Source organism: bacterium SCSIO 12844 (assembly GCA_024397935.1).
GTDB lineage: Bacteria > Pseudomonadota > Gammaproteobacteria > Francisellales > Francisellaceae > M0027.
Map to the genome: position 1 here is coordinate 689,663 of CP073743.1, position 57,671 is coordinate 747,333.

Annotated in this window: 45 protein-coding genes, 1 tRNA gene and 1 pseudogene (2 of these 47 running past the window's edge); 33 read left to right on the forward strand and 14 right to left on the reverse strand. The window is 31.1% G+C overall.

The window, feature by feature from the left end:
- The 3 genes from alr to KFE69_03365 form a co-directional block, all read left to right on the forward strand.
- A protein-coding gene (alr, locus tag KFE69_03355) for an alanine racemase (protein ID UTW43195.1) crosses the window boundary here: on the forward strand, positions 1 to 660 show its 3' portion. Its footprint begins 426 nt before the window's first position; only the last 660 of its 1,086 coding nucleotides appear in the window; its start codon lies off the left edge, out of view; the stop codon is at positions 658 to 660.
- Positions 661 to 788: 128 nt separating this feature from the next.
- Complete coding sequence (rlmN, locus tag KFE69_03360) at positions 789 to 1,895, forward strand: 23S rRNA (adenine(2503)-C(2))-methyltransferase RlmN (protein UTW43196.1); 1,107 nt, start codon at positions 789 to 791, stop codon at positions 1,893 to 1,895.
- Complete coding sequence (locus KFE69_03365) at positions 1,885 to 2,640, forward strand: tetratricopeptide repeat protein (protein UTW43197.1); 756 nt, start codon at positions 1,885 to 1,887, stop codon at positions 2,638 to 2,640. The genes rlmN and KFE69_03365 overlap by 11 nt, the downstream gene beginning before the upstream one ends.
- Here the strand turns inward: KFE69_03365 and KFE69_03370 are convergent.
- Both KFE69_03370 and KFE69_03375 read right to left on the reverse strand, forming a co-directional pair.
- Positions 2,632 to 3,195: a hypothetical protein gene (locus KFE69_03370; protein ID UTW43198.1), complete on the reverse strand. Its 564-nt coding sequence runs from the start codon at positions 3,193 to 3,195 to the stop codon at positions 2,632 to 2,634. The genes KFE69_03365 and KFE69_03370 overlap by 9 nt on opposite strands.
- Before the next feature lie 145 nt (positions 3,196 to 3,340).
- A complete protein-coding gene (locus tag KFE69_03375; protein UTW43199.1) occupies positions 3,341 to 4,750 on the reverse strand; it encodes a DASS family sodium-coupled anion symporter in 1,410 nt (469 codons plus the stop codon).
- 144 nt (positions 4,751 to 4,894) lie between these two features.
- Here KFE69_03375 and KFE69_03380 point away from each other — a divergent pair, with 144 nt between their 5' ends.
- The 3 genes from KFE69_03380 (at position 4,895) to KFE69_03390 (ending at position 9,808) form a co-directional block, all read left to right on the forward strand.
- Complete coding sequence (locus KFE69_03380; protein UTW43200.1) at positions 4,895 to 7,387, forward strand: acyl-CoA dehydrogenase; 2,493 nt, start codon at positions 4,895 to 4,897, stop codon at positions 7,385 to 7,387.
- Between the two features lie 107 nt (positions 7,388 to 7,494).
- The gene (locus KFE69_03385) at positions 7,495 to 9,342 is read left to right on the forward strand and encodes a hypothetical protein (protein ID UTW43201.1); all 1,848 of its coding nucleotides are present in this window, start codon (positions 7,495 to 7,497) and stop codon (positions 9,340 to 9,342) included.
- 85 nt (positions 9,343 to 9,427) lie between these two features.
- On the forward strand, positions 9,428 to 9,808 hold the full coding sequence (locus tag KFE69_03390; protein ID UTW43202.1) for a RidA family protein: 381 nt from the start codon (positions 9,428 to 9,430) through the stop codon (positions 9,806 to 9,808).
- Here the strand turns inward: KFE69_03390 and pdxH are convergent.
- Positions 9,805 to 10,452, reverse strand: a complete 648-nt coding sequence (gene pdxH, locus KFE69_03395) for a pyridoxamine 5'-phosphate oxidase (protein ID UTW43203.1) — start codon at positions 10,450 to 10,452, stop codon at positions 9,805 to 9,807. The genes KFE69_03390 and pdxH overlap by 4 nt on opposite strands.
- A 129-nt stretch (positions 10,453 to 10,581) precedes the next feature.
- Between pdxH and udk the strand changes: the two genes are divergently transcribed.
- Entirely contained in the window at positions 10,582 to 11,214 is a 633-nt protein-coding gene (gene udk / locus KFE69_03400) for a uridine kinase (GenBank protein ID UTW43204.1), read from the forward strand.
- On the opposite strand, the gene KFE69_03405 is transcribed toward udk, so the two are convergent.
- From KFE69_03405 to KFE69_03415, 3 genes are all read right to left on the reverse strand, one after another.
- A complete protein-coding gene (locus KFE69_03405) occupies positions 11,205 to 12,653 on the reverse strand; it encodes a TolC family outer membrane protein (GenBank protein UTW43205.1) in 1,449 nt (482 codons plus the stop codon). The two genes, udk and KFE69_03405, sit on opposite strands and share 10 nt — an antisense overlap.
- A 17-nt stretch (positions 12,654 to 12,670) precedes the next feature.
- The gene (locus tag KFE69_03410; GenBank protein UTW43206.1) at positions 12,671 to 13,330 is read right to left on the reverse strand and encodes a protein-L-isoaspartate O-methyltransferase; all 660 of its coding nucleotides are present in this window, start codon (positions 13,328 to 13,330) and stop codon (positions 12,671 to 12,673) included.
- Between the two features lie 99 nt (positions 13,331 to 13,429).
- On the reverse strand, positions 13,430 to 13,579 hold the full coding sequence (locus KFE69_03415) for a peptide deformylase (protein ID UTW43959.1): 150 nt from the start codon (positions 13,577 to 13,579) through the stop codon (positions 13,430 to 13,432).
- Positions 13,580 to 13,718: 139 nt separating this feature from the next.
- Here KFE69_03415 and KFE69_03420 point away from each other — a divergent pair, with 139 nt between their 5' ends.
- Together KFE69_03420 and KFE69_03425 are read left to right on the forward strand one after the other, a co-directional pair.
- Entirely contained in the window at positions 13,719 to 15,845 is a 2,127-nt protein-coding gene (locus KFE69_03420; GenBank protein ID UTW43207.1) for a hypothetical protein, read from the forward strand.
- Positions 15,846 to 15,889: 44 nt separating this feature from the next.
- Positions 15,890 to 16,993: a hypothetical protein gene (locus KFE69_03425; protein UTW43208.1), complete on the forward strand. Its 1,104-nt coding sequence runs from the start codon at positions 15,890 to 15,892 to the stop codon at positions 16,991 to 16,993.
- Between the two features lie 32 nt (positions 16,994 to 17,025).
- Here KFE69_03425 and def read toward each other — a convergent pair whose 3' ends face one another.
- Positions 17,026 to 17,532 carry a peptide deformylase gene (gene def, locus KFE69_03430; GenBank protein UTW43209.1) on the reverse strand — a complete coding sequence of 169 codons (507 nt, stop codon included), beginning with the start codon at positions 17,530 to 17,532 and terminating at the stop codon, positions 17,026 to 17,028.
- 236 nt (positions 17,533 to 17,768) lie between these two features.
- Here def and KFE69_03435 point away from each other — a divergent pair, with 236 nt between their 5' ends.
- The 8 genes from KFE69_03435 to KFE69_03470 all read left to right on the forward strand — a co-directional run bounded on the left by KFE69_03435 (position 17,769) and on the right by KFE69_03470 (position 28,274).
- A complete protein-coding gene (locus tag KFE69_03435) occupies positions 17,769 to 19,568 on the forward strand; it encodes a monovalent cation:proton antiporter-2 (CPA2) family protein (protein UTW43210.1) in 1,800 nt (599 codons plus the stop codon).
- 116 nt (positions 19,569 to 19,684) lie between these two features.
- Complete coding sequence (locus tag KFE69_03440; GenBank protein ID UTW43211.1) at positions 19,685 to 20,428, forward strand: ferredoxin--NADP reductase; 744 nt, start codon at positions 19,685 to 19,687, stop codon at positions 20,426 to 20,428.
- Between the two features lie 102 nt (positions 20,429 to 20,530).
- Positions 20,531 to 21,598, forward strand: a complete 1,068-nt coding sequence (locus KFE69_03445; protein UTW43212.1) for a LysM peptidoglycan-binding domain-containing protein — start codon at positions 20,531 to 20,533, stop codon at positions 21,596 to 21,598.
- Between the two features lie 86 nt (positions 21,599 to 21,684).
- Positions 21,685 to 23,457 carry a dipeptide ABC transporter ATP-binding protein gene (locus KFE69_03450; GenBank protein ID UTW43213.1) on the forward strand — a complete coding sequence of 591 codons (1,773 nt, stop codon included), beginning with the start codon at positions 21,685 to 21,687 and terminating at the stop codon, positions 23,455 to 23,457.
- A gap of 23 nt (positions 23,458 to 23,480) precedes the next feature.
- Positions 23,481 to 24,356, forward strand: a complete 876-nt coding sequence (rsmI, locus tag KFE69_03455; protein UTW43214.1) for a 16S rRNA (cytidine(1402)-2'-O)-methyltransferase — start codon at positions 23,481 to 23,483, stop codon at positions 24,354 to 24,356.
- Entirely contained in the window at positions 24,353 to 24,925 is a 573-nt protein-coding gene (locus KFE69_03460; protein ID UTW43215.1) for an HAD family hydrolase, read from the forward strand. The genes rsmI and KFE69_03460 overlap by 4 nt, the downstream gene beginning before the upstream one ends.
- 103 nt (positions 24,926 to 25,028) lie before the next feature.
- Positions 25,029 to 26,630, forward strand: a complete 1,602-nt coding sequence (locus KFE69_03465; protein ID UTW43216.1) for a hypothetical protein — start codon at positions 25,029 to 25,031, stop codon at positions 26,628 to 26,630.
- A 99-nt stretch (positions 26,631 to 26,729) separates the two neighbouring features.
- Positions 26,730 to 28,274 (forward strand): APC family permease, encoded by a 1,545-nt coding sequence (locus KFE69_03470; protein ID UTW43217.1) that lies wholly within the window; start codon positions 26,730 to 26,732, stop codon positions 28,272 to 28,274.
- A gap of 23 nt (positions 28,275 to 28,297) precedes the next feature.
- Here the strand turns inward: KFE69_03470 and KFE69_03475 are convergent, their stop codons facing one another.
- Complete coding sequence (locus tag KFE69_03475) at positions 28,298 to 29,155, reverse strand: hypothetical protein (GenBank protein UTW43218.1); 858 nt, start codon at positions 29,153 to 29,155, stop codon at positions 28,298 to 28,300.
- Positions 29,156 to 29,709: 554 nt separating this feature from the next.
- On the opposite strand from KFE69_03475, the gene KFE69_03480 reads away from it, so the two are divergent.
- Positions 29,710 to 30,561, forward strand: a complete 852-nt coding sequence (locus KFE69_03480; GenBank protein ID UTW43219.1) for an alpha/beta hydrolase — start codon at positions 29,710 to 29,712, stop codon at positions 30,559 to 30,561.
- Here KFE69_03480 and KFE69_03485 read toward each other — a convergent pair.
- On the reverse strand, positions 30,555 to 31,511 hold the full coding sequence (locus tag KFE69_03485) for a glyoxylate/hydroxypyruvate reductase A (GenBank protein ID UTW43220.1): 957 nt from the start codon (positions 31,509 to 31,511) through the stop codon (positions 30,555 to 30,557). The genes KFE69_03480 and KFE69_03485 overlap by 7 nt on opposite strands.
- A gap of 201 nt (positions 31,512 to 31,712) precedes the next feature.
- Here KFE69_03485 and KFE69_03490 point away from each other — a divergent pair.
- The 3 genes from KFE69_03490 to KFE69_03500 all read left to right on the forward strand — a co-directional run bounded on the left by KFE69_03490 (position 31,713) and on the right by KFE69_03500 (position 34,043).
- Positions 31,713 to 31,788: transfer RNA gene (locus tag KFE69_03490), tRNA-Val, on the forward strand.
- Between the two features lie 428 nt (positions 31,789 to 32,216).
- Positions 32,217 to 32,879 (forward strand): phage baseplate assembly protein V, encoded by a 663-nt coding sequence (locus KFE69_03495; protein ID UTW43221.1) that lies wholly within the window; start codon positions 32,217 to 32,219, stop codon positions 32,877 to 32,879.
- A gap of 141 nt (positions 32,880 to 33,020) precedes the next feature.
- Positions 33,021 to 34,043 carry a DUF5617 domain-containing protein gene (locus KFE69_03500; protein ID UTW43222.1) on the forward strand — a complete coding sequence of 341 codons (1,023 nt, stop codon included), beginning with the start codon at positions 33,021 to 33,023 and terminating at the stop codon, positions 34,041 to 34,043.
- Here the strand turns inward: KFE69_03500 and KFE69_03505 are convergent.
- Positions 34,029 to 34,349 (reverse strand): hypothetical protein, encoded by a 321-nt coding sequence (locus tag KFE69_03505; protein ID UTW43223.1) that lies wholly within the window; start codon positions 34,347 to 34,349, stop codon positions 34,029 to 34,031. The two genes, KFE69_03500 and KFE69_03505, sit on opposite strands and share 15 nt — an antisense overlap.
- 117 nt (positions 34,350 to 34,466) lie before the next feature.
- On the opposite strand from KFE69_03505, the gene KFE69_03510 reads away from it, so the two are divergent.
- The 7 genes and pseudogenes from KFE69_03510 (at position 34,467) to KFE69_03540 (ending at position 40,658) form a co-directional block, all read left to right on the forward strand.
- Positions 34,467 to 34,802: a GPW/gp25 family protein gene (locus KFE69_03510; protein UTW43224.1), complete on the forward strand. Its 336-nt coding sequence runs from the start codon at positions 34,467 to 34,469 to the stop codon at positions 34,800 to 34,802.
- Positions 34,799 to 35,575 carry a baseplate J/gp47 family protein gene (locus KFE69_03515; GenBank protein UTW43225.1) on the forward strand — a complete coding sequence of 259 codons (777 nt, stop codon included), beginning with the start codon at positions 34,799 to 34,801 and terminating at the stop codon, positions 35,573 to 35,575. Before KFE69_03510 ends, KFE69_03515 begins: the two co-directional genes overlap by 4 nt.
- A 77-nt stretch (positions 35,576 to 35,652) precedes the next feature.
- Positions 35,653 to 35,946 (forward strand): transposase, encoded by a 294-nt coding sequence (locus KFE69_03520; GenBank protein UTW43226.1) that lies wholly within the window; start codon positions 35,653 to 35,655, stop codon positions 35,944 to 35,946.
- Positions 35,907 to 36,857: an IS3 family transposase gene (locus KFE69_03525; GenBank protein ID UTW43960.1), complete on the forward strand. Its 951-nt coding sequence runs from the start codon at positions 35,907 to 35,909 to the stop codon at positions 36,855 to 36,857. The genes KFE69_03520 and KFE69_03525 overlap by 40 nt, the downstream gene beginning before the upstream one ends.
- Before the next feature lie 16 nt (positions 36,858 to 36,873).
- Positions 36,874 to 37,026 (forward strand): annotated as a pseudogene (locus tag KFE69_03530) (transposase).
- Positions 37,027 to 37,206: 180 nt separating this feature from the next.
- The gene (locus tag KFE69_03535; protein ID UTW43227.1) at positions 37,207 to 39,840 is read left to right on the forward strand and encodes a hypothetical protein; all 2,634 of its coding nucleotides are present in this window, start codon (positions 37,207 to 37,209) and stop codon (positions 39,838 to 39,840) included.
- A 206-nt stretch (positions 39,841 to 40,046) separates the two neighbouring features.
- Positions 40,047 to 40,658 (forward strand): hypothetical protein, encoded by a 612-nt coding sequence (locus KFE69_03540; GenBank protein UTW43228.1) that lies wholly within the window; start codon positions 40,047 to 40,049, stop codon positions 40,656 to 40,658.
- Positions 40,659 to 40,708: 50 nt separating this feature from the next.
- Here KFE69_03540 and KFE69_03545 read toward each other — a convergent pair whose 3' ends face one another.
- Positions 40,709 to 41,548, reverse strand: a complete 840-nt coding sequence (locus tag KFE69_03545; protein ID UTW43229.1) for a hypothetical protein — start codon at positions 41,546 to 41,548, stop codon at positions 40,709 to 40,711.
- Positions 41,549 to 41,847: 299 nt separating this feature from the next.
- Here KFE69_03545 and KFE69_03550 point away from each other — a divergent pair, with 299 nt between their 5' ends.
- On the forward strand, positions 41,848 to 46,497 hold the full coding sequence (locus KFE69_03550; GenBank protein ID UTW43230.1) for a hypothetical protein: 4,650 nt from the start codon (positions 41,848 to 41,850) through the stop codon (positions 46,495 to 46,497).
- A 37-nt stretch (positions 46,498 to 46,534) separates the two neighbouring features.
- On the opposite strand, the gene KFE69_03555 is transcribed toward KFE69_03550, so the two are convergent.
- On the reverse strand, positions 46,535 to 47,815 hold the full coding sequence (locus tag KFE69_03555) for a hypothetical protein (GenBank protein UTW43231.1): 1,281 nt from the start codon (positions 47,813 to 47,815) through the stop codon (positions 46,535 to 46,537).
- Positions 47,816 to 47,947: 132 nt separating this feature from the next.
- Positions 47,948 to 48,793 carry a hypothetical protein gene (locus KFE69_03560; GenBank protein UTW43232.1) on the reverse strand — a complete coding sequence of 282 codons (846 nt, stop codon included), beginning with the start codon at positions 48,791 to 48,793 and terminating at the stop codon, positions 47,948 to 47,950.
- A gap of 626 nt (positions 48,794 to 49,419) precedes the next feature.
- Between KFE69_03560 and KFE69_03565 the strand changes: the two genes are divergently transcribed.
- Positions 49,420 to 52,338: a DotA/TraY family protein gene (locus KFE69_03565; protein ID UTW43233.1), complete on the forward strand. Its 2,919-nt coding sequence runs from the start codon at positions 49,420 to 49,422 to the stop codon at positions 52,336 to 52,338.
- 105 nt (positions 52,339 to 52,443) lie between these two features.
- Positions 52,444 to 53,940, forward strand: coding sequence for a hypothetical protein (locus KFE69_03570; GenBank protein UTW43234.1), 1,497 nt, complete (start codon positions 52,444 to 52,446; stop codon positions 53,938 to 53,940).
- Positions 53,941 to 54,089: 149 nt separating this feature from the next.
- Here KFE69_03570 and KFE69_03575 read toward each other — a convergent pair whose 3' ends face one another.
- Complete coding sequence (locus KFE69_03575) at positions 54,090 to 54,929, reverse strand: hypothetical protein (protein UTW43235.1); 840 nt, start codon at positions 54,927 to 54,929, stop codon at positions 54,090 to 54,092.
- A gap of 806 nt (positions 54,930 to 55,735) precedes the next feature.
- On the opposite strand from KFE69_03575, the gene KFE69_03580 reads away from it, so the two are divergent.
- Both KFE69_03580 and KFE69_03585 read left to right on the forward strand, forming a co-directional pair.
- Complete coding sequence (locus KFE69_03580) at positions 55,736 to 57,472, forward strand: hypothetical protein (GenBank protein UTW43236.1); 1,737 nt, start codon at positions 55,736 to 55,738, stop codon at positions 57,470 to 57,472.
- 109 nt (positions 57,473 to 57,581) lie between these two features.
- Positions 57,582 to 57,671: the 5' portion of a hypothetical protein gene (locus KFE69_03585; protein UTW43237.1), read on the forward strand. 81 nt of this gene lie beyond the right edge of the window; 90 of the gene's 171 nt are visible here — the first part of the coding sequence; its start codon is at positions 57,582 to 57,584; the stop codon falls past the right edge of the window.

Genomic DNA, 57,671 nt, shown 5'->3' on the forward strand with positions numbered 1-57,671 from the left:
TATCAAACCATAAAAGCAAATAAAGAACGTTTTAATCGATTGATTTGGTTAACGCATTTAGCAGAAGCTGAGTTTCCAGATTCAGTGATTTCATTAGAGCAGAAAAAATGTTTTGCACAATTATGTCAACAATATCCAGCAGATGCTATATCAATGGAAAATTCAGCTGGACTATTAATGGATGACTCACTACCTTGCGATATCATAAGGCCAGGAGCAGCATTATATGGCATTTCTTCTTTTGAAGCATTAGCTGAAAAAACACGCCTTTATTTTGATTATGTGATGACGCTTAAAAGTCGAATTATTGCTTTACATGATGTTAAAATAGGTAATACGGTTGGCTATAATGGCATTTGGCAAGCAAAGCGAGATTCAGTCATTGCAACGATTCCAGTTGGTTATGCAGATGGCTATCCTTATCGAACACCAGAAGGTACGCCCGTTTTAATTCGAGGGAAAAAGGTGCCGGTAATTGGTAAACTATCTATGGATATGATGTCAGTTGATGTAACAGAAGTTAAAAATGTTGCTGTAGGCGATGAAGTCATATTATGGGGTGATGAATTACCTATTGAAGAGGTTGCAACGGTTATTGGTGTTTCACCTTATAGTCTATCTTCTGGCTTAAGTGATCGTGTCGAGAGAAAAGTAGTCTAATAGTGATTAAAAATTAGACTTTTTCCTATAAAATCGTTACACTGTGAGGCACATTTCAAAGTGTAGTTTAGATAATAACCAATTAGTTAAATAAAGCTATAATAATAAAACGATAATTAGTGACTTATATGACAGAAAAAGTAAATTTATTAGGCCTTAATCGCCAGTCGTTACAAGACTATTTTGAATCTATTGGTCAAAAACGTTTTCGAGCTGACCAAATGTTAAAATGGATTCATGCTCGTGGTATTACTGAGTTTGATCAAATGACAGACTTAAGTAAAGCATTACGTCAAAAGTTATCAGAAACAGCAGAAGTAATCGCACCTAAAGTAGTTCTTGATAAAACATCAGATGATGGTACACGTAAGTGGATTCTTGAAATGTCAGGGAAAAACTGGATTGAAATGGTATTTATCCCAGAAGGTAAGCGAGGAACTTTGTGTGTTTCATCCCAAGTTGGCTGTATGTTAACTTGTAGTTTTTGCTCTACCGCCAAGCAAGGCTTTAATCGCAACTTAACTTCAACTGAGATTATTGGTCAATTATGGATTGCTGCAAGGTGCTTATCTGAATCTAAAAAAGAGCATGATAACAAAGTAACTAATATTGTTATGATGGGCATGGGTGAACCTTTAATGAATTTTGAGCCTGTTGTTGAAGCAATGTCGATTATGATGGATGATTTAGCTTATGGCTTATCAAAAAGAAGAGTGACTTTAAGTACCTCAGGTGTTGTGCCAAAAATTTATGAGTTAATGGAAAAAATTGATGTATCTTTAGCAGTCTCATTACATGCGCCAACTGATGAACTTCGCAACGAATTAGTGCCAATTAATCGTAAGTATAATATTGACTCATTATTAGAAGTTTGTCGCTTGTATGCTCAAAAAGGGCCACATAAGGATATTACTTTCGAATATACCTTAATGGAAGGTGTTAATGATGAAGTTGAACATGCAGAAGCATTAGCGAAATTATTAAAAGAAAAAGAAATTCCAAGTAAAATTAATTTAATTCCGTTTAACCCGTACCCGGGTACGCCGTATAAAAGACCAAGTAATAATCGTATACACCGTTTTCAACAAGTTTTGATGCGCTATAATTATACAACAACGATTCGCCGAACCAGAGGGGATGATATTGATGCGGCATGTGGACAGTTGGTTGGTCAAGTTAAGGATAAGACAAAGCGCCAAGAAAAATACAAAGCAAAGTTGGTTGTTGAAGCATAAACTAATTAATGGTTTTTTAATTGTATTTTTTGGTTTATTGATTTCAGCTTGCGCGAGCCAAAAAACAAAAGAAGGTCAGATTAATCAACTACAGCAGGCTCAACAAGAAGAAATTAAGCCAGATTATGCAAAAGCTGCGATGTTAAATGCGCAGTTAGGCATTCATTATACAAAAGAAGGGATGCTTGATTTTGCTAAAAGAAAAATCTTAAAAGCACAAACTCAGGATGATGATTTAGCCATTGTGCATTATGCCTTGGGTTATTATTATCAAGCTTCAGGTGATATCCAAAAAGCAAATGATGCTTATAAAGAAGCGCTTTCAATTGACTCAGATAACCCGCAAGCAATTATTTATTATGCAGCTTTTCTTTGTGCACAAAACCAATATCAGAATGCGCAAAATTATTTTAAAAAAGCGATTAAACTAGCAGATAATACGAATCTAGGTCAAAGTTATCAAGCCTTTGGAATTTGTCAGAAAAATAATCAAAATTTTACAGATGCAAAGTATTTATTCAATATGGCGTTAAAACAAAACCCTGATTTGCCATTAAGTTATTATTCATTAGCTCAGATTTATTATCTTGAAAAAAATTATACAAAAGCAGATCAGTATATTCGCTATTACCAAAAAAATTACCCATCAACTGCTGCATCAATGACTTTAGAGATGGACATTGCAGAAAAACTACATCAAGGTAGTCGTGCTGCAACTTTAAGGCTAGAGCTTAACTCAATGTAAATCTTTAATAGTTAAATATAGGATGCCTAATATCAAAAAAGCAAAAGGAACAAGTGTTAGGGTAATGCCAATCCATGTGCCATAACGTTTTCCAAAGCGTGCGATTGATTTTTTGATTGTTGGGGTAAACCAAGGAATATAACGTGTTACTTTATTACCCTTTAAATACGCTTCTCGGTAACGTGCTTTAACATCTTCTGGAAAGTGAAAATGACAAGATGCATAATACAGCATACGAGCATAGCGTGATGATGGTTTCCAAGTGCGCGGCTGATGTGCTTTGGGTTTGGGTAGTAATGCTTTGACTTCGTGTGCTTGATAGTCTAAATCATAGGCTAAAGTTGTATCTAGTTGATAGCTGACTTCATGAGATGACATTTTTACCCAGTCGCGTTCATTTAACTCAACCATAACACCCCATGCTTGATCCCCTGGGGCAGGTACAAGTGTTGCAAAGCCAGGTTCAATTAACGGAATACCTTTAATGCTAAATTGAATCATATAGCCAGGTAGGTAAGCTGCTTTACCTTTTCTTCTTATGATTTTATTGTGCATTAGCGCACCATAGACAAAATATTTATTGGTTTTTTTTCTAGTCATAAAGTTTGAGTTTAAATTTATTATCGTTAATTACTGCTTATTGTAGTATACCTTGAAAAAAGATAAATTGATGCATTGCAAGATATATTTTATTAGAAAATTATAAAATATTTGCATTACCATTAATGCCAACTAAAGGCCAATAGACTAATGCAACACTAATAAAAACAACATAACTGATCAATTTTAATATAAATCCCCAGCTCATAGCCCGATGTGGATTGACATGGTGACAACCGGTAACAATAGCCATTGCAGGTGTGCTAACAGGTAACATATACGTTAAACCTGCACAAGTGGCAATGGCAACTGTAATTGCTCTTGGGTCAATACCATATTCACCAGCTAGCGCTAAGCCAATGGGTAATAGTACGGCAACTGCTGCGGCATTTGATACAAGTTCTGTTAAGACTAAAGCAATTAAGGAAATGAGCATAAATATAATCAGTGGCGATTGAATACCAGAATTAACAATCACATTAACCATTGCATGGGCTGCGCCTGTATCGCGCAGTGTTGTACCAAGTGCAATGGCACTACCATACATAACAAATATGCCCCATTTTACATCCTCTTCAACTTCATTCCAGTTGGTAATGTTTAATGCAAATGCAAGGATAACACCAAATAATGCAATGGTATCTAATCCCCAACCAGTGCCAAATAAAATCCATAGAATAATGGTAATTGATAGAACAAGTAACGTGTTGATTTCTCTTTGTGTCACCTTACCAAGTTTTTTCTTATGGCTAATTAAGGTTTTTCTAGCCTTCTCAATACTAATCTGTGTATTTCTAAGAATAAATAGAGTGATTAAAAAACAGACAGTCAGCATAATTAAGACAATAGGAATTGTCCATAATGTCCACTGAATAAAGCTTATTGTTGTATTGGTTGTCTCTTGTAACATTCCAATGGCTAATGGTGCTCTAGCACCACCTAGTAAAGTTGCAGTTCCACCAGTCATAGCACCCCATGCCATACACATAAAAGCAGCGAATGCAAAATTATGACTATTTTTTTCTTCAACTGCATTAACGATTTCAGCAACAATTGGGAATAAAATAGCCGCAACAGCATGTTCACTGATAACAAATGCTAATAAGCTTGAAAGGGTAAAAATTGATAGTAATAGTCGTCTTGGCCCTTTACCAAATCGAGTGATCATTGTAATTGCAATGCGGGTGCTTAAGCCTGAGCGCATCACAGGGGATGCTAGGATAAATGCGCCGAGTACGAAAAATACAGCACTATTACCAAAATATCCATAAACAGTTGATGCAGGGGCTGCTTGTGTTAATGGAAGTAAAAATAAAACAATAATTCCGGTAATTGCTAGCGGAAATGCGTTACTCATCCATAAAAATGCTGCAATGACAAAAATAATAAATGACATTTTAGCTTGATAAGAGAACCCTGGTAATTCAAAAGAGTTTAAAATGACAAAAATAACAGCACTAACAATGATGCCTATTAGTGTCATGCGTCTATTCATATAAAGTAAAACCATAACTTATATTTTATTTATTCTAATTTTTATTAACACAATTAGTTTTGTCAAATAAAAACAGGGGCTTAAACTATTAACATGATTTAATTTTTAGTTTAAAAAAATTATACTATGTAGTGAATAGGGTAAATGCTTGGAGGCAATATGGCTGGATGGATTTTATTACTGATTGTAATAATAACGTTAATTGGAATTTATTATGGTATTAAATTAATAAGTTGGAGTATTGTTACTGCTGCAATATTATTGGTAGCAAGTCTATCTGGCTTATTAGCTGGTACACCAAGGATTATTTATTGGCTTGTATTTGCAGTCATTGCCATTGTATTTAATGCAAGTGCAATTCGTCGAGCATTAATAAGTAGCTACTTATTTAAAGTATTGAAAAAATCAACGCCCAAACTATCCAAAACAGAAGAGATTGCTTTAAATGCAGGAGATACTTGGGTTGAGGAAGATTTCTTTCGTGGTAGCCCTAATTGGGAAAAATTACATCGCATATCAAAGCATCAATTAACTGAAGAAGAGCAAAGCTTTTATGACAATGAAGTTGAAGAGCTTTGTCGGTTGATTGATGACTGGAAAGTGATGAATAATAATGACTTAGACGAGAAAGTTTGGCAATACATGAAAGAGAAAGGTTTTCTCGGTTTAGTGATAGATAAACAATATGGTGGTAAAGGTTTTTCAGCAAAAGCACATTCTGATGTGGTTTATAAAGTAGCATCACGTTCTGGTGTCGGTGCTGTAACTGTTATGGTACCAAACTCATTAGGACCAGGTGAGCTTTTATATCACTATGGAACTGAAGATCAAAAAAATCATTATCTACCAAGACTTGCAAAAGGTGAAGATATTCCATGCTTTGCATTAACCGAACCTCAAGCAGGTAGTGATGCAACTTCACTTGTTTCATCAGCAATCGTTACTAAAGGTGTTTTTGATGGTAAAGAAACCATTGGTCTTAAGCTTAATTTTAATAAGCGTTATATAACCTTAGCACCGGTTGCAACTTTAATTGGTTTAGCTGTTGATTTACAAGATCCAGATGGCTTATTAACTGAAGGTGCAGAAGGAATCACATGCGTTTTAATACCACGAGATCAGCAAGGCTTAGAAATTGGTAATCGTCATTTGCCGGCATATCTACCATTTATGAATGGCACAGTTAGAGGTAAGGATATTTTTGTCCCAATAAGCTATATTATTGGTGGTGGTAAAATGGCTGGTGAAGGTTGGCGTATGCTGGTAGAATGCCTATCAATTGGTCGTTCAATTTCACTACCAGCACTAGGAACTGCATCTTCATCTGTGAGTTTTTATACATCCAGTGCTTATGCGCATATTCGTAAGCAGTTTGGTCTTGAAATTGGTAAATTTGAAGGTATTGAAGAAACATTAGGCCGAATTGGTGGCCTAAGCTATTTGGTTCAAGCAACACGTGAATTAACGGTTGCAGCGGTTGATGCAGGTATTAAACCTTCGGTTGCTTCAGCAATTGCTAAATATCATAATACTGAAAACGCAAGACAAACAATTTCAGATGCAATGGATTTACATGCAGGGCGTGCTGTTATTGCAGGTCCAAATAATTATTTATTGACTGCATACTTAGGTGTACCGGTTTCTATTACCGTTGAAGGTGCAAACATAATGACACGTAATTTATTAGTATTTGGTCAGGGCGCTATGGCGTGTCATCCGTATTTGCAGGATGAGTTTTATGCAATTTCAGAAGATAATGTAGCTAAGTTTGATGAATTATTATGGGCTCATGTTGGATATTATGCTAAAAATAAAGTCAGAACAATTGCAACAAGCTTAACTGCAGGTTTATTAGTTAAAGCACCAAATTCTCCTTTAAAGCCATATTATAAAAAACTAACGCGCTTAAGCTATGCTTTTTCATGGGTTTCTGATTTATCTTTAATGTACTTAGGCGGCGCATTAAAGCGTAAAGAGCGTTTAAGTGCACGTTTAGGTGATATCTTATCCAATATGTATATGGCGGCTGCTGTATTAAAACACTTTAAAGATTATGGAGAGAATAAAGAAGAGTTACCTTATGTAAAATGGGCATTAGATCATTGTTTATATCAAGCACAAGAAGCTTTGTATGAATATTCTTATAATTTTCCTTCAAAAGCAATTGGTTGGTATATCAGAAAGTTATGCTTTCCATATGGTAGAAGTTATCGTAAGCCTTCTGATCATTTGGAACATAAAATTACCCAAAGTGCGATGAAAAATGATGTATTTAGGCAGCGTGTTGCCTCACGGTTATTCACTTCAGATAAAAGTACGCCATTGTATAAAGTCAATGAAGCATTTATTAAGCTTTTGGATGTTGAAGCACTCTATACTAAGCTTTATCAGGCAGTTAAAAAAGGTATCATTAAAAAAGAACCGATTGATGTGATGCTAAAAGTAGCGCTAGTCAATAATGTTTTAACAGATATAGAAGTGAAACAAATCAATGAAGCTGAAGCATTAAGGTTAGATGCTCTTGAAGTTGATGAGTTTAATTTTGACTACTTTCGTAATGAAAAAAATGAAATATCTACAAAGAAAAAAACGCCTAAAGTAAAAGCTAGCCCTGAAGTCTCTAAGGCTGAGTCTGAAAATATCAAAGCGTAATTAACTGGTTAATTTGTAATAAAACTCTACTACTGTGCAATTATTTTATATGCCATAATTTTAAATGATACGGATTGTCATATAGATAAAAAGCTAGGGAGAGTTTTATGCCAAAGCCCCGAGATGAATGGAATTTACCAAAACCAGAAGATATCAAAAATACTGATCAACTATTAAATGTTGCGGCATTTGATCACTTAAAGCAATTAGTCGCATTTATTCCAGAGATATTAAACCAAAGCGACATTATAAAAAATATTTATCAATATTGTGGTGAAGAAATAGAGTATGATGCAAGTTATGCATACGGTAATTTATATAGTCAATTTATTAACTTTATTGAAGAATTAATAAGTACTTATAAGCAACTGGGTAAAAATAAAGAGCTTGAAAGCTTAGATCCACTGCTTTTCGCTATTTTTTGTAATCCTAACCAAGCACTAGAGTATACTACGGCAGTTATTGAACCAACGGTTAGAAAAACACATCAAACTTCAAATGCAATTGAAAAAGTTATTACTAATAAATTATCTCCTAAAAATGAATGCCTTAATACGAATAACCCTACCTTTGAAGGCTCATATAAAGGGCGTGGCTATGCCTCTTTAGCTGGCATATTAGTATATCCAGAATACAAATCATTACAAAATACAAATGTGCCACAGGTGCTTAATTTTAAATTTAAGCAAGATAGTAAACTAGCAACTGAGTTACGTATTGGAACACAAGGACAATATCATTTAGGTCATGCAAGAATCAGTCCCTTATTTGAACATTTTTTAGATGCACAAAAGAGATTATATCCTAAGAAAGATATTACTCATGTCTATTTTAATAATTTAAGATTAGATGAGAGCTGTTATGAGGCAAGTTGGGAGAAAGCGTTATCTGATCAACTTCATAATTTGGAATCTATGCATAGTAATGTAGCAGTTATTAGCATTCCTGCTGATTTTAAAATAAGTGAGCTGTCAACAACAGATAACTTTAAATCATTATTAATTAACTCAGTAATGAAAAATAAACGTGGATTTATGATTAGTGAAGCTGCTAGAGATAAGCTATTTAGTCCTAGAGAACATGAAAAAATTATCTTAAATGCCTTATTTCAAAATACATTAAAGCAATTGGGTTTATTAGAGCCTAGGCGTGATTTTTTATCAGATATAGAGCAGCAAGCTGTATTTAATCACTTTTCTAAATATTCATTACAAGATTATATTTTAGGCCAATTAGATCCTCATACATTTAATAATAGTTGTAAAGATGGAATTGATCGTTCACGTGTCAGTTCATTAATACTCAATCTTATATGGTCTATTAATGTAGGCAAACCGATAAGTGAAAAAGAGTTTTTAAGAGGTTTGCATGGTGCGTCTACTCTGGTTAAAGGTAGAGGCATGAATTCGAATAGCCAAAAACTATGGGCGATGGTTGATGTTTATTTAAAAGGCAATCCAGGGTTAGTAAAAAGTGGTGCAATACCTCAATGGTTAGTTGATTGGCGTAATAGTAATGAACCTGATTTAGAGAAAATTAAAACTAATCTATTAAGTCAATTAAAATCTGAAAATGAAAGTAAAGATTTATTAGGTTTAATTAACTTATTTGATCAAGTAATGGATTGGAATAATCTTGATAATCCATATAGAGAGTTAGCACGTCAACTGGGTTGGAGCTTAAGTTCATATGGTTATACAGATAGTATCTATGACGCTGCAGAGTTTTTGAAAAATAGTATACTTGAAAAATCTCAACAGCAAATAAGCCAAATGAGTACAGAATTAAAGGAGAAAGTTTGTAAAGTATCTGAAACGCATGCTCATCCATATCCATTTTGCCGTTTTGGAGAAACAAAGCAAATGTCAGATCCGACTTATACTCAATTTAGAGCTGATATAGATGAACAAAATAGACAGCAACGTGAAGGAAATATAAGCTTAGATCGTTTTTAAAAATTATTAACGTTATGCTTGCGAGGTTTAGGATAGTAATTATAATTAAGGCACTTACTATTATAAAAACTAACAGGCCTTAATTATGAAAAAAATTATTCAAACTGAGCATGCACCAGCAGCAATTGGAACTTACTCTCAAGCTGTATTATATGATCAAACGTTATATGTATCAGGGCAGATTGGCTTTGATCCTAAAACAATGCAAGTGGTTTCTGATGATTTTACTGAGCAGGCGCATCAAGTATTTAAAAATTTAGGTGCAATTGTTGAAGCTGCTGGTGGTGGATATAGTGATTTTGTTAAATTAAGCATTTTTTTAAAGGACTTATCTAACTTTGCACAAGTCAATGAGGTAATGGGGCAATATTTCAATCAGCCTTATCCAGCAAGAGCTGCGGTTGAAGTTTCACGCTTACCAAAAGATGTTGCAATTGAAATTGAAGGTATTGCTTATATTGCTTAAGGCGCTAAATGACAAATTAGCCACTCTTTAGAAGATATATCATTACGTTTATAAATCACACGTTCATGCAGACGGCTGTGTCGGCCTTGCCAAAATTCTATTATTTGAGGCTTTAGGCAATAACCTCCCCAATGTTTAGGGCGTGTTACTTTTCTTGATTTAAACTGTTGCTGTGCTTTTTGATAAGCATCAATAAGTTCTTGATAGCTTGAAATAGATTGGCTTTGTTTAGATGCCCAAGCACTGATACGACTACCTCTATCGCGTGATTGGAAGTACTCATCAGAAGTCTCTGAACTAACTGGATCAACAGCACCTCGAATACGTATTTGACGATGTAAATCTGGCCACCAAAATAACATTGAAGCTTGGGCATTACATTTTAATTGTTCTGCTTTAGCACTGGTGTAATTGGTGTAAAAAACAAAGCCATTCTCATCAAAAGCTTTTAATAGAAGCATGCGATTATCAGGCATATTGTGTTCATCAACTGTAGCCAATGAAAAAGCATTTGGTTCGGTAATCTTCGTTTTATTTGCTTCTTCAAGCCATTGGTGAAAAGCAAGAAAGGGGCAATTACCAAGCTTATTTTGAAATAAGGCACGGTTTGGGTAATTAATACGCCAAGTATTTAATTTTGTCATTGCGTCTACTATTATTTCCATTTCATTATTCAGATGTTTAAAAAATAACAATTTTATCGAGCAAAAAAAAGTAAATTGCATTAAAATAATTCAAATTTTATAATTGAGTCGTTTAGGAGCCATAAATTCATGTCAGATAAGCGTTTGATGATTATTGGTGTTGCAGGCGCATCCGGTTCAGGAAAAAGTCTATTAGCTAATACAATCGTTAATGAGTTAGGATCAGATCGAGTTGTTGTAATCTCTGAAGATCATTATTATAAAAACCGCCTTGACTTAACTTTAGAAGAGCGAGCAAATATTAATTATGACCATCCTAGCGCATTTGATCATGATTTAATGAAAGAGCAATTGCAAATGTTATTAAATGGTCAATCGATCGATGTACCTATCTATGACTATGCTACACATTCAAGGACTGACCAGGTGATGCCAGTTAGTCACCAAAAAGATATCATCGTATTAGAAGGTATCTTATTATTTGTTGATGTGGCGTTAAGAAAGATGATGGATATTCGTATTTTTATGGACACACCTTTAGATATCTGCTTTATCCGAAGACTTTTACGAGATGTAGAAGAGCGAGGACGTAGTTTAGATAGTATTGTAAAACAATATCATCAAACTGTAAGACCAATGTTTTTGCAATTTATCGAATCATCAAAACAACATGCTGATATTATTGTGCCCAATGGCGGTAAAAATCGTATTGCGATTGATTTGATTCAAGCCAAATTAAAAGAATTACTCAATCATGATTGAGTATTATTAGTTGTTTTATTCGTTTCTTTATTATCAGGTGATTTTTTGTCTATCATTTTTGAGTTAGGTAGGCTCATTGTATCTTTAGATTTTGATTGATCAGTTTTAGCTGCTAATCCAAGCCATTGATTAATACTATATAAATCTTGTGGTGCTAGCGTTCCTGCTTGTTGTTTAAGTGTTAGCATATCATTAATATAAGCATATTTAGATTGAGCATACTCTTGTTGTGCTTGAAGTAATAATTGTTGTTGGTTTAATAAGTCAACAATTGTGCTGGTACCAACATTATATTGTGCGCGCATTGCTTTAAGTGAGCTTTCATTGGCAATAACGGCTTGCTCATATGCAGAAACCTGGCTGATATCAGACATGACGGTTAAATAAGCCTGACGTACTAAGCTTTGTGCATCACGTTCACTTTGTTTGAGTGTGTATTGTGAAGATTTGAGCGTATATTTACTTTGCTTTAATGTTGCATAGTCACTACCGCCATTAAGTAAGTTCCAAGTGCCAGTAGCAGTTAAGCTTGCTGTATTGGTTACTTCATCTGGATTTTGTTGATAGCTGTCAGAACGGCTAGCAGTAGCAGTACCAGTGACAGATGGTAAGAAATTGCCCCAAGCAATATCAATACCTTCTTTTGAAACTTCAGTTAGAAATTGATTTGAGACGATGTTTAGATTTTTTTTCATCGCCGTATCAACCCATTTTTGCATATTAGTAGGTTCTGGCTTAGCAAATGGGAAATTATTCTTTAATGGCATAACATCGATAATCATAGTACCAGTAATTTGTGCTAATGCTTCATAAGAATTTTCTAAGTTATTTTTAGCTTGCACGGTATCAGCAACAGATTGTTCATAGTTTGCTTTTGTAGATTGAACATCAGTAATTGCAGCTAATCCAACATCGTATTTTTGTTGTGTTTGTTTTAATAGTTCAGCATTCCATTGTTGGCTTGCCTGGTTATAGGCAAGATTATCTTCAGCCTGTAAAATATTAAAATAAGCACTGGCAACATCAATAATTAAAGTCTGTCTAGCTGTATCATAAGTAATGGCATCAGCTTTAGCCTGATATTGGGCTTGTGAATAGGTAGACCATAAGCCAAAATCAAATAATACTTGAGATAAAGTAGCCGTATTTACATTACTAAAATACCATTCTTTTTGACCAGCGGTAGCTTGGTTTGTATAGTTATAATTGAACTGACTAGTAACGCCAACATTAGGTAATAATGCACCTCGAGCAATACCAACACCTTCTATATTGGCTTTAAATGTTTCAAAAGCTGCTTGATACGTTGCATTATGTTCACTGGCAATATTATAAACTTGTTTTAAGTTATAATAGTTTTGATCATTACTGTCAGCATAACAAAGTCCAAATGACAGTATCAGTGAACTAGTAACCGTTAATAATCGATATCGCATCATCGAATGCTCCTTAAAATTTAAAAAGTAAAACGCTCAGGTTGTTTAATTGAATGTAATGGTGGTACAACCGTTTCAAACATTTTTTTGGTTTCTAACTCTGTATCACTAGTACGAGTAATCAAGGTTGCTTCCATAACATGAGCATCTGCTTGGCCAACAATTACAAATAAGCGTCCACCTATATTAAGTTTATCACAAAATATTTTTGGCACTTCTGGTGTTGAGCCTGTAATAACGATGACATCATATGTCATTTCATCTTTAAACTCATTGATGACATCGGCTGTAATTAATTTAACGTTAAATACACCCAGTGATTTTAGCTTATGTTTAGCTTGTGTAATAAATGAACTATGGATATCTACACTAACAACAGATTGTGCTAATTTGGCTAGAAGGCCTGTAAAATATCCACTACCAGTACCGATTTCAAGTACGGTTTCAGAAGCGTGAATATTCAGCACTTCTAAAATTTTAGCTTCAATCATTGGTTTTAGCATACACTCATTAAAATCCAAAGGGATACTAAAATCGCCATAAGCAGACTCTTTGAAGCGTTCTGGAACAAATTTCTCACGTGGTAAATCATAAAAAGCATTTAAAATACGTTGATCATTAACGCCCCAAGTTCGTATCTGTTGCTTGATCATGTTCATTTTGGCTGTATTGTTATTCATAAGTAGGCTATCAACTCATAAAATCTTAGCTTTTTCAATAGCTGAAATTTTAGCATACTCAAATTTATGCGCTATTAAAATTTACATTTATCTAAGTAATTATGCACTTAACTTTTGTGCTTTGCTAAATTTCTTTTCAGCTATTTTGCGTTTTAATGGTGATAGTTGATCAAAAAAGGTAATGCCATTTAAATGATCAGTTTCATGTTGAATACAACATGCGCTGCAGTTTACTTCAAATTCCTTTATATCAACTTAGATTTTTATTTTTTATCTAAGTGTAAAATGTGTGTTATTTAATATAGCGTGTTTTGAGGCAACTGCCGACTAAATTAATATTGTATTTGGTTAAATTTGCTGCCTAAAGCCATAAAAAAAAGGATGTATTATGGACACTATACGATATGGGGTTATCCTCTCAATTTTTATATTTGTATTTCAGATATTTTTGTTTACACAGTCATATTCGAAAACATCAACTGTGCTAACAGTAGAAGCTTTGCAAAAATATCAAAATTCCATGCATGTATTAAAAGATTATCACTATTGTGTTTCTAAAAATGCTCAGTGTGGAAGATTGGTAAAGCCAGGGTCTTCTAATATTATTGAATGTGGTACTTGTAATACAGGGTTAAGCTGTGTAAGTAACCGCTGTGAAGCAGTATGTCAATCAGAACAATTCGCTCCACCAACGGATAATTTATTACTGCATATGCCAATAATTATTAATGATGATGATCTAAGCTTAAATGATAATTGGATAAAGGTAACTGCTATTGACAGTAACGATTTTGTATCTCGTACAGATTTTTCAAATAAAATGATAAAAGTTATTTTTCAAAATAACCAAAATTCTAATCAATCTTCATGGTTTTTTAGAATGATACCTTTTGAAAAGCCAGGTGAAAAGCTTACTGAGGAGACATACTCTTATACAGTAATGGCGTCAAAATATATAACAGTACTAGAGGGTTCTAATAGACTAGCTTTAACTATTATAAGTAAAAAAAATAAATTTTATACTTTAAAAGCATCATCGACTAAACTAAAGTCCAAAAGTTGTAATGCAGTTGAGATTTTGGTCACAAAAGACCGTATTGATTTATTTGTTAATAATGTAAAATATACGGTTTATGCCAATAAAGGTGATGAATTTTATACTAATTTAGAAGAATTAACTATCGGGCCGTATACTGGTAAATTGTGGTCTATTAGAATGTACGACCGTCTACTAACAGCTGAAGAAACTAAAAGCCTTGCTGCTAGATGTCTTAATAGCCCCTCAAATTCACCATATCAAGAAGGTTACTCCAATTTTTTATGTGGTGCATATGTTTGTTTGTGGTGGCCAAAAGATAGTGATTTAGAGCCAAATGAGCAACCAATTCCTTTAAGCCAGTATCAATATTACCTAAAGGAGCAAGATGAGGTATTTGAGCGTAATGTACTACGTTCTGGAATGTATTTACATGGTGATGTATGTGGTTTTATGAAATGGAGTAATGAAACAGCTGGGCGTAATTTAGTATTAAGTTATGGTATAAGAAGAAATTTCGTTAAAAAGTTTAGCGAATCAAAACCGATTAACCAATATTGGTTGCATGAAAATTTCCATTCATTCCAAGGGCAATTAAAAGCATATAGTGGTAAACGGGGCAATAAATTTCTTCTTGAATCTACGGCATCTTGGGCTCCAGATGCTATTATAGGCGGTCTTCCAGAAGCGTATGATACATTGCTCGGCTATTATACGTTGGTTCCCCATCTGCCGTTATGGTCTACCCAAAGTTCTCCAATTGATGAAAGTATAGATAGTCGTTTTAAAGGTGGCCACCAATATGGTGCATTTATATTTTTTGCATATATAACACGATATGTATTAAATGATCGTTTTATTGGTGATGTTTTTAATGATACTCGAGCCAAGTCAGAACCAATTGCAGCTGTTAAAGATATCCTAGCTAAATCAGGAAATGATTTGAAGCAAGTGTTTGCTGATTTTGCAGCTAAAACTATCAACTATGATTATTCATTTAGTGACTCATACGTTAAATCTGAGCTAGGGTCATGTAAAAGGATGTATAAAGGTGATGAAAATTATGACCCTGCAACATGTATACAAGATAGTCCAAAAATTATTGCATATCTTGATGATAATGGTACGAATGGAGATTGGGTTGAAGTTCCACCACAGTATAAGATTGGTTCTTGGGCATATAATACTTACGAAATTGATTCCCCAATGAGTCAAAATTTTGACATAGGAGTATCTGTTGATGCCAATAATCCGGCTTACACCGAAATGCAAGCTAGGATAGTTATACATGATTTGACAAATGATACTTATAAGTATATAGCATTTCCTGCGATGCGAGCTGGTGTTGAGAAAACTATTCAATTCAACACACCAGAGAATTCAATAGTATTTTTGGTCGTGGCAAGTACTCCTGATCATTTTTCTGGATTTGATAGTTACAGCTATCGTTATAAAGTGAAAAAGATGAACTCCATTTGATCTTAAGTTAAAAGAAAAATTGGATGTTAGACAAGGAGAAAGTTATGGATATCAGATATATGAGTGCTTTGAAAATGTATATTATTCAACTGCTTTTAGCTATGTGTTTGTTATTAGCGTATGATGTAAGTTTTTCAGCTTATTCTTTAAAAAGTGAGGTAAAAAAAATCAATGTATTTGTTTTAGCCGGCCAATCTAATATGGAAGGTTATGCACAAAAAATACAATTAGAAAAACTACTATGTGCAGTTGATGAGTTTGAAATTGAGGGTAATGACTGCTATTTAGGAGAGGATGAAACTACGCGTTTATTTAAAACTATTACAGATTATTATATGGTAGATGGTGTACCAAAATATAAATATGATAAACAACTTACTGATAATGAAGCTAATAATATTCTAAATATGTATAACAATCTTTATTTTAGGAAAGATCTACTAAATGATTCTAATCGGGTAAAGATAATATCAATTAATTATGTTCGAAATGATGATGCGCTTCAACTTAGATCTATAAAATCAGGCGATTTATCAGTTGGATATGGCTATGCAAATAAATCAGCTAAATATGGTCCAGAGCTATTAATCGGTAAAGTTTTAGCAAAGAATATGGATGTTAATGATGGAGATATAGTTTTGATAAAACTCGTTCAAGGTGGTTCAGATCTTTACCAGCAATGGAGAAGTCCTTCGATGGAAAAAAGACTTCCGCCATCAACTAAAGAATCTCTTTATCCTAAGCTTATAGACTGGGTAAAGAATATTGAAAGTAACATTAGCGACTATTTTCCAGAGTATCAAGATATGGATTTAGATGTGAATATAAGGGGGTTTTTTTGGTTTCAAGGATTTAATGATATGTTTAATAATGATTATGTTATGACTTATCGCGATAATTTAATTGATTTTTTATTAGATCTACGTGCAGATTTGAGCTTAAATCGATTGCCAATCGTTATTGCTTCTGATGCCAATAATAGCATAAATGGATTGATTATTCAGCAAGCTCAGAAGACAGATGCACAGATATTGCTTGCGACGAACTATACTAATACTAGAGATTTATCAGCATATTATCATTATGATTCCGCGTCACCTATTATCATAGGTTTTCGCTTGGGTCAGGAGATGTTAAAATTAATTTGATTTAGTCGTTCTTAAATAAGAGTGACTGAGATTTATGCACTTAACTTTTGTGCTTTGCTAAATTTTTTTTCAGCCATTTTGCGTTTTAATGGTGATAGGTGGTCAAAAAAGGTAATGCCATTTAAATGATCAGTTTCATGTTGAATACAAATACCTTTTAATCCATCAGCTTCTAATTCAAAAGATTTGCCTGTCTCATCATAGGCTTTTACTTTGATTTTTTCAGCACGGTTAACTTTAACAAATACTCCAGGAAATGATAAACAGCCTTCTTCAAATAACGTACTACCATGGCTTTCAATAATTTCAGGGTTAATAAAACACATAGCCTTAGAGCGATCTTCAGATAAATCCATAACAAATATTCGTGCATTAATACCAACTTGAGTTGCAGCAAGGCCTATACCTTTAGTGTGGTACATCGTTTCAAACATATTTTTAATCGTTTCACTTAAACTTTCAATTTGTTCGATATTAACGTTATCAACTTTCTTTTTTAAAAATGGGTTAGGGTACTTTAAAACCTCAAGTAATGCCATGATAATTATCTACCTTTTAAGAGTCATCTTTTGATTTTAATTAAAGTTATTAAACTATTATAATTTCGCTCAATTTTATCATTTTAGCTATATAAAGTATAGCCTGGTGTTTATTTAGGTAAGATTTGTTATGGATGATTATGAAGTGGGTATGAAATTTTTATTAAAAATATAACTTAAAAATCCTTATATTTGTCTAAACTTAATAGTAAAGCCTAAATAATCTGGTGGGTTGTGTGTATATATTTGAACAGGTATTTATTTATCTTTTGGCAGCAGTGATTGCAGTACCTTTAGCTAAACGGCTTGGTTTGGGGTCATTATTAGGTTATTTAATTGCAGGCATTATTATTGGCCCATTAATTGGCTTTGTTACTGATAATTTAGATGGTGTTAAGCATTTCGCAGAATTTGGTGTTATCTTAATGCTTTTTATTATCGGTCTTGAGCTTAAACCAAGTGTTTTATGGCAGATGAGAAAGCAATTATTAGGTTTAGGTGGACTACAGATTATTCTATCTACAATTGCATTAGCGATTGTTGCATTATTATGGGGCTTTCATTGGAATCAAGCCTTAACAATTGGTCTTATTTTATCACTATCTTCAACAGCAATTGTCTTACAGATTCTACAAGAGAAAGGTTGGCTTAAAACAAAAGCAGGTCAAAGTTCACTTGCCGTATTATTAAGTCAAGATATTGCAATTATTCCTATTTTTGCATTATTACCGCTATTAGCATTAGGAGATTTTAGCCACCTTGCAAATGGACATCAGTCATTAATTAAATTACCTGGTTGGATGCAGGCCTTACTTATTTTAGGTGTTATTTTAGGAATTATTTTAATCGGTCGTTTTTTGATTAGGCCATTATTTCGCTATATTGTACACCTTAGAATGTTAGAGATTTTTACAGCATTTACTTTATTACTTGTTGTTGGTATAGCATTATTAATGAATAACTTGGGTCTCTCTCCTGCATTAGGTACATTCCTTGCTGGTGTTGTTTTGTCCGATAGTGAATATCGCCATGAAATAGAAAGCCAAATTATGCCATTTAAAGGGATGCTGATGGGCTTATTCTTTATTTCAATTGGCGCAAGTATTAATTTTATGTTGTTAATCAATGATTTGTCGACAATTATTATTTGGGCTGTGATATTAGTGGTTGTTAAGTTTTTAATTCTTGCACTATTGGCAAAGCTATTTAAATTAGGCAGTGGGGATTTTTGGTTATTTAGTTTGGGATTAGCTCAAGCTGGTGAGTTTGGCTTTGTATTATTTGCATTTGCAGATATTTCACATATTTTAGATGATCAAGTTGCAGATATGTTTGTATTAGCAGTTACTTTATCTATGATGCTTACGCCATTATTATTTATTTTATTTGAGCGAGTAATCCAACCAAAAATTGCTTATAAAATGCACCATAATAATCTTAACCATAAAGAATATGCGGTTGTTGCTGGTATTGGTAGATTTGGGCAAGTAATTACACGTCTGTTAAATGGTAATGATTATCTAACATCGGTTGTTGATCATAATGCTGCGTTAATTGAACAATTTAATAAATATGGTGGGCAAGGCTATTATGGTAGTGCATTAAGTCTTGAATTATTAGAGCAAGCAGGTATCAAATCAGCTAAGTTATTTGTTGCAGCAATTAATGACCGTCGAGTACAAGTTGAATTAGTTAAGTTAATTAAGCATCACTATCCTTATAAACGTGTTATTGCGCGTGCCATTGATCGACACCATGTCTATGAGTTAGAAGAAGCAGGTGCTGATTATATAGTTAGAGAAACATTTGAAGCAGCGATTGAGGCAGGTTACCAATCATTATTATTTTTAGGTGAAAAACCAGATAGAGCAAAATTAAGAAAAAGTCTATTTAAAGCGTATGACTTACGCTTAGTTAATGAGCTTAAACTAAAATGGCAGAAAAAGAATCAAGACAAAGCGTATGTTGATCCACAGACATCAATGATTAATGAGTTAGAAATTATTCTTAAAAAAGAAGTAAAAAAAAATAAGTAAGCTATTAATATGGCTTTTATCCATTGCTAATCAAGTAAGATTAGGTATCATATAAAGCAATTTTATATTAGTTGATATTAAACTATCACAAAAATGATCTGTTTTAGGATGAAATAATGGCAATTAAAGCATTTGATTTAGAGCTAGTGAGCGCTAAAATGATTACACCAAATGTTAAGCATTTAGTGTTAAAACGAGTCGATGGTGAAGCATTTGAATTTACCGCAGGGCAATTTATTACGTTTTTATTTGATTGTGGACAAGCAAAGCCCAAAAGAAGAAGTTATTCAATCGCAAGTATGCCAAAAGAGAATAATAATCCATATGAAATTGAAATAGCAGTTTCCTATGTTGAAGGTGGTATTGCAACTAAGAATTTATTTGAAATGCAACCAGGTGATCAATTTAGCGCAACAGGCCCTGCAGGTAGGCTGGTTTTACGAGATGAGTCTGTGAAACGATTGATTTTAGTAGGTACAGGAACTGGAATTGCACCTTATCGAGCGATGCTACCTGAATTAGCAGATAAAGTAACGAAAGCCAATATTCAAGTCGAAGTTTTATTAGGTGTTCAGTATCGTAAAGATGCATTATATGCTGAAGATTTTTTACAATTCGCTCATTTTTATAACAATATCAAATTTACTGCCTGTTTAAGTAGAGAACCTGAAGGCTTAGAAAATCATGAACATCAAGGCTATGTTCAAAGTAAGTTTGATCAATTAGCTCTAAACCCGCTAGAAGATGTCGTTTATCTTTGCGGTAATCCTGATATGATTGATCAGGCTTATGAGTTATTGAAAGATAAAGGCTTCGATATTAAAAATGTACGTAGAGAAAAATATATTTCTTCAAATTAATGCATCAGCCAGTGGGAAATACCATTAAGATTTAGTAAACTGGATAGTTAATTAAAAGAAGTTTCAAAAATGGAAAGACTTACTAATTAAGGAGTAAGCCCTGTGGCAGTTAGGCATAAATTTATCTCAGTATTTGTTGTAAGTGTTTTAATGATGTTCTTACCACTTTCGGCTATATCTTTTACGGATTATACTGTCTCAAGAGGTGATACCTTGTGGGGAATTGCTGTTAAGCATAAGCCTTCTGGTGTTTCAACATCAGATATGATTAAAGCAATTAAAGGCTTAAATCTATCATCGTCTCCAGCAGTTGTAGATAATGTTGTGCGCCTAGGTGATCAGTTGTCATTACCCGATACTAAAGCTGAGGTTGATCAGGCAATTGCAAAGCTTGATCAGGCACAAGATAACTATCAAAAAATTCAACGAAATGGTGTGCATGCTGATAATACAACGAATACCCAAACAAAAACGCAGCTAGAAGCATCTCCGACTAAAGTAGTTTCAGTTCAATCGATGAAGCAAGCACCAAAAACAGCTGCTGTTGCTTCAAGTCAATCAGAACCAACAAATACGAATAATAGTGTTGATTCAAATAACCATGCAATTATCTCATCAGTTGATCATATACAAAGTCAAGTTACTCGAACGGATCAAGGTTATACTCTATCCGTTAATCAAGCACCTGTGAAAAAAGATAGTCAAGATAGTGGTGGTCATATTGGTAGTACCGTTATATGGTTGATCGTTATTGTTATTATTATTTTAATTATTGTTCGTAGGCTACGTAAAAAGAAACATGTAAGAAATCAAAATGGTAACTTAGACTATCAAAAACGTACACCTCAAGCTGGTAGTTTAGAAGGTGGTTATCAACCTAAGGCGGAGCTAGATGCATCGAATATTTCTGAAGTTTTAGTTGAGGCGATGCTATTATTAAATGATGGGCGCTATGATGATGCGCGCCATACACTACAACAAACATTAAAACTTAAACCAGATAGTATTGAAATCCGTATGAAATTAATGGAAGTGTATGCGGCAAGTGGTGATGAGATATCATTTAATAGTGAACGTGATTATCTAGCGGCACATTTAATGAGTCATGATGATGAGCGCTGGCAGGAAATTGATGAAGTCTATCATCAGTATTTTATTGCCAGAGGTTAACTTTTTATTCTTATTCTATTTTTATATTAAATTACCTATACTTAAATCTAAGATTAAATCAAAAAGGCTGTTATTAGTTTAAGACGATGGCATTGTTAGATGTAAAGGATTTACATATCTGGCTTAAAGATCAAGATCAATGGTTTAAAGTCGTTAATGGTATTAACTTTTCGATTGAAAAAGGTCAAGCATTTGCGTTGGTCGGAGAGTCAGGCTGTGGTAAAACAATGACTGCAAATGCAATTATGCGCCTTTTACCTTACCAAGCGCACTATATTCAACCGAGTGAAATTTATTTAAATCAAAAAAATCTTTTGAGCTTATCTGAAGTGAAAATGCGTAAAGTTCGTGGTAGTGAAATATCAATGATTTTTCAAGAGCCTTCATTGGCATTGAATCCAGTATTAACGGTTAAACAACAATTATTAGAGGCTTTACTAGATAGTAAAAACAAAGTACAAGATGCCTTAATGTTGCTTGAGAAAGTACAAATTGCAAATGCAAAGGCATTTTTAAATCGTTATCCATTTGAACTTTCAGGTGGCATGAAACAGCGGGTAATGATTGCAATGGCATTAGCTGCAAAGCCGTCATTATTAATTGCAGATGAATCAACAACAGCACTAGATGTTACTGTCCAAAAAGAGATTTTACAATTACTTAGATTACTACAAAAACAAGAAGCATTAAGTTTATTATTTATTAGTCATAATTTAATGCTAGTTAGAGAAATAGCCGATGAAATCGCTGTAATGAAATCAGGTAAATTAGTTGAAAAAAATCAAACCGAAGCTTTTTTTAATAACCCTCAAGACCCATTTAGTCGTAAGCTTTTAAAAGCGGTACCAAACGAAAAGTTAGCCGTTGAGCCAGTAGTTTCAAATAAGATTATACTAGATGCACAGTCGATCTCTGTACGCTTTCCGATTAAAAAGGGTTTTTTTAGGCGTACTATTGGTTATCAAGTAGCCTTAGATAAAGTAACGCTTCAATTAAAAAAAGCAACAACCTTAGCCGTAGTAGGCGAATCTGGTAGTGGTAAAACAACGCTTTTAAAATCATTATTAAATTTGGAAAAACATCGCTGTAGTGGAAAGATTTTTTATCATCATCATAACTATGATCAATTATCTAATCGAGCTTTTAAACAGTTAACTCAAAGTGTACAAATCGTTTTTCAAGATCCGTTTTCATCAATGAACCCTAAGTTATTAATTAAAGATATTTTATCTGAAGGTTTGTATGCTTGTCGATTATATAGAGATAAAAATGACCGTTATGCCTATTTAGTAAATTTATTAGAAAAAGTAGATTTAAATGAGGATGCATTATTACGTTATCCGCATGAGTTTTCAGGTGGTCAACGCCAGAGAATTGCAATTGCACGTGCATTATCGACTGAACCTGATGTGTTGTTACTAGATGAACCAACCAGTGCATTAGATGTGTCCGTTCAATCAAGTATTTTACAATTATTAGAAAATTTACAAAAAGAACAAGGCTTAAGCTATTTATTTATTAGTCATGATTTGATGGTTGTTGCATCTTTAGCTGATGAAGTAATTGTAATATTCCAAGGTCAAGTGGTTGAATACGGTGTAGCTAGTATTGTGCTTAAATCACCACAACACCCATATACTGAAGCTTTATTAAGTGCAATTCCAGGTAAAAAGTATTTTAATTCTCAAGATTCTAAACTCCCACTAGACATTCAAACGCAATCTGTTACATTAAAGCAAACAGTAACTGGTTGCTTATATCATAAGCGTTGTAAGTATGCACAAGAACAATGTAAAGATCTTAAGCCAGAATTAACTGGAAATAAGCATAAAGTACGTTGCTTTTATCCATTAAATTAAATCAACATAGCATTTTTATTTATATGACTAAAGAAAGAAAAACAGGTGTTTTATATATTGTTGCAACACCCATTGGCAATTTAAATGATATTACCTTAAGAGCACTAGAAATTTTAAAAACAGTTGATTTCATTCTTGCTGAAGATACAAGAGTAACCGCTAAATTACTCACAAATTTTGGTATTCAAAAACAGCTTATATCGTATCACCATTACAATGAGAAAAAGCGTATTGATGAGATTGAAAAATACTTAACTGAAGGTAAATCAATTGCTTTAGTTAGTGATGCTGGTACACCTTTGATATCAGATCCAGGTTATGTGATTGTAAGTTATTTAAGAGAAAAGGCATTTGAGGTTATTCCAATTCCTGGTGCCTCAGCTGTAATAGCTGCTATTTCTGCTTCTGGGTTAAAAACAGATCAATTTCAATTTGTTGGTTTTTTGTCTTCTAAGCGTAAAGCAAAAGAAGATCAGTTAATGCAAATCAAAGCCTACTGTGGTACGAGTATCTTATATGAAGCGCCACATCGATTAATTGAGACATTAAAAGCAATTGATTTGGTTTTTGGTGAATATAATCAAGTTGTACTAGCAAAAGAATTAACAAAGCAATATGAGCATTTTATTAAAGGTAGTGCTCAAGATATTTTAACTTGGTTAAATGATGATGTTTTAAGGCAAAAGGGAGAGTTTGTTATACTTATCCAAGCACTGTTTGTAGAAGATGGTAATAACAATTCTGAAATAGATGCAAAACTTACAGATACACTAAAAATATTATTAGATGAGCTTTCTTTAAAACAAGCAGTTGCAATTACAGCAAAGCTTTTTAATCACAAGAAAAATAAGTTATATGATTATGCATTATCATTAACAAATAATAAGGAACAATCGTGATAAAGCGCATAGTATTTGCACTAAAAGAGTTAAAAACTTATAGAAAAGATTTAAAATATATACTTAATGATACCTCTTTTACTGTAAATAGTGTCTTAGATTTAGACTTAGTAAAAATAAAGCAATCGGGTATTGAAGTCATTGTACTTGATTTTGATGGCGTCTTAGCAGCACATGGAGAAAATGAGCCTTCTAAAGAGGTAAAGGTATGGCTTACTAAGTTGGTTAATCTATTTGGTGAGAATCATATTTATATCTTATCGAATAAACCAACTGAAGTTCGATTAAATTATTTTAAAAAGTATTTTCCTTTATTTCGTTTTATATCGGGGGTGAGAAAAAAACCTTATCCAGATGGTATGGAGAAAGTAATTCAACTATCAAAAACAAATGCTAAGCATATCGCACTAATAGATGATCGTTTGTTAACAGGCTGTTTGGCAGCATTGATTGCAAAGGCACAACCAATTTATATTAAAAAAGCACAGTCAAATTATAAAAAAAGACCAATTGTTGAATTTTTCTTTGCTTTTTTAAGAAGTGCTGAGCGGTTTTTTATGCAGTTTTAGCTTATTAAATAATCAATATGGGTAGCTACTACCCATGACATCATTTTTTTATCTAATCATAATCAAACTTGATCAGTAGTTTTAGATTATAAGGGGTGTAAAAATGAAAAGGTTTATTTTCTTAGCTATATTTTTATCATTAATTACTTATGGTTATGCTGATTCAAATGTAACAAATATCAATAACGTTAGAGATTATTCAGGCTTTGGGGTTAATTTTGATCCACAGCTATATTATGGAAGTGATCATCAAGCCTCATCCTATCTTTTTGATATGGTTAATAAGCTCGATCAAAGAAATATCGCTTTAATACAGGAGATGGGTACTTTTGCAGATATTGGTATAAATAGTGCAATTGCAAGTAATCTACAAACAAATTTTGTTAATGATGTTAATCATGCTAAAAATGTGAAAAAATTAAGTTTTGTTATTTATAGCCCTTATCATAATTTTTGGATTGCAAGTAATTCGGCTGATTCTAATCCTTGTATTGGTAAAAATGCTAATATTCAACAATGCATACTATTAGTAAGAAGTTATATTAAAACCTGGCTTCATAATAATGCTAAAGCCCAGTTAGTTTGTCGGCATACTGGTAGTACTATAGCCAATAGAAATTGTCAATTTATCATTGGAAATGAACGTTTTTTTATGGTTGCGTCTAAGATAAATAATCACTGGTGGTTTAATAACTTAGGTAGTGGCTATAATGATTTTGAAGATATGTTATCAATGCCATTAATTATTGATGCACTACATCAGGAGTTGGCAGCTGAAGGCTATTATAATTTAACACCAAGTGGTAAGGTAGCTTTGCCAGTAGGCATTAATCATACCGTGGCAACGGGTAATATGCTTGATAATCCAACAAAGCCGTCGAATAAAACGATTTCAGTAGGCTATAAGCCAGTGATGATGAAAGATAAAGCAACAATGCAATATGTTATTAACTATAGAAATCTTAAAAATTCGCAAACAATAAAAGATCGTTTAATTGGCTTCTGTCAAGCACCTGAAGTCAGCGTTAATGGATTAGTCAATGATGATGATAGTCAATATATAAACTTAGCAAGTCATTGGCAGCATAATGCATTTGCTCAATATAATACTAAATACTTAAAATTTTCAACAACAGATAGTTTGTGTGACTATTTTATGAAAGTGTTAGCTTGGGGGGCAACCAATCAGTATTTGGATAAAATAGATAATAAAGAGCATTATCAAATTAATATAATAGCAGCACATGTTTATCCTTATTTTGTTCAATATATGCAGAATACTCCAGCCTTAGCAACAATGCTTAATCAAGTCTATCAACCATTAAAAACTTACCTGGCTTCAATTAATTTATCTTATCAACTAAGTCAAGTTTTCCAACTAGGTGAAACAGGTTATGCGGATGTGGCAACTAATCGATCTGGACCAAAAGCGTCAGTTACTAATCAAATTAATTATATTAATGATGTTTTAAATACCTTTAATCATAATAATGCTAATAATAAGTTAAGCCTTGTTAATGGAGATAAAGCTAATGTAATTTTTTGGACTGCTTTTGATTCAGCAAGTAGCTTAGATGCCGCGCACTGTCTTCATGAAAATTATAATATGGGGCTTTTTTATAGTTATTTCCCGCTTTGTAAAGGCATTGGGCAAAGTTGTAATGGTCAAGATAAAAGCCTTAGCTGTCAGGCTCCGAGTGCATAAGTTAATGTCAAACATTTTATAATAAAACAATAGTTGAAATTAATAGATATATCTTTTAGTCTTTAGCTCATTATGTAAATAATTTTAGAGTATTATATTTTGAGCATTAATATACATCATCATAAAATTGGTTTTATTGCATTAACAGCAATTGGAATAGGTACAATGATTGGCTCTGGGTGGCTTTTTAGCTCATTTTATGCTGCTAAAATTGCAGGGCCTTCAGCTTTTTTAGCTTGGCTTGTAACGGCAGTTATTATTTTAATACTCGGTTTATGTTTAGCTGAAATATCGTTTAATTATCCTAAAAGAGGACTAATGGCAAGGCTTTTAGTGATTAGTCATAACAAAGAATTTGCCTTTATTTGTACCATTGCAACCTGGTTGGGATTAACTGCTGTCATTGCAACAGAAGCAGAAGGCAGTATTCAGTATCTCTCATCATTATCAGCGACAATAAGCCCATATTTATTTGATACAGTAACACACCAATTAACCCATATTGGCCTATTAGTTTCAATTTGTATGGTGGTATTATTTGGCGTAATCAACTTTTGGGGTGTAAAAATTCTATCCCATAGTAATGTTTTATTAACAGTTGTAAAAGTTTGTATACCTACGATAACAGCAATCTCAATTATGCTTGCAAGCTTTAAGTCGAGTAATTTTCACTCTACTGGCCATGGGTTTATGCCATATGGATTTTCTTCGGTATTCTCAGCAATGATTGGCGCTGGCATGATTTACTCTTTTAATGGTTTCCAAAATATTGTTTCATTTTCATCTGAGGCAAAAAACCCTAAGCGCGATATACCTTTGGCTATGATTCTATCAATTATCATAACCTTATTAGTTTATATGGTGCTTCAGACATCATTTATTGGTTCTATTGATATTTCATCAGGTTGGAAGAATTTAAATTTCACTAGTCCATTTGTTCAAATAACCATGATGTTGAATTTAAATTTAATGACGATTGTTTTATATATTGATGCAGTAGCTTCTCCTTCTGGCACAGGATTAATATATACAGGCTCTACAACTAGAATGTTAACTGGGATGTCAGAAGATAAACAAATGCCGGCATTTTTTATGAAAATGTCTAAGTATAATTTCAGTCGACGTTCTTTAGTAACGACGATTTTATTAGCCATTGTTTTTTTAGTTATGTTTAAATCATGGGCTTCTTTAGTCTCATTTTTATCATTATTTTATGTGATTTCTTATATGTCGATTCCAGTATGTTTGGGTAAGCTTCGAGCCCATAAGATTAAGGGGCAGTTTTCAATACCTTTTATCCAGTTTTTATTACCATTTATTTTTGCATTCTTATCAATTTTATTTATATTTTCAGGTTTTCCTTATACTGTTTATGTGGTTGGCTTTATTTGTTTGGCTTTTATTGGTTATACATTAACGCAAATGAGATACCATGATAGCTTTTTACAAGTTGTATTGAAATCATCACCATTATTATGTCATGTTATTGTATTAGCCGTATTGTCAATGCTTGGACCACTAAAGTATGGTGGTATAGGCCTTTTATCAAGTAATCTCTTTTTTGGATTAATTGTTATTGTTTCATTGATAACTTACTTTTTGGTTACTTATGTTTATAAAAGTACACCTGAAAAAGTGGTTTGAATCAGCACTAAATAAATAATTGTCTATGCAACTTCTTGATAACTATTATATTTTAAGGTGTCGTTACTTATTAAATAATTATAGGTATAGTCTAAATAATGAGTTTGTAAATAATTTTCTAGTTCAATTTTTGAGCTGAAACTACTTTTTATTTTAATTCTATCAATCGCTTTTTCGACAGTTCTGGGTGATTTGCTAAGTAAGGTGGCAATTTGATTTGTATTCATGTTATGGGTTAGTAATTTAATATAATTGAGTTCATTAGCGGTTAAATTAAAATCTAACACGATTTGAGAAAATGGTGCATAGTTAGGTGTTTCTAATCGTTGATTATAAGTTATTTCATAACTTGGAAATATTTTTGTTAGTGGTGGCTGGTATAGTTTATAGAAAGTTAATATTACTTTATAAAGTAGATTATATAGCATAACAATGTTATCTATTTGTTTATCATCACTGAGTTTTATTAAAAAGCAGAAAGAATCTTTAGCAATGCCTAAGTCATGTTCTATTATAATAGGCTCAAACATTGAAAGTTCTTTATTTATTGATTTATATGTTTCTAGTTGTTTTCTGTTTAATAAGTCTTTTCTATTATATAAAGGATATATATTATCTCGATCAAGCATTAAATCATTAGTATGTAGATTTTTATTATAAAACTTTTTGGCTAATAATGGCTTCAAAGTAATAATCGAACGCTGATTATCATTTCTAGTTCTGACAAAAGAGAAATTACTTAATTGATATGTAGGAACACTTTTATCAAAAAAGTCTTTAATTGGCGCAGAATATTTTATTGCATCTTTAGCGAGCTTTGAAAACAAAATACTATTGCTATAGATTGTTTCCCAATGCTTAATCTTTTTATGAATATCCATCTTGCACACCCTCCTAGATAAATAATCAAATTTATGATAACAAAGTATTATAAGAAGTTCAAAATTTTACAGCGAAGATAAGCGCGTGTTCAGTGATAAAAAAATTTATATATTAATGATTAATATTTGAAATTGTAACGATTTTATTAGTGTCGGTATCCTTAAAAACAGCACCATGGCTTATTAGATAATAAATAGCTTGGCGTAATTTTTTGCAGTGTAAATAATTTTTCATATGTTCTATATTTAATAATATATGATTGCAACTTGAATGATCATCATATAAATCATTATCGATTAAAAAAGCATTATAATAAATTTTAGACCTTTTTTTCAGATTACTGTGTTGGATCTCAATATTTATAGACATTACAAAAACCCATTTATATAAAGCTTTTTAATATGTTTAGTTATTATAAATATTAATACTTGGTTGGGCATAGGGTAGAGGGTACGGTTTAAGGCTAAGTGAAGTTGTATTAACTTATTAATTTAAGCATCATGATGCTATGATATTTTAGTTTATGTTAGGTAAAAAATGAGATTTTTTTGTCATGAAAAAAGAAAATATTGATGATAGAGTTATTCAAGTAAGTGATGGTGTGAAATTGAATTATATATCTACTGGAAGTGGTAAGCCAATGATTATGCTACCAGGTGGTGGCTTATCAAAGGATATATTTAAATATCAAATAGAATATTTTTCAAGCATGATGAATGTTATTGCGCTTGATAAGCGTGGGCATGGTCAGTCAGAAAAAGTTGATTATGGCTATCGTTTAGCACGTTTTGCAAAAGACCTATATGATGTCATTGAAAGTCTTAACTTGAATGAAATTATACTGATGGGTCATTCACTTGGCGCATCAATGATTTATACTTATATTGATTTATTTGGTTTAGATAAAATTAGTAAATTAATTATTATTGATGAGCCTGCTTGTTTGTCAGTTAATCCTAGCTGGTCTGAAGTTGAGCGACAAAATTATGGTGCAATTTATAATTTAGACAGTTTACATGAGTTAACGGATGGATTTATTCATGATACAGATGATCAATTAAAACATAAAATTGTTGATATGATGACGACAAAATATATATCAGATGAACAAAAGGCATTTATTCTATCCTGTATGAAAATTCCTAATATGGCAGCAAAACAACTTTATTTTAATAATATATGCCAAGATTATCGTGATGTAATAAGAAAAATTAACAAACCATGCTTATTTATTACTGGTGAAAAAAGTTTACACCCATATCAATCACATCAATGGTTAAATAAGCAAGTTACTAATTCACAATTATATATTTTTTCAGAATCTGATGATGGTAATCATTTTATGTTTGTCGAATCACCAAAGTTATTTAATCAAGTAGTAGAAGCCTTTCTAACAGATCAATAACCCTTATCTTTATTAACCTGATAGCATAATGGTTGATGATTTTGTAGTCGTTTATAATTATCTGCTACACAGATTGCAGCACTAAATGGATCACTAACAGCAGCATTATGTGGGGTAATTTCAATCTTTGGGTGTGACCAAAAGGGGTGGTCATTTGGTAAAGGTTCTTGATTAAATACATCTAACTTTGCACCAGATAAATGCCCTTGATCTAATGCTTGAAGTAAATCATCATCAACAGTATGCGCACCACGACCAATGCTAATAATATAAGCTCCCTTTGGTAATTGAGAAATTAAATCTTTATTAATTATGCCAGTTGTTTGTTCAGTTAAAGGTAGTGTGCAGACTAAAATATGGCTTAAACTTAAGAAGTCATTTAGTTGAGATTGATCATAAGTTTCAATGCCTGTAATTACTTTTTTACTACGGCTAAATCCAATGGTTGGAATTTGAATATGATTTAATGCTTGTGCAATAGCACTACCGATTTCACCAACACCCATAACGCCAACAGTATGTTCATCTGTCGTATTAAACGGTGGTAATTGATCCCAAAATTTTTGTTGTTGGCTATGGGCAAACCTTGCATATTGGCGCGTATAATTTAAAACCGCTTGAATTACATAATGTGCCATATCACGTGATAATATAGGATCAACAACACGCACAATGGGTATTTCATCTGCAACTGATGTATCGGAAACTAAATGATTTACACCAGCACCAATAGAAGAAATACATTTTAAATTAGGAAATTGATTAAAAATACCTTCAGGTTGAGACCAGCAAACAACATATTCAACTGCTTGTGGCTCTGGTATCTCAGGATAAATATAAATATCAACATGCTCCATTAGCTTTGATAGGGCTTCATACCATTGTTGAATTTGTTTTTTTCTTAAAATTCGCTCATTTTCATCTTTACCAATAATTAGTGCAACTGCCATTGAATCAACTACTCGCTATTAATTTAAACTTACAGAGTCATTATTTTAAATAGCAAACTGGGAAATAACAATATACTTAATATATCTGAATGATTTTTAATCAATTAATGTTTAAGATTTAAAAAAATGAACGATTCTTTATAAAATGATAAAAAACCAATTGACAGTTTGTTTCAGTTAGATATAATCACTTTCGTTCTCGGGTGCTTAGCTCAGCTGGGAGAGCATCGCCCTTACAAGGCGAGGGTCGGGGGTTCGATCCCCTCAGCACCCACCATGAGAAACCCTTTTAATATCAATGATTAATCAAAAAATAATAAAGTAAAATAATCTCAATTTTTAAATCAAATGTTGTTTTCAGATAACATATAGGTAACAAGAATTTTTGCATATTTATATTATGCTTTATTGTTTTAGTCATCTTACTAATTTCTATTCAGCTTATTTTTAAAAATGGCAAGTTATCTGGTTTTAATATTAGAGATGCAGCATTTGCAATCAGTACATTTTTACATCTCAATAACTTTAATCATAATCAAATTGGAGAAATTGAAATTTTAAGCAATGAACCAGATTATTTTCAACCTGAAGTTGATGGATATCTTTCATGGAAGGTTGAGTTTTTAGTGCCATTTGTGTGTGGTGAAAGTGCATATGATTTAAATGCTATTTCACCTGCTGTTAAAATTAATACTAAGGTTGATCATGACTGAATTAGAACGTATTGGTGAATTAGAAAGACGCTTAGCTAATTTAATTAGAATTGGCACAGTTGCACAAATTGATCCTATTCGAGCACGAGTAAAAATACAGGCAGGTGCTATTTTAACAACATGGTTGAAATGGATGACACAGAGATCAGGAGATTGCTTAACATGGTGGTCGCCGTCATTAGGTGAACAAGTCGTGATTTTATCACCTAGTGGTGAATTGAATAACGGTGTTGTTTTGCCATCGATCTACACAAATAATCAACCAAGTGCAGATTTAAAACTAGATCATAAAGTTTATTCAGATGATACAACCATCAGTTACAGTTATGCAGATAAAAAATTAACCATTAATTGTGTTGGTAATATTGATGTTACTGCAGCAAGTTCGGTTAATGTTACTTGTAATAATGTCAATGTTAAAGCTCAAAGTATTTATGCTAATTGTCCGATGACAACTATTACTGGTAATGTTTTAGTTAAAGGTAGTATAACTTATCAAAGTGGCTTATATGGTTCAAATTCTAAAGGTGGTTCAACCGCATCAATTCAAGGCGCACTGAATGTTATTAATGGTGATATAACAGCAGATAATATTTCCCTTAAAAAGCATACTCATCAAGGTGATAGTGGTGGTGTTACATCAACACCACAATAAAAAATATGCTATGTATCATCTTGTAAAAAATCTAAAAAATAGAATAAATTTATATTAAATTGGTACTTAATGCTAAATTTAATATGATACACTTTCAATATAATATTACTACAGTATGACATTAAATATTGGGGTTGTATTATGTATATTGAAGAAGAAGATTTATATGATCTAAAAGATGAGCATCCAAAAGCTGAAGGTAGTCATGGGAAAGTCTACTTGTTAGATGGACAAGCCATAAAAGTTTCAAAGGATGGTGATGAAAACATACGTTATGAGTGTGACATTTTTAACCAGTTACAGTCAAAAGGAATAGTTCAAGGTAAAGCAGAGGTTGTACAAGTACAAGTAGATAAGGGAAATATAGTTAATGCACTTATGACTCCTTGGTTAGAGGGGAAAAAACCCACAGCAGAGCAAATTATAGAAACTCTTTCTAGCATGAAAGAAGCTGGATATATTATGGCCGATCCTATATCAGACAATTTTAAAGTTGTTGATGACAAAGCAGTTCCAATAGATTTTGATAAAGTTTTTCATAAAGATAATAGGTTTATACCGGAGAGCATTTTATCTGGCATAATTCATGATATAGATACGGCAGTAATGATTTTAAATAAAAATAGAGCACCTGAACTTGCAAAATTCTATGTACAACATAAGCCGAAGCATTTAGAAAGAGATAGAAATTCAATTCCTAGTTTTCTTAATGGTTCAAATTTTGATGAATATTCCCAGGAGGAATCACAAGAAGAAGTTGTTGCTAAAATACAAGAAAGACAGCAATTAGAACATCCTAGAAGCTATGAAAGAATTTATAACAGAGGGTCAAATAATGTAGAATCAACGCCAAAAGAAAAAATTGAAAACCTTTTAAGAGACTACTGTAATAAGGGAACTGGTTTTTCAGCTTTTTTTCATGGTCATTGGAAGAGGCATCATGTTGAAAGTATAAGGCAGTTTATGGTTGATAATGCTGATGTTAAAGATATTAATCAATATATTTTTAATCTAAAAACACTGCGTACGCGACTTGAAGAACAGGAAGGCTTTAATGGAAGAGGGTCTATTTCCAAAAGGATGAATTTTATTTTTCAGGAAGCTGGTAGTGGCAGCAGTAAAAGTCAAGATATTTCTTTTAGGCCGAACTTATTTGGGAAGTAAAAATCTAACATCAATTTTTTCATGTAATTCTTCATTAGTAGAGCTATTTTGCGTTTTATTAGTATTGATCTGTGTTATTTCTTTATCTTTACAAATGGAGGTTATTATAAGAGCTAGACCTGCTATAGAAAATAATAGACCTGTAGAAACGTTACTAAAAGTTATTTGTAAACACTTCCATTTAAAGTGAAAGTATTTTGTCATATGGTTTGTGCTTTTTAGAAGCTTGTAACCAAGCCAGATGGTTAAAAAACCAATTATTAAAACAAGGCTATTATATATAGTAGTGCTGATAATTCCTGCCATAATTTCGACCTTCTATAATGATAAATAAAGTATAGTTTAGTAAATTACATTATCCAGTTGTTAAAACTCTAACTTTATATACTCAAATTATTAAAACTATTTAGTGACACAATTTTTATGCAAGGTATATCTCGAACTACAGGTCAAAAAATAACAGATATTGAACATGTTAAACAAAGTATCGATGATATTTTGACAACACCTGTTGGTAATAGAGTTATGCTTAGGGAGTATGGTTCAAAATTATTTGAATTGGTTGATCAGCCAATAAATCAGCTTACTTTAGCAAAAATACTAAATGAAACAGTTAGTGCAATTGATCAATGGGAGCATCGAGTTGAAGTAAAGTTTATTGATGTTAATCGTAGTACTGGAGGCCAAGTTTCAATTGATGTTGAATTTATTTATCAACCTGATGGTAAAAAGCAAACTTTAACGGGGGTGGTTGTATGAAAAAATTTGACCTATCAAAATTACCACTACCTGAGTCAATACGTTCAGTCGATTATGATAGTAACTATGCTTTGATGTTAGCTGACTTTAAATTACGAATGCCTGAATATAATGCATTGATTGAATCTGATCCAGTTATTAAATTAATTGAAGCTTGTGCTTATGGCTTAACAGTTTATGAGCAACGAATTTATGATTCAATGAAGTCAATTTTAATCTCTTTTGCAGAAGGTACTGATTTAGATAATCTTGGTGCATTATTGGCTATATCGCGAGAAGATAATGAATCAGATACCCGTTATCGTGAAAGAATCTTAACAGCCCTAGAAAAAGCTTCATCTGCTGGTAGTCAGTCAGCTTATGAAGCTTTAGCCATTGAAGCAGATAAACGCGTTAGTGATGTTGTTGCCTTTGATAAAATCGATCAAGCAGGCAAAGCATTTGTTGTGGTGCAAAGTGATGAAAATGTAGATGGTGTTGCATCAAATGACTTATTAAGTACGGTCACAAACTATTTAACTGCACCTGAAAGAAAACCATTGGGCTGTCAGGTGATTGTCTTAAGTGTTGAACCACTAGAATATCAAATTAATGCCAAAGTTGTTTTAGATGAGAAATCAGATAAAGAACTTGTCTTAAAGACAATGCATGAAAATATTGAAAGCTTAATCAGTGATCGTCATAAAATTTCTGCAACGATTCCATTATCTGAAGTTTATGCACGACTAAATATTGAGGGTGTTGCTTATGTAGAGGAGTTTATCACCAGTTAAATCTGATCTGGTTACCATTAGGTAGACACTTTGTTATGGGATGAATTATCATCTTATCAACAAACCAGGAGAACTTTATGACAACTAGAAAACGTCATTCTTATGATGCTGAATTTAAACGTAATGCAGCATCGTTATATGTTAATGGTAAAAAAAGCTTATCAGAATTAACAAAGCAATTAGGAGTAGCAGAATCTACTTTATACAACTGGGTTAGTGAGTATTGTCAACGAGGAGATGAAAGCTTTAAACCCAAAGAACTCTCGGCACAAGAAAAAGAATTACTTGCGCTTAAAAAGCAATTAGCTGATGTTAGCATGGAGCGTGATATATTAAAAAAGGCGTTAACCATTTTCTCAAAGAAAAAGTAAAAAGAGCCGAGCTTTATGAATTTATTAATTTGTATCGGCGAGATTTCTCAATTGAGAGAATGGCAAAGATTTTTGGTGTTAGTCGTAGCGCTTACTATCAGTACAGTCGTGGTAACTTGTCTAAGAAAGAGATAATAAATAGCCAGTTACGCCCTCTGTTAATCAAAGCATTCATAAACTCAAAGGGAGAATATGGCACAAGGCGGTTACAGCTTTTACTTAGACGACTAGATATCTATGTCGGTCGTAAACGTATTGCTAAGCTAATGAAAGAATTGGGGCTTTATGCTAAAGCAAGAAGAAAGTTTAAGGTAACCACCAATCAAAGTAAAAGACCTTATTATGTTGCACCTAATTTGTTAAAACAAAAATTCATGGTAGAAGCTCCTAATGAGGTATGGGTGAGTGATATCACTTATGTGCCAACTAATGAAGGATGGTTATATGTAGCAACTGTTGTTGACTTATTTTCAAGGAAAGTTGTTGGCTTGGCTATGAGTCAGCGTATTACAGCTGATTTAGTTTTAAGGGCAGTTAATCAAGCAGTTAAAAGGCGACAGCCTGATTCAGGGTTGATATTACACTCTGATAGGGGATCTCAATATACAAGCCGAGTTTATCATCAATTAACTAAAAAGCATCGAATTAGATTAAGCATGAGTAGTACGGTTAACTGCTATGACAATGCTGTAGCTGAAAGTTTTTTCCATACTTTGAAATTAGCAGTTGTACATGATCAGAAATACCAAACTAGGAATCAAGCAATGCGCTGTATCTTTGAATATGTTGAAGTTTTTTATAACCGCCAAAGGATGCACTCAACGTTAAACTATTTATCACCAGAGGAGTTTGAAAGAAATTATTTTAATCAACCACAATATCCCATAGCCAAGTGTCTAGTAAAAGGTTGACAGATCAAAAAGCTTTCCAGATTTGAAGAAAAACTTATGGGGTGGTGAGTTTTGGAGTGATGGTTACTATGTTGGAACAGTTGGTGAAGGAGGCAACTGGAAAGAGGTGGAGCGGTATGTTAAGAACCAAGGGTTAAAATTGGATGAAGCGCAATTGCGACTCTTTTAATACCCCGCTGCTTGCCGCGGGGATATTTATTATGGCATGCTTAAATGTCTTTTAGAAAAGTCTAAAGCTGCTCTAAATTTATAAACTATTTTCAAAATGTCGTATTTAATACGACTAATTACTATAAAGAATTTCTATAACATAGAAGCTATTGACGTTTAGCCATGGAAGGTTGTAGTTATGCCGTATAGTATTGATTTATTAAATACAGAAACACATTCAGACTTAGACTCTATTAATCATAAAGGGATAAATGAATTTAATCAAAAGTATATTCAGTTAGCTAATAAATTAAAAACAATCTGTAAAGTAGGGTATATATATGAGCGGTCAGTCAAAGCCAATCACTCTAAGAAAATAGAAAAGAAAAAACGTAATAAACTTGTTAAAGTAGGAGATGAAGAAAGTTTTAATCTAAAAATAGAAAGAAATAGTCCTAAAGAAGAAAAGATTAAAGATCTTAATAAAAAGTTATTGCAAAATTTAATTAAATTTCAGGTAGTAATGTTGGTTACTGGCAAAATATGTAGTGATGTAGCTAGTGATTTAGATAAAAAAATTAATAAGAAACTTAATAAAGAATATGAAAATGCAAGCAAGGTCATTAATAAATTTATATTAAATTTGGTAGAGAAAATTACACAAAATGAGTATGAAAAAAAATATCTTATCATTAATAGCAAAATAGATGCTTTAAATTTTATTAATAAAAAATTTGAAATCAGACAAGATAAAATTAATAATGTTGGTGATAAAGGATTATTAATTACCTATCTTAATGATAAAACTAAATTTGAACAAATTAAAAGTGCTAAAGAACTATTTAATCATGCTAAAGAAAGTATAGATAAGCAGATTGAAAGTGATAGAATGCAATTAATCATAAGTATTTTCTCTAAATTTAAAGAATATCAAAAGCTTGATGATAATGATTTAGCGGCTTTACTTTTATTAAAAAATAATAAAAATTATGGAGCAAGGAGTCAATTTAAATGCTTGTTAGAAAATATATATATAAATTGTAAAAATTATCAAAAAACGAATGTTATAAGTAAATTTCTTTCTTTTTTCAATCAGAAGAATAAGAGTATTGGTTTATTTCTTAAAGATATTCAGGATAAAATAAATGAAGATCCATTAAAGTATGGTATTGATAGCCTTAAAAATTACACATTAGATAATGATACAGCACCTGAAATAAAATTAGCTAAAAACTATAAAAACTGCCAAAAAGATGATGATATGTATGTCAATAGGCGTAAGAGTCTAGTGAGTCTTATCGGCAATAAGGATAATGATAGTGAATTAATTAACGTTGCAGAAGAGAGAATTAATAAATTAGAAGAAAGTGTTAAATTATTTGAAAAAGTGTTCAATAAAGAATTAGAAGATAAGAATAATAAATTTAATCAAAATTTGAGTGAGTCTAAAAAAGCGTATAAAATAAAAAAGTTAGGGTTAAATATTAAGAAGTTAACTAATAAACTTTTCAAACTGGCTAAAGAAAATAATAAGTCTGTTAAAAAACAGACAAAATCTTTTGCTAAAATAAGAAATAAAACAAATACTTTATCTCGTGACATTAATAATATTAAAAATAGTGAAAAAGAGAACTTAGAATCGGAAATTAATAGTCTAAGTAAAAATGTAGAAATCTATGAAAAATATATTAATACATATATTGAATGTGAGGACTTGCTTAAAAAAATAAATGCTCTTAATATAAAACAATTAAGTAATAATCAGATCACAAAATTTGAAAAACAAATTCAAGACTATAATTGTAGTTTTAAAGAGTGTATCAAATGTAAACTTTTAGAAAATAAGAGAGAAAATGCTCGAAAAGTTACTGCTAATCTTACTCAAGCTATTAATCGAAGAAGAATAGAATTAAATAAACTTTTATTGCCAAAAACTCAACTAAAGGCAAATCAACAAAATAATAATTCTAAAGAAATTGATAATTCAATGAGTCTTAAAGCGATAGAAATAAAGTTTCATAAAAATATCAAAATGTTAGGTTTGAGTGAGGTTGTTGATATTAATGGAATAAGCTTTGCTACTATGTCTGCTGTTAATGAAAATATTAGCTCTTTGCGAAGGGTTCATGAAAGTATAATAGATTTAGAAAACTATTCTAAATCCAAACAAGATATAAAGTGTAAAAAGAAAAAAGTTGCCCTTGCAATTGCTTTGATGCTTGGAGGATTAGCATTAACAGCGATAGGAGGTATTACAATCGCATCAACATTTGGCTTAACAACGCCAGGTGTTTTAGGTGTGATGACAGCCTACTGTACAGCAGCATTTGCTAAAATAGGAATATCAAGTGTGTTGGCAACGACAATAGTAGGAGGTAAGCTTGTTGCAATAGGGAGTACAGGTATAGTTGTTGGCGCTTCATCCATAAATAAAGTAACGTTAAAAAGTAACAAAGGTCAAGCAGCTAGTAAATTAGCTGAGGCTGCAAAAGAACAATTAAAAACATATGTAATCACTGGGAAAAGTTTTGTATTGGATCAGTTTAAGCAAAAAAACGATAAAAATATTGCAATACTTTCTAGCAATAATAAAACAGTTAAGATTATAAAATCACTTTTTACTGCAATGGCCGCTATTCCTACAGTACTTTATGGCCTTTATCAGAATTATAAATCTAAAAAAGCGAAGGAAGGTAGTAAGTTTTTATTTTATTCATCTAAGACTAAAGGCCAAAATCTAGCAGAAGGATTAGTTAACGCCCAGTGTATATTTTTAAAAAATCATCAACAGTATGAGGCTGATCAAGATAAATTGCTAAAACATTCAGCATGATCACATAACGGGTAACTTCTACGATAGAAAATAGCTTCAATTTCATGGAGGATAACTTACATAAATTAAATTACATGGAAGTAATTATGTTAAAGATCATGCCTAAATATCTAAAGGTAGTTATATCTGCTTCATAATTATAAATTATTTGATACATAATCAGATTGTACTATGCCTATTAGCAATTTTATTTTAGGAGGAAAAAAATGCTAGAAGGAGCAGCAAAACATATTATTGATCATCTTCAAAAACTGTCAATTGAAAAGGGTATAAAACTACTTGAGGGTGTAACTGATAGAACCAATAAAGTACATTTTGGTTTGGGAGTTTATAACTTTTTTAATGGTAAAGCTCGGAGTAAATCTAATGCATCTAATGAAATTATTTATTTGAATTTAAAAAAACATAAACTAGAGAGTATTAAGAAACTTGATTTAATAAAATGTATAGTAAAAATATGTAAACAAGGTACTGATAATAATAAAGGCTCATTTAGTCACTGGTATGTTTCAAATGGTAGTGCTTTTAGTTATAACTCATATAATACAACTTTTATGGTACATCTCTTATTAGCAACTTTGTATCATAAAAAATTTAATGACTCCATAGAGAAAATAAAGCAAAAACTTGTGGTTATTTCTCAAGATACATTTGAAGATATTGATAATTTCTATAAAGAGAATAATGATCAGGATAAAATTAAATTTGAAAAAAATAGCCTATTTATAGAAAGTAAAACAAAAATTCCAAGAATGATTATGTTTGATCAAAAAAATGAAAAAGAATTAGATGAATCAAAGGATTTAGAAAATCAATAGATATAGCTAAAATAGGATGATTTATAATTAACTTAGAAAATTCATGGGGTCTAGATCGTTATATGTTGGAGGTTAGATTGTTCACTATGTAATGACTGATGACTCCATTGTTTAACCTTGATTAGATAATAGGTTAATAAGAATTGGCATAATTCAAATTTGCTATTGATATCGAGTATCCCTCTTAAATCATCAATATTTTTTTCAACGGTACGTCTAGAGCGATAAAAAGAACTTGCGATCTGATTAATAGGCATGTGTAGTGCTAGAGGTAATAAATAATGAGATAGTGATTTGCTAATTGAAAATAATTCTATAAGTTCTGAAAAAGGGGCAAAGTGATCACTAGACTCATGATTTATATATTGTTGCTGTGCTATTAATGGTAATTTAAATGTTGTTTTAAATATGGGAGATGTTGCATAGAATGCAATTGAAATACTATTTAATAGACTATATAAACTACTAAAATCTTCCTTATTTATGGGCTCAGAAAAGATAAAATAAAATATATCTTTGAATGAATGAAATGTATGATTGACCGCAATCGATGTACTACCCCCCATTGCGTTGATAAAACGACTGTATTTATCTTGAAGCTCACCATGAATATAGTCTTTGGGATTATAGATAGGTAAGTTATGGTTTAAATTTATCATGCCATTAGGTTTAAGAAGAATGTCGTTTATATATGTTAATAATTTTTGTGGTTTAGGCATAAGAATATTTATTTCATGATTATTTCTTACTCTAAAGAATGAAAAAGTCTTTATATGATTAGGCAACATATTCAAGATATTTTGAATTGATCTGGAAGTATATTCTGAACTTTTTATATATTGAGAAAAATTTTGTGTATCATGAATTTTCTTATCTAAAATAGCTTGCATAATGTAACCTTTTTTGTCCAGTTACAATAATTCTAATTAAGAAATATATAGTTATATATCGTAAGGTCTACGCTATTTAAGAACTACAAGATGTGAGGTAATTGACAAGCTAACCAACAATTAAAAAATTGATAGATTAGTGAGTTATTAACTAATTTTTACTCTATGTTGGCCAAATTATGGCAGATTATCTTAAGAATAATAATGGAATGTTAGCGTAGTTTTTACGATTAAAAAATATGTTAATTATTGATAAAAATAAATTGTTTAGTTTTTTAATTTGAAATAAGGGGATTGTTATGCCATTTCCATCTGTTGTTGTAGAAGTAAAAACTTTAGTTAGTCTTGTTAGTAGTCAAATATCAGAGCAGTTTAAAGATGCAAGTGCTGAAGGTCGAGATAGTAATTTAGATAAAGCTTTAGATACAGCAATGAAGGGATTTATTGATATGGATAATAAAGCTATAAAGAGTCTAAAAAATAATGATGAAGCTAATAAACTGGGAAAATCTATCATAGATAAATTTAAAAATAAGGAAGTTTCAAGAGTAGATGACAGTATAGTTAAAGAGCTATTTGCTAATCCTTATTATAATAATTTAGCTGATCACATAGCTATGAGAATGTATTTATATTCTCATAGAAAAACTGGCCACAAGGGTCATCAGGTTGTAGTAAAAAAAGCTCTTGCTTATATGGAGTTGTTGCATAATGTGATAATTAAGTCAAATAATCCTGATATGTGCATAAATGCTGTAATAGCTCTAAGTGAACTATCTGATGCATATTATGATTTTGCCAATAATGTAGGTAAAACAGATATTAAAATAAAAGGAAAAGGAATTTTGCGCAGTTCAACAGCATCTAATTTGTATTTATCTAAAGTTCATAGATATTTTATTACAAAAAAAAATAATGTGACTCGTGATCAAATTAATAAAATAGATAAATATAGAGAGAAAATGACTGATTGTGATAATTATGAATATGTCACGAATATAGAATATCCACAAAGAGCTAGTAATGTTAATTCAAACGAAAAGACTAAGAATAAAAGCACTAAGGATAAAAATCGGTTAGTGCAGATTGGTACTATGAGTGAATCTGGAAAGATAGATAAAGAATTGCCTGAAAAAAGAATACTAGCTGCAAAAAAGTTAGGGATGAAGGCTTGGATTGAAGGTGATAAATATACTCTTGATATCTATATAGTAAATGAGTTAATAGATTCAAGTGACTGGTTTGCATCTTGTATAAAAAAATCAGAGAATACTAAATCTTATAAAGTAGAAAAAATACAATCGGATTCAGCTAATACTAGAGTTCCAAGTAAAGATTCTATAAAAAATCATATAAAAAGTTTAGAGTCTGTATATGCAGGTAACTGTTATCATCTACAACAAACTGAATGGTATATCAAAGAAGCATTTTTTAAGAGTAGATATATTGATTCAAGTGTACAAAAGGTTAAAAATGGTCAATTTGTTGAACTGCCTACATTCAGTAAACTAACAGATAGCCAACGCTTAGCTTTCAAGTATAGATATAAAAAATATAATATGCAAAAGTTAAGGCTACTCAATATCTTAGAAGCAAAGCCATACTATGAGGCTTATCTTGATACTGAGAATTTAGGAATTAAAGGTGCAAAACATCTAAATACCATAAATAGTCTTATAGTTATTAGTATTCTACAGGAGTTAGAGTCTAAGGGAGTAAATTTGAATATTAACTCTGATAATAAGTGTATTTTCATTAGTTATTCTAACACAATAGGTCATCTATTAAAATATAGTGAAGATTATAGAGGCTATGTTCTAAAAAACTTAAAGGATATAGATTTTTTTAATGCATTTATAGTTTATGTGGAAAAGAGTAAAAACTTAAAGGATAAGGCTCAAAAGAAAAAAGAATTACAAAAATGCTTTTCGAATCCAAAAAAATATATATCTGATTGGAATAAAAGTCAGAGCTTATACAAACTATTAGAGAGTAATAATTATTCTGAATCTCATATCAAGAAAGTATTTGAACAAAAAAAATTAGTATCAAACCTAAGTTCTGATAATGGTCCGACGTTTATAAATTATATTAATGCTGATAAAGAATTAAAATCCAAGAAAGAAGAGCTATTAAAACAATGGGGTGTTAGCACAAAAAGTTTAGAAATTGCTGCAAAAATTATAGGATCAAGCAATCAACCAGATTATAAGAATAAGCTTCTTTTAAATTGCGGTGTTACAAATCAACTAATAAGCAAATTATTATTAGAAGAGCAAAAAGGTAATAGCGAGTTAGATAAAGCAATAGAACAGGTTATAAATGTTAATAATGATAAGCTTTATGATCTTTATTTAGCAGAATGCGAAAATAAAAATAAAAATAAAAATAAAAACAACCGAGATTCTTGGAAACAAAAGGAAGTAGTTGAGGCTTATGGTAATGAGCAGACTAAAAAAGCTTTGACTCATCAAGAGTGGAACGAGATAGAAAAAAAACATTCAAAAAACACTTTGGAAGAAAAATTTCAAAGCTTCAAGTCTATATTAGAAAGTGAAGATATCAGTGAGGGTGCTAGAAAAAATATATTTGCATCAGATAAAAATTATAAGCTTTATAAAGAATTACAAGGAAAGAAAAATAAATATTCTGATAAAGATATTAATGAAATATTTAAAGATAAAGATTTAATAAGTCTCCGTCAGATGTTTATAGATTATATTAATGCTGATAAAGAATTAAAATCCAAGAAAGAAGAGCTATTAAAACAATGGGGTGTTAGCACAAAAAGTTTAGAAATTGCTGCAAAAATTATAGGATCAAGCAATCAACCAGATTATAAGAATAAGCTTCTTTTAAATTGCGGTGTTACAAATCAACTAATAAGCAAATTATTATTAGAAGAGCAAAAAGGTAATAGCGAGTTAGATAAAGCAATAGAACAGGTTATAAATGTTAATAATGATAAGCTTTATGATCTTTATTTAGCAGAATGCGAAAATAAAAATAAAAATAAAAATAAAAATAAAAACAACCGAGATTCTTGGAAACAAAAGGAAGTAGTTGAGGCTTATGGTAATGAGCAGACTAAAAAAGCTTTGACTCATCAAGAGTGGAACGAGATAGAAAAAAAACATTCAAAAAACACTTTGGAAGAAAAATTTCAAAGCTTCAAGTCAGTATTAGAAAGTGAAGATATCAGTGAGGGTGCTAGAAAAAATATATTTGCATCAGATAAAAATTATAAGCTTTATAAAGAATTACAAGGAAAGAAAAATAAATATTCTGATAAAGATATTAATGAAATATTTAAGAATGAAGACCTAGTAAACAATCTAAGTTCTGATAATGGTCAAAAGTTTATAAATTATATTAAAAAGAATCAAGACTTAAAGAGTAAGAAAACAGAATTATTAGAAAAATGGGGTGCTAGCACAGAAAATTTAAAAACTGCCGTTGAGATTATAGATTCAAAACTGAAACGAGACGTTAAGAACAACCTTCTTTCAAACTTTGATGTTACAGCTTGGACTCAGAAATTCAAGTCAGTATTAGAAAGTGAAGATATCAGTGAGGGTGCTAGAAAAAATATATTTGCATCGGATAAAAATTATAAGCTTTATAAAGAATTGCAAGGAAAGAAAAATAAATATTCTGATAAAGATATTAATGAAATATTTAAGAATGAAGACCTAGTAAACAATCTAAGTTCTGATAATGGTCAAAAGTTTATAAATTATATTAAAAAGAATCAAGACTTAAAGAGTAAGAAAGCAGAATTATTAGAAAAATGGGGTGCTAGCACAGAAAATTTAAAAACTGCCGTTGAGATTATAGATTCAAAACTGAAACAAGACGTTAAGAACAACCTTCTTTCAAACTTTGATATTACAGCTTGGACTCAGAAATTCAAGTCAGTATTAGAAAGTGAAGATATCAGTGAGGGTGCTAGAAAAAATATATTTGCATCGGATAAAAATTATAAGCTTTATAAAGAATTACAAGGAAAGAAAAATAAATACTCTGATAAAGATATTAATGAAATATTTAAGAATGAAGACCTAGTAAACAATCTAAGTTCTGATAATGGTCAAAAGTTTATAAATTATATTAAAAAGAATCAAGACTTAAAGAGTAAGAAAACAGAATTATTAGAAAAATGGGGTGCTAGCAAAGGAAGTTTAAACAGTGCTGTTGAGATTATAGAATCAAAACTGAAACCAGTCATTAAAAGCAAACTTCTTTTATCAAGAGAATTTGGAAAAAAGAGCACTTTAGACTTAGATAACAGTAAAAATAACCAATACAATAAGCATAGTTCTGCAAAAAGTAATGTATTAACTGAGCAAGAGAGAGCATACTTTTATTGCGAAATAATAATAAATACTGATAAAAATAATAAAAAACTCCTTAACAAATTAAAGACAAAAATTAATCGTGATGATTTATTTAGACAGTTAATTATTGAAAAATTTGAGGCAAGGGAATTAAAGATAAACTATTTACATACGCTTTCAGAAAGACAAAATAGTCTTCATGAAGTTAACAAATATCAACGATTGTTAGAGGTGTATTCTAAGAATAAATTTGAAAGAGGTAGTACTAAATCTACAGCTGTTACAGAATATACAACTTCTGTAAATGAGGCCAAAAAAAATTACTTATTAACTGGAAAAACTAAAAAATTAAAAGAATTAAAAAATAATCTAAAAATACAGAAAAATTTTAAAGCTTTAGAAGAGCATAGCTCGCATATAATCACAAGAATACTTGGATTTCTTAGCTCTGCAATAACAACACTTATATTAGCTCCTTTTGGTGGTCTTGTAGCTAGTGGTATTCAAGTTGCAGAAGATAGAGGTAATTATTTCTTTTATAAGCACCATACAGATTCAAGTAATTTAGCTTGTAAAGTTGAAAAAGAAATAGATATCTTAGGGATGAAATAACCGTTCTATAGCTGTCAATTGATTTGTAATTATTTTGCTATTGAGTAGGGGAATGATTTTCTTTTTCCTCTATATCATCCTCAATCATCGAAAGTTTTTGACTATATAGGTTTTTAACAGTTGGTTTTTTAGAAAATTGGTTAAATAATTGGCTTGGGGAAGAATTCAAAGGTGATGAGCTGAAGGATGAAGGGCTTTTTTTCTTTTTGTGAAAAAGTAGACTAGGTGAAGAATTTATTTTCTTTAAATTTTGAGAAGGAGAATCATTAGTATTTAATTTTATAGGGGAGGGAATATCTTTAGTATTCATTTTTAGGTGGGGGATATTTTTTTTGGATTTTGATTTATTTAACTTTAGCTTTGAAGGAGATTTTTTAAGCATTATTTTTTGCTTAGGGTAAAAATCGATATCTTTTAGTTTTTTTCTAGTGGCAAGAATATCATTTAATCTATTTTCAAAAGCATCACAAATACTGCCATAATCAAGTTCATCTAATCGCTTTAGATATTTTAAATTTTCCCCTTTGTTTTTATCAAATTTCAACTTTTTATCCTGTATAAGTCTTGATAAAAAATTTGAGATAAACTTGATGTTTATTGAATCTTGAGACCAAGAGCCACTGTAGCACAGCTTAAGAAAGCTTTTGCTTAAGGGTATATTTTGATCAGAATAGCTAAGTGATGCATTTATAAAGTTTATAAATTTACTTGATAGTTTATGGTTATCAAGTTGAGTAGACATTGAATATGATCTTTTGCGGCTTTTTTTATTATTACCTTCCAGTGTAGTGTTAATAGCATCTCTCATACATAAACTAAAAGATTTTGGCCTATATTTACATAGATAAGCTAATGTGTTTGCAATTTCTATTGAATTAAAATTAGTAATGTCTTTAATTTTATTTATTTTTTGATTGTGAAAATGTGTTAGGCGATGAGATATATCAATATATATATCTACAGCGGCATTATAAATAATTTTTTTATCATGTTTTAAAAAAGCTTTCAAATCATCATTGTTTAAGTTTTTTATGATGTTTAAAGCAATTTGATAGATAAAAAGAGTATTGAAAGGGATATGTTTGTTTTGTAGTCTGGAAAAGTTTCCAATTTTTGCTAGTTGTTTGAATATAACTATGGGAGGTTTATTATATTTTGATTGTATGATCTCTGTAACTTTAATTTTATGTAATTGAGATATATCGTTATCCTTTAGGGTATTTCGTGCAGTAGTAATAATAAGTTGTTTTATTTTCTTATCATTATCCTTTATTTGTAGGTAATCAGAAATGTATTTGGCAATGTCCTGTTGGATCATTAGCTACCTATCCTTTTGTAGTCTGTTAATAGTTTTATATGATTACAATAAGTTAGGTATATTGAAATCGTAGAAGTTACGAAAAATGAAGTCTAAATTTACTTATAAATAAGAAAGTTAACTCAGGTAAGCTTAGCTTTTATAAATATTTATATGAGATAAACTTTGACTATCATTAACTGTAGTCCATGGGCACTGTGGATCACTTATAGATTTTTGTTTACAAAAAAATTTAATTGTATCATTTTGTGCTGTAAAACCAATTGATGAACTACAGTTGATCAAATTTTCTGAAATAAGGCATGTTTTCAATGACTTAGAAAAATGTACAATATATTTTTCTGAGTTATCATCTAGAGGATATCTATTTTGCCCACTTGAGTCTTTTATAGGAGTAACTTCAGCACCATAACCATTCGTAATAGCTATGTTACCTAAACCAATAGTAGCAAATTTCATATTTGCTGAATATATTATATTGATATTTGTATTATCTGTATCATCAACGTAAGTATTTATACAGTTTTTACCAGAGCACGTTCCTTGACTCATTTGTAATATTGAGTCTTTAGGGTATAGTATAAGTTTCCATTTTCCTGATACAATTTGATTCTGGAAAATAAATGTACTTCTTATTGGAGACCAGTTATAATTTGGTCCATTAGCTAGTGGATCAATTCCATTTATTATTGGATAAATTGCAAAGCCAATACGCTCATAAGCATCATTAGGGTCATATGGACAATTATTTTCTTGGTATGTAAAAGAAAATGTTTGAGATGGTTTAATATGAAATACTTTCATTGGAGAGTAGCCTGAAAAAACATCACAGTTTCCATATCCATCATTATTTTCAAGTGAAATTTCAAATCTAGAGTTATTCTTAATATTAAAATGATATGTACCATTTTTTGTGGAGTTGGCATACCCTGAATTTAAGGTAACAGTTAAAAGTAAGCATACTATTATTATTTTCATTTCTATTAACCAAATTAATTAAACATAATTTGCAGACTAATCTCGATGTAATCTAATTCATATAGTAAGTATTACGCCAATTTGACTGATTAATTTTTATTTCGGGTAATTCTTACGATGCAATCTATTTTTTTATTCTGATAGTTTCAATTATGAAAGCTTAATTTTCTCTAAAGAACTAATAATAACTAAGGGGTTGAGATGGTCTGGTTTAAGCGAACAAGAAAAATAGTTAGAAAAGCTACTAACTTTGATGGCATTTATCATCAACAAAGTTTTTTAATTAATCTTTTTCGATATTTATTTAAATGTAAGCATGTACAAAATGAAATTGACTTTGGAAACCTTAATGATTTAGGTATTGATAATAATAAAGTTAATCGTGCTCTTAATCTATTTACTTGGTATTACAGGCTTTTTGGTGCACTTTTTATTATATTGTTGGTTTATACATTATATTTGATACTAAAATCCCATTTAATGAGTGCTATATTAAGCGGAGCACTTAGTTTAGTATTTTTAGCTAAATTTTTTAAATTTCATTTTTGGACATTTCAAATCCACTCGAAAAAATTAGGTTGCAGTTTCAATGAATGGATTAACTATTTACTTAAAAGGAGTACAATATGAGTACTTCGATTTGGGCAAATATTCCAGCTGCTGATCATTCAGAGTCAGTTTTGCAAAGTATTTTTGGTGTTAATGTTAGTACCATTTTAAATAATACTGAGCCAACAACGCTTTTTGGTTATTTATTTAGCTATTATAATACAGGCTTGCTAGCCATCGTGTTTGTCATTTATGCTTTTATTATCATTATTGGTACAGTTAATACAGCCAAAGATGGTCAGTTTCTAGGTAGAAATTGGAGTGGTCACTGGATTCCATTAAGGGCTATTTTTGGTTCAGTCGCTGCTATACCTTTTAAATCAGGATACTGCATGGCTCAGTATTTGATTTTTGCTATGGTTGCATCTGGGATATCATTTGCAGATTATTTATGGATGCATATTGTTACTGAAGTTGTTAACGGTAAAGTGCCACCTGTTGTTAGCACCAGTGTTAATGATACAATAAAAGGTGACTTATCTATCTATATGATGAGTCAGTTGACCCAGTCTATTGTCAATAACCCTAAGTTTATAGGTAATGGTAAGCTATGTTCAAAAGAAAATAATGCTATTTCCTGTAATATTAGTTATCAAGCACCTGTGACAAGTGACTTTATCAAAGCGTATGCTATTCCAATAAACCATGGAACTTGGAAAGGATGGCCAACGGATATTAAGTTTATACAAGATGACTGGGAGCCATTTATTAAAAGAGGTATGACAGCATGGTCTCTTCTAAACACTGCAAATAATTATGTACAAGTTCAGCTAACCAATGCTACTTGGAATGGTACATATGTAATTCCTTCAATGGATAAAAATCAAGCCCAACAAAATCTTACTAAATTATCTCATCAATATGGTGATTTTAATACTAAGGACTTTTTAAATAATCCTGATAAAATTTCTGTCCCTAAAGGTTTGGATGATGCAACGCGTATTATTATTAAGTCTTTGGAATCTAAGCAATCAACTATTATGCAAAAATGTCAATTTGATGATACAAATAATATTTGCTATAAGGCAAAAAATTATGGCTGGTGGGATGCAGATCAGCTATATCTATCACTAGATAACAGCTTATCGGGAAACTTACAAAATTTATATAATAATTTTAATGACTTTTCCAAAAGTTTAAACTCTGGATTATCCAATACCCAAGTTCCCGTAACTTATAAAAGTATTAAACTTGAATTCGAAACAAGTTACACACCTTTAAGTGCATTTTCTGGGGGAGGTTCATATTCACAAAGTGATACATTTAAACCTCATACCTCTAGTGATCCAAGCAGTGCAACAATGGCATTTAGTGGTTATAATATGGTTAATTTAAGTCACTATACAAATCTCAAAAAAACTAATACGTTTGCTGTTTCTTTAAGTAATGTTAGAGATACGTTTAATAAAATTATCTATAAGGCTTATAATGTTACTAATAAAACTTCATGTGCCACAAATAGCGATTGCTCTAAACTAACAAGTCAAGTTAATTCTCTGATTACAGATGGTGTGGAGTTTAAGTATGCACAATATTTATATATACTTTCGAGCATTGCACAATCGGCCTATAATAATTATATAAATAATAATGATACAATAACGCCAACGCCACAACAGCTAATTGAAATTATAATTCAACCTACGCTTAATTTATTTACTTTCTTCCAAGCCAACAATGTTAATTTTGCTACTGACTCTGGTAAGCCTAACACAAATGGTGTGACAGATCCTGCAGAGAATCTATTATCTAATATTTTTAAACGATTACTTGGCGGTAGTGCTGTTAGTGGTAGTAGCGTTGGTGGGTTACTTAAACAAATCTATAATATTGGTAATGTAGAAGATCAAGGTCAAGGATTTGCAGCGAAAAACTTTAGCATGATACAAAATGTTCAATCAGTTGGTATGGCATTAATTGAAGGAACAATTAGTGATATGTTAGACATTTTTGCTACAGCTAAATTGCAATTATCCGGAATTAAAAATGATGCAGATCAAAAGATTAGTAATTTAGAAAGTGATTCGGTAAATGCATCAATTATTAATGCAGTTACCTTTGGAATGAGTAGTAGTATTACTCAAAATGTCATGAGCCTAAAATTTGCTGAAGCCATGTATCATACGACTATGAAACTTGCTTCTTTTACTTTAAGTCTTATTTGGATGCCGATGGTCTTATTTGTTTTGACAACTATATTTGGAATAGGTGTTTCATTTACTTTAATTATTCCACTGACACCATTTATTTTATTTTGGGCAGGGAAAGTTGCTTGGCTATTGCTTGCTATTGAAGCAATGGTTGCTGCTCCAATTGTTGCTTTAGGTTTAGTCTACCCTGAAGGCCATGAAGTATTTGGTAAAACAGAGCCTGCTATTCAAATTTGTATGAATCTAGTTTTAAGACCTGTATTTATGATTGTTGGTATGATTGCAGGAATTGGATTAACCTATATTTTAATTCAATTTTCATCAGAAGGTTTTAAGGCTGTTACAAACTCTTTATTAAGTCTTTTGCCTGTTGGAGATGGTACAGATGCTGCTACCTATTCAAGAGGTGTATTAAGTTGTTTGGTTATCTTTATTTATGCAACTTTTTTAGCGATGGCATTTACAAAGTGTTTTTCGTTAATTTATGTGATTCCTGATAAAGTTTTACAGTGGATTGGAAATACTAGATCAGAGCGTGCTGGAGAAGCTGAAATACAAGAATTTAAAGGTGCAACCACACAAATGGCTCAACAAGGTGCACAAGCTGGAGGTAGTACTTTAAATGAAGGATTGCAAGCTCAAAAAAGTTATACACAATCAGCAACTGATGGTGCTTATAAGGTTGGCGAAGCAGAATCAAATAAAAATATGGCCATTGGTAATACTGCAGGAAGTATTGGTAAAAGTATTGCAAAGTCTGGTATGAATAAACAGTTAATGACGTAGTAAATAAACAATTAAGTATTCTTTACGATATTAAATAGGCAATTAAAATCTTATTGTAATAATTATTCTTTAGTAGTGTAAATTAATGATAGGTGGTTGCAAGCAATGACATTTAAAAAATATAAAGAAAAAATACATATCACCATTGGTAAAAATAAAAAGCTAACATTTATACCTGTTGCAAAAATTGATGAGCCTAACAGATCATTAATATTTAGCATTATAAAAGAAGATAATGATCAATATGTTTTAAGAGGATTTTGGAAGTCACGGAGCACATCGCATTGGCGAGCATTTATTGGTGTTAAGTATAAAGAAGAGGGTTTTAAGAAAAATTTACAACTAGGTAGAGAAAGCCACGCTTGCTATATACATGAGACAATGGTTCTTCCAGAGCTTAATGATAAGTTAGAAGAATTTTCAATTAATAATGTGTCGAAAAATTTAAGCTCTAACCAAACTAAGACGCTATTAATGGCTAAAAATCTTAAAAAACTTGAATCAATATATAATCTTCCAAAAGATAGCATGCAAAAGTATGCAAATTTTAAAGACTCTAAAAATCCAAAGCATAGTACAAAATATCTCAATCAGTTTGCAATTGAATATAACCAAACGAGGAAAAGAGCTATCACCACAAAACTAAAAAATTTTTCAGATAAGAAAAAATATATTAGTAATATAGAGATACAACAGAGTAGATTTAAAATGCCTAATGAATTAAAGTCATTTTCTGATTATTTGATTAAGAAATTAAAATGTGTTTCTGATAAAGATATCAGAAAACTAGGATATCAGGGTGAAAATTTTACTCATACTTTAACAAAAGATAAATTTAAACAACTCTTATTTAAAGTGGAATTAGAGAGAGAGAATTCATCAGGAAATAAGCAAAAAGATCATTTAATTATTGTATTTGCCATAAAAGTACAAGGTTTAGGCTTATATAATGGAGAATGTTATGTTAGGCAAGTCTATTGGGAAGACTCATCAATTAATAATTTTGGTGTCAGATCTGAAATACCAAGCGACTTGTCTTTTTTAATACAGAAACCTTGTGATTATAAACATCAAGTCAGTAAAGAATATCGTGGGCGTGATGTAGGAAATCATTATAGTTGCTTATTACAATTTGATAAAACTGCTTCATTTAATCAGGGCCTTATTCAATCAATATACTCTACAAATGTAAGTATAAACAATTGTTTTCTAGAATGTTTACTTGATAAAGCAAGTACAAAAGTTAAAAACCGTAAGCTATCTTTGGGTTTAGCTGGAAAAAAAGTTTCCAATGTTGGAACTAACTCTAAAAGCTTTATTGTACAAACAAATTTGGCAAATGCAGTAATTTTAGTTAATATTCCAATGATATTAAAATATGATCCTAAGGTATTTAAACTACTATTCATTGAAGCTCTTCAGGTTCTTAATATTTCTACTGATAAAAATAAATCTAGTAGGGATGATGCTATACAAAAGCTTTATATAGGTGCAAATACTTTTCAATTAAAAGGCAAATCAGATCCAAACTCGATTTTTAAAAATTTTCTTGAAGATGAAGAAAATAAAAAAATACAAAAAAATGAATCATATCAAAATTAACGAGGAAATGATGTTATGAATAAGGCTATTTTTTCATAAACAACAAGTAAAGCGAGTGAAAAAAGAACATTATACAAAAATAAGGATATGCAGTTACAATGTTGTGTTGTAAATTTACTTTGAAAACTTACAGTTGAAGTTATAGATAGTTAAATAGAAATTATTTTACCATCTTTAATAACAATATTTTCATTAGCATTGCACCATAGTTTAACTTGATGAATATAATAAGATGTTAAAAACTGGCACAGCTCGAATTTTGTTTCTATATCAAAAATTGATCTTAAATCATCTATATACTTTTCTACTGTTCTTCGAGAACGGTGAAAGGTTTCTGCAAAATAATTTAATGGCATATGTAATGCTAAAGGTAATAAGTAAGTCATCTGAGTTTTTGTTAAATTAAACTTAGTGGCTAATTCAGAAAATGGATCGAAATCATACTCAATATCCTTATATATGAAATACTCATGAAATGTTTTTGGTAGAATTTGTGATGCTTGAAAAATAGGAGCTGCTGCATAAAAAGAAATTGATATGCTATTTAGTAAGCTATAGATGTTACAGTAATCTTCTGATGAAACTGGGTTTGTGAAAATAAAAAAAAAGGTATCTTTAAACGAATGAAACTTATGGCTAATCGCGATAGATGATAGTCCGCCCTCAGTACTTATAAATTGGTCATATTGCTTTTGTTTGTCAGGTTCCAAAAATTTTCTTCTATCATAAATGGGTAGATTACAATTAAAATTCATCGTAATATCTGATTTCCAAAACTCTTTTTTTGCATAATATAAAGCTCTTATTGGTTTAGGTAAAATCATATTACATTCACCATTTGGAAATAATCTAAAAAAAGAAAACGTGCTAATATTACTAGGGAGCATCTTAATAATACGCTGTACTGGTTGAGAACACTCTGTAGATCTTTTTAAATATTTTGCAAATTCGAGAGTTTCAAACATTTTATTCGTTATATTAAACTTCATATATTAAGCCTATAGTTAGTACATACTGTAAATTCATTTAATGCTTTAATTGCTAACTTTCTCTAAGTGAATTATTCACTGATATTAGAGTTGATTATTATAAATTTACTACAATGAAAAATATACTATTAACTAATTAAATATGCAAATATTATGGCTTATTCAATATTGTAGTAGTCAACAAAATAATTGGGGATAAGCAGTATGTAAACAACATTTAATTAAAACTAAAAGCATAAATAATATTGATTAATTAGAAAATACTATATTTTGAATGAATAGTTCAAATTAAAAGTTTGATTAATTGCGTAAAACATACGATTAAACTAATATTCAAATAGTGCCAAAATATGATCATCAGACTGAATTGATGAGGGTTGTTTAATGTTAACTAAAAACATGTATTTCAATAAGAAAAATATTATAAGTTCTCTATTTTATGCTAAAAAAATCATGTTGTGGGTTTTAAAAAATTACTTTAGAATTTTTGTTATAATTATGATGCTTATAGGCACTATTACTGCAAATAGAAGCTTTAATACTAATTCTTTATGGGTATATGCAATAACATTAGTTATTTTGTATTATGTAATTTTTCTTTGGAATAAATAATATCAATGTAATTGATTGAAAGTTGATAATTTAAAAAATAATTGACTTTAGGGCAGAGTTATAAAAATATCGTAATTCTTACTATTAAAAGTACCAAAAATAAAATTAGGCTTAGATTTAAGTAAGCAAGTAACTTTTTTCAATACTATTAAATGGTTACTGATAAGGCTTATTTAGATAAAGGAGTATGTCTAATGAAGGATCAGCAGCGTATAGTTTTATTTAGTTTAGTATCAACGATAAAAAAGTTATTTGTTATAGGTTTGGTATTTATTTTTTTAAATTTATTATGTAGCAATTTATGGTCATTAACACTAAAGTCACAGTGGGGTAATAAAGATAATAGCCATCATTTGATTGATGGTGTTTTTGTTGTTTGGTGGAATAATTCAAAAGACCGTTCTGTAGAAGCAAAGACTATTTTATCAGAGTTAAATAAAGTTCGAGATGATGTTATGAATCATTTTGGAATGATTGACCCACCAAATATTACTAATGGAAATTATATCAATATCTATTTGCATCAAGGTCAAGGTGACACTGTATTTCCAGTTGGAAATGGTGTTGGAACAGATCAATGGGGTAATCCATATATGACAATTGGTAGTGCTGATATTAATAACTTAGATCATGAAGCCTTTCATCTATATCAATATAATGGTGTTGTTAGATATAGAGGTGACACAGGTTGGTATATTGAGTCTTCAGCTAATTGGTATGCCGCAATTAGAAATAAGGATTATGCTACTAGGTTTATTGGGGCAAGTTCTTTGGTTCATCATCCACAGCTACCAATGTGGCACTCCTCTTTTTTTAATAGAGAAGAAGGAGAAAAGTATAATTGGGGTAGGGCGATGCATCAGTATGAAATGAGTACATTTTTATATTACTTAACAAAATTTTGTCATGTTTCTGAAGAGGTTATTGGTGGTGCTTTTTATAAACGAACAGGTTTTTTACCACAAAAATATCTATATGAAGCAATTGGCAAAGATAAGTTTAGAGAGTATTGGCTAAACTTTACTGCACAATTGGCGGGAGATTATGGCTTTCTAACGCCAGATGAAGCCCGTCGCTCAGAAGAGGGATGGTATCGCCATATGGAGGGACAGAATGATGATCAGCGCTATGTTAAAATTATGACTAACTCTGGGACAGAAGGACAATATATTAGACCTGATTGGGAACATATGCCAAAAGGATGGAGCTATAATGCTTTTAAAATAATAAACTCTCAGAATGCAACATACACCGTTTCTTTAGAGGCTGATAAAAAAGGGACTAACCAAACGATATCTAATTTCAATGGAAAAGTTGTTATTTTCAATCATAGTAAGAAAAAATATTATAATTTTAAAATGCTTGATTTACATCATGGTGAGGTGAGGTTTGATGTAAATAAGAATGATAATGAAATTTATATTATTGTTGCATCGATGCCTGAGTCGTTTTCTTCAAATGAACGTTATCCTTATCAAATAAAAATAGATAGATCAATTAAGAGTAACTTTGAGCACACACTTGATTGTATTAAAGCAAGCTATGTTTATCAAAATGTTTGTACTTGGTCTAAATGGACTGAAATGTATAAGCAGTGTAAAACTTATCAATATCCATCTTTAGATGATGGTTTTTTTGCAACTAAAGTTAAGAAAGGTTTATGTAATATAGAGAATTGGTACAACCTGATGATAAAACTTAAATTTCGTCAAAACCCACCAAACTCACTTGAATCATCATTGCTATGTGTTAAGCATTATGCCGATCAGAATCAGTGTACCTGGGCTCATTGGAGCGAAATGTATTCAATTTGCCAAACATATGACTATAAAGAATTAGACACAGACAACTTTTTACTTAATCAAGTTATTGATCATAAATGTACTCGAGATAATTGGCCTAAGTTAATAGAGGATATTTTTAATCATTAATATTTTTATTTAATGATAAAAATGTGATTTAGATATATAGTATACTTTACGATTATTAAATTTTCCTAAATTTCGTATTCTATTACAAAGTAAAATTTAGGAGAAAAATATGCCAGGCAAAAATTCTAATTATCTTAGTAAAAATAATAAAACAAAAAATCGATTAGCGATAGTAAATGAAGGTAATGCTAAAATTCAT

What these genes read in the sequence shown, in the direction of transcription:
- KFE69_03495 (UTW43221.1), top strand. Translation starts at nt 32,217, where the DNA reads ATGACTGAATTAGAACGTATTGGTGAATTAGAAAGACGCTTAGCTAAT.
- KFE69_03575 (UTW43235.1), bottom strand. Translation starts at nt 54,929, where the DNA reads ATGAAGTTTAATATAACGAATAAAATGTTTGAAACTCTCGAATTTGCA.
- KFE69_03515 (UTW43225.1), top strand. Translation starts at nt 34,799, where the DNA reads ATGAAAAAATTTGACCTATCAAAATTACCACTACCTGAGTCAATACGT.
- KFE69_03535 (UTW43227.1), top strand. Translation starts at nt 37,207, where the DNA reads ATGCCGTATAGTATTGATTTATTAAATACAGAAACACATTCAGACTTA.
- KFE69_03555 (UTW43231.1), bottom strand. Translation starts at nt 47,815, where the DNA reads ATGATCCAACAGGACATTGCCAAATACATTTCTGATTACCTACAAATA.
- KFE69_03420 (UTW43207.1), top strand. Translation starts at nt 13,719, where the DNA reads ATGGACACTATACGATATGGGGTTATCCTCTCAATTTTTATATTTGTA.
- KFE69_03570 (UTW43234.1), top strand. Translation starts at nt 52,444, where the DNA reads ATGACATTTAAAAAATATAAAGAAAAAATACATATCACCATTGGTAAA.
- KFE69_03410 (UTW43206.1), bottom strand. Translation starts at nt 13,330, where the DNA reads ATGAATAACAATACAGCCAAAATGAACATGATCAAGCAACAGATACGA.
- KFE69_03500 (UTW43222.1), top strand. Translation starts at nt 33,021, where the DNA reads ATGTATATTGAAGAAGAAGATTTATATGATCTAAAAGATGAGCATCCA.
- pdxH (UTW43203.1), bottom strand. Translation starts at nt 10,452, where the DNA reads ATGACAAAATTAAATACTTGGCGTATTAATTACCCAAACCGTGCCTTA.
- rlmN (UTW43196.1), top strand. Translation starts at nt 789, where the DNA reads ATGACAGAAAAAGTAAATTTATTAGGCCTTAATCGCCAGTCGTTACAA.
- KFE69_03510 (UTW43224.1), top strand. Translation starts at nt 34,467, where the DNA reads ATGCAAGGTATATCTCGAACTACAGGTCAAAAAATAACAGATATTGAA.
- KFE69_03520 (UTW43226.1), top strand. Translation starts at nt 35,653, where the DNA reads ATGACAACTAGAAAACGTCATTCTTATGATGCTGAATTTAAACGTAAT.
- KFE69_03540 (UTW43228.1), top strand. Translation starts at nt 40,047, where the DNA reads ATGCTAGAAGGAGCAGCAAAACATATTATTGATCATCTTCAAAAACTG.
- KFE69_03405 (UTW43205.1), bottom strand. Translation starts at nt 12,653, where the DNA reads ATGATGCGATATCGATTATTAACGGTTACTAGTTCACTGATACTGTCA.
- KFE69_03370 (UTW43198.1), bottom strand. Translation starts at nt 3,195, where the DNA reads ATGCACAATAAAATCATAAGAAGAAAAGGTAAAGCAGCTTACCTACCT.
- KFE69_03505 (UTW43223.1), bottom strand. Translation starts at nt 34,349, where the DNA reads ATGGCAGGAATTATCAGCACTACTATATATAATAGCCTTGTTTTAATA.
- KFE69_03425 (UTW43208.1), top strand. Translation starts at nt 15,890, where the DNA reads ATGGATATCAGATATATGAGTGCTTTGAAAATGTATATTATTCAACTG.
- KFE69_03565 (UTW43233.1), top strand. Translation starts at nt 49,420, where the DNA reads ATGAGTACTTCGATTTGGGCAAATATTCCAGCTGCTGATCATTCAGAG.
- KFE69_03550 (UTW43230.1), top strand. Translation starts at nt 41,848, where the DNA reads ATGCCATTTCCATCTGTTGTTGTAGAAGTAAAAACTTTAGTTAGTCTT.
- KFE69_03380 (UTW43200.1), top strand. Translation starts at nt 4,895, where the DNA reads ATGGCTGGATGGATTTTATTACTGATTGTAATAATAACGTTAATTGGA.
- def (UTW43209.1), bottom strand. Translation starts at nt 17,532, where the DNA reads ATGGCATTACTTGAGGTTTTAAAGTACCCTAACCCATTTTTAAAAAAG.
- KFE69_03480 (UTW43219.1), top strand. Translation starts at nt 29,710, where the DNA reads ATGAAAAAAGAAAATATTGATGATAGAGTTATTCAAGTAAGTGATGGT.
- KFE69_03485 (UTW43220.1), bottom strand. Translation starts at nt 31,511, where the DNA reads ATGGCAGTTGCACTAATTATTGGTAAAGATGAAAATGAGCGAATTTTA.
- KFE69_03580 (UTW43236.1), top strand. Translation starts at nt 55,736, where the DNA reads ATGAAGGATCAGCAGCGTATAGTTTTATTTAGTTTAGTATCAACGATA.
- KFE69_03560 (UTW43232.1), bottom strand. Translation starts at nt 48,793, where the DNA reads ATGAAAATAATAATAGTATGCTTACTTTTAACTGTTACCTTAAATTCA.
- KFE69_03465 (UTW43216.1), top strand. Translation starts at nt 25,029, where the DNA reads ATGAAAAGGTTTATTTTCTTAGCTATATTTTTATCATTAATTACTTAT.
- KFE69_03385 (UTW43201.1), top strand. Translation starts at nt 7,495, where the DNA reads ATGCCAAAGCCCCGAGATGAATGGAATTTACCAAAACCAGAAGATATC.
- KFE69_03475 (UTW43218.1), bottom strand. Translation starts at nt 29,155, where the DNA reads ATGGATATTCATAAAAAGATTAAGCATTGGGAAACAATCTATAGCAAT.
- KFE69_03450 (UTW43213.1), top strand. Translation starts at nt 21,685, where the DNA reads ATGGCATTGTTAGATGTAAAGGATTTACATATCTGGCTTAAAGATCAA.
- KFE69_03375 (UTW43199.1), bottom strand. Translation starts at nt 4,750, where the DNA reads ATGGTTTTACTTTATATGAATAGACGCATGACACTAATAGGCATCATT.
- KFE69_03440 (UTW43211.1), top strand. Translation starts at nt 19,685, where the DNA reads ATGGCAATTAAAGCATTTGATTTAGAGCTAGTGAGCGCTAAAATGATT.
- KFE69_03545 (UTW43229.1), bottom strand. Translation starts at nt 41,548, where the DNA reads ATGCAAGCTATTTTAGATAAGAAAATTCATGATACACAAAATTTTTCT.
- rsmI (UTW43214.1), top strand. Translation starts at nt 23,481, where the DNA reads ATGACTAAAGAAAGAAAAACAGGTGTTTTATATATTGTTGCAACACCC.
- KFE69_03390 (UTW43202.1), top strand. Translation starts at nt 9,428, where the DNA reads ATGAAAAAAATTATTCAAACTGAGCATGCACCAGCAGCAATTGGAACT.
- udk (UTW43204.1), top strand. Translation starts at nt 10,582, where the DNA reads ATGTCAGATAAGCGTTTGATGATTATTGGTGTTGCAGGCGCATCCGGT.